Here is a 55239-nt window from a genome sequence, read left to right on the forward strand (position 1 = left end):
CGCATAACTCTTTGAATCTCAAGGAGTTTTCCGTTTCGACTGCGCCGGAAGTGGGGCGAATTATAGACCTCTGGAATCTGCCGTCAACCGTTAATTTCGCTTTTCTTTCAATTACTTGCGGATTGGCCAAAAAACATCCAAACAGGCGAGAAAGCTGAGCCTTCTATATAGAAGAAGAACTTAAACGACTCCCCCTTGCTTCAGCGCCGCTACCGCACCAGCGTCAAGACCCAATACTCGCTGCAGAACCTGCTGCGTATGCTCACCTAATAAAGGAGGCGCAAAACGATACTCGACCGGAGTCTTGGATAACCGGATGGGACTGGCCACCTGAGGCACCATCCCTGCCAACGCATGCGGCAACTCGATCGCTAGGCCGCGCGCCTTCACCTGCTGATCCTCAAAGACCTGCGACAGATCATTGATCGGCCCACAAGGCACTCCCGCCTGCTCCAGCCGAGCAACCCACTCGGCCGTCGTCTTGAAGACCGTCGCCTGACGGATCAATGGAATCAACACCGCGCGATTCGCCACCCGCAATTTGTTGGTCGCAAAGCGTGGATCATCCGCCCAGTGCGGTTGTCCCGCGACTTCGGCGAATTTGCGGAACTGCCCGTCATTACCCACGGTGAGGATGAAGTCGCCATCCGCTGTAGGAAAGTCCTGATAAGGCACGATATTCGGGTGAGCATTGCCCAAGCGCTTTGGCGCATCGCCCGTTGTCAGGTAGTTCATTGCCTGATTAGCCAGACAAGCAACCTGAACATCCAGCAATGCCATGTCAATGTGCTGACCACTCCCGCCGTGATCCCGGTGAGCGAGTGCCGCCAGAATCGCCACTGTAGAATATAGCCCGGTGAGAATGTCCGTCAGTGCCACCCCGACTTTCACCGGCCCGGCGCCCTCATCCCCCTCAGGACGACCGGTGATGCTCATCAGCCCGCCCAAGCCCTGAATCATGAAGTCATAGCCGGCGCGCTTGGCGTACGGACCGGTCTGGCCGAAGCCGGTGATGGAGCAGTAGATCAGATTCGGGTTGAGCACCTTCAGCGATTCATAGTCCAGGCCATAGGCCGCCAGACCGCCCACCTTGAAATTCTCGATGAGGATGTCCGACTTCGCCGCCAGGTCGCGCACCAGCTTCTGCCCTTCAGGGCGGGTGAAGTCGATGGTCACCGACTGCTTGTTGCGGTTGGCCGACAGATAATAAGCCGCTTCCGACGTGTTCTCGCCGTAAGCGTCTTTAAGGAAGGGAGGTCCCCAGGCCCGAGTGTCATCACCATTACCCGGGCGCTCTACCTTGATCACTTCGGCGCCAAGGTCGGCGAGGATCTGTCCGGCCCAAGGCCCGGCCAGCACTCGCGATAAATCCAGTACCCGCAGATGCGACAGCGCGCCCATGATCCGCCCTCCTATTAATAGAACGCTTGCAGACCGGTTTGCGCACGCCCGAGGATCAGCGCATGAACGTCGTGGGTACCTTCATAGGTATTCACCACTTCCAGGTTGACCAAATGACGGGCCACGCCGAACTCATCGGAGATGCCGTTGCCGCCAAGCATGTCGCGCGCCATACGGGCGATGTCCAGCGACTTGCCGCAGGAGTTGCGCTTCATGATCGAAGTGATTTCGACCGCAGCGGTACCTTCATCCTTCATGCGACCCAAACGCAGGCAGCCTTGCAGCGCCAGAGTGATCTCGGTCTGCATGTCGGCAAGCTTCTTCTGTACCAGTTGAGTCGCAGCTAACGGGCGACCGAATTGCTGACGATCCAAAGTGTATTGACGCGCGGTGTGCCAGCAAAACTCGGCGGCACCCAGCGCACCCCAGGAAATGCCGTAGCGTGCCGAGTTGAGGCAGGTGAACGGACCTTTCAGGCCGCGGACATCCGGGAAGATGTTTTCTTGCGGCACGAACACGTTGTCCATGACGATCTCACCGGTGATCGAAGCGCGCAGGCCGACCTTGCCGTGAATCGCCGGAGCGCTCAGACCTTTCCAGCCTTTCTCCAGAACGAAGCCACGAATGTCGCCGGCGTCATCCTTGGCCCACACCACGAACACGTCAGCGATCGGGCTGTTGGTGATCCACATTTTTGCGCCGGTCAGGCTGTAGCCGCCATCGACCTTGCGCGCCCGAGTGATCATCGCGCCAGGATCGGAACCGTGGTTCGGCTCGGTCAGACCAAAGCAGCCGATCCATTCGCCCGAAGCCAGTTTTGGCAGGTATTTCTGTTTCTGTGCTTCGGTACCGAATTCATTGATCGGCACCATCACCAGTGAGGATTGGACACTCATCATCGAGCGGTAGCCGGAGTCGACGCGCTCGACCTCACGCGCGATCAGACCATAACTGACGTAATTCAGCCCGCTGCCACCGTATTGCTCGGGGATAGTCGCCCCGAGCAGGCCGACTTCGCCCATCTCGCGGAAGATCGCCGGGTCTGTCTTTTCATGGCGGAATGCTTCAAGGACACGCGGCGCCAGGCTCTGTTGAGCGAACTGCTCGGCGGTGTCGCGGATCATGCGCTCTTCTTCGGTGAGCTGTTGATCCAGCAGCAGGGGATCGATCCAGTTGAAGCTAGCTTTACCGCCCATGAGTATGTCCTCGCAAATCGACTGAATTAACGTGGCATTGATCCTAGGCGCGGTTGGCCGCCGCAGCAAACGAGGATTTCGCAACCTCTTGTGCTAATTTCTCACTCCGAAACGTCGCGAACAGCCTTTTACGCGGCGCATTAGTGAGGTTGACGTACATGCGCAGAAAGATACCCAGCACGGCCGCCCTGATCAGTTTCGAAGCGGCCGCTCGCCATGAGAGCTTTACGCGGGCCGCAGAAGAACTTTCCCTCACTCAAGGCGCCATTTGCCGACAGATCGCCAGCCTTGAGGACTTCCTCAGCGTTGAACTGTTCCGACGCTCACGGCGCGGAGTAAAACTGACTGAGGCAGGACTTTCCTACAGCCGCCGGGTAGCGACTCAGCTCGATGCCGTCGAGCGCGACACGTTGTCGGTTATGGGTCAGCAAGGCGCCAATGTAATTGAACTGGCGGTAGTTCCCACGTTTGGCACGCAATGGCTGTTGCCGCGTCTGAAGGATTTCCAGCACAAGCATCCGGAAGTCACGGTGAACCTGACCAACCGCACCCGCCCGTTCCTGTTTGCCGATACGCAGTTCGATGCGGCGATCTATTTCGGCGATGCCGACTGGTCCGGTACCGAGTCCCACAGGTTGATGGGCGAGAATCCGATGCCCGTGTGCAGCCCGACCCTGCTCGGCGACCAAACGCATCTGAACGCTGACGCCATCGCCGAATTACCGTTGCTGCAACAGACGACCCGCCCGTACGCCTGGCGTCAGTGGTTCGACTCGCAACAGCTAAACATCCCCCGCGACATGACAGGCCCACGCTACGAGCTATTCTCCATGCTCGCCCAAGCAGCCATGCACGACATGGGCATTGCGCTGATTCCGCCCTTCCTGATTCAGCGAGAGCTGACTGAAAAACGTTTGGTGATCGCCAATCACCAGGCGCTCTCCAGCTTCAAGGCGTATTACCTGATGATTCCTGAGCGAAAGGTCGAATCTGCATCGCTGAAAGCATTTCGTGACTGGTTGTTACAGCAGGCGAAGAGCTACAGCCTAGAAGACTAGAGGCTCTTATTGATTACTAACCCGGTAGTCAGGAATTTTAAAGCCCTACAGATATAACTATTTGTCGCCATTTCAATGCCTGTATCCGAAGGTCGTACAGACGTCCCATAAGCGGCGTAAGACGTGGCTTTGAGCCTTCAATGGCGACACATTGCTGCCTATTCACGCCACCTATCAGAAATTTCTAAATATTCAGCCAGAATCCTTGCAGAGCACGGCCTGCAAGGGCTTCAACTGGCCGTCTGCGACATTCGGTCACGGCATGACTTGTAGTTAATTTTCCGTCACCCGTCATAATCCCTTGAAGGGCTCAAAGTTCGCCTGCAAAATGCCGCGCCCCGCCTTGATTTGGCGGGATCGTGCTGATCGGCCGCCCCAGTCGCACCATCCGTAGTGCCTGGGTTTACTCAATAAGATCACGCAGGAGATTTGACGTGCACATTGGTGTTCCTCTCGAAACCCAGATCGGTGAAACACGGGTTGCTGCAACCCCGGAAACCATCAAGAAGCTGATCAGTCAAGGCCATAAGGTCACTGTACAAAGCGGGGCTGGCGTCAAAGCCAGTGTCGTCGACAGTGCCTATGAAGCGGCCGGCGCAAGCATTGGCAGCGCCAATGACGCGTTTGGCGCCGAGCTGATTCTCAAAGTGGTCGCGCCAAGCGATGCCGAACTGACGCTGATCAAGCGCGGCACGGTGCTGGTGGGCATGCTCAACCCGTTCAACAACGAAACCATCGCCAAAATGGCCGAGTGCGGGATTACCGCGTTCGCTCTTGAAGCGGCGCCGCGCACCTCGCGGGCGCAGAGTCTTGATGTGTTGTCTTCGCAGGCGAACATCGCCGGCTACAAAGCGGTGTTGCTCGCGGCTCACTATTACCCACGCTTCATGCCGATGCTGATGACCGCTGCGGGCACCGTGAAAGCGGCGCGCGTGCTGATTCTAGGCGCGGGTGTGGCCGGGTTGCAGGCGATTGCCACGGCGAAACGTCTGGGTGCGGTGATCGAAGCGTCTGACGTACGTCCAGCGGTAAAAGAGCAGATCGAATCCCTCGGCGCCAAGTTCGTCGATGTGCCCTACGAGACCGATGAAGAACGCGAATGCGCGGTCGGTGTCGGCGGTTACGCGCGCCCGATGCCGGCGAGCTGGATGCAGCGTCAGGCCCAGGCTGTGCACGAGCGCGCCAAGCAGGCCGATATCGTCATCACCACTGCGCTGATTCCGGGCCGCAAGGCGCCGACGCTGCTCAGCGCGCAAACCGTGGCGCAGATGAAACCCGGCTCGGTGGTCATCGACCTCGCCGCCGCTCAGGGTGGCAACTGTCCGCTGACCGTGGCCGATCAGGTCGTTGTGGAAAACGGAGTGACCATCGTCGGCCCGACGAACCTCGCCGGCGAAGTGGCTGCCGATGCTTCGGCGCTGTACGCACGCAACCTGCTGGACTTCCTCAAGCTGGTGTTCACCAAGGAAGGCCAGTTCGACGTCAACCTCGAAGACGACATCGTCGCCGCGTGCCTGATGTGCCGCGACGGCCAAGTCATCCGCAAAAACGCCTAAGCAGGGATTCAGACGATGGAAGAGCTTATCTCCCCCGGTATCTACAATCTGATCATCTTCGTGCTGGCGATTTATGTCGGTTACCACGTGGTCTGGAACGTTACACCTGCGCTGCATACGCCGTTGATGGCAGTCACCAATGCGATCTCGGCGATCGTCATCGTCGGCGCGATGCTCGCCGCCGCACTGACCGTCACCCCGCTGGGTAAAACCATGGGCACCCTCGCCGTGGCACTGGCAGCGGTCAACGTGTTTGGTGGCTTCCTGGTCACCCGGCGCATGCTTGAGATGTTCAAGAAGAAAGCCCCGAAAGTAAAAGAAGAGGCGCCGAAGTAATGAGCATGAATCTCGTCACGACGCTCTACCTGATCGCGTCGATCTGCTTTATCCAGGCCCTCAAAGGCCTGTCGCACCCGACCACTTCGCGGCGCGGCAACCTGTTCGGCATGCTCGGCATGGCGCTGGCCATCATCACTACGGTTGGCCTCATCTATAAGTTAGGCGCTGAGCTTGCCACTGCCGGGATCGGTTACGTGATCGTCGGGCTGCTGGTCGGCGGCACCGCCGGTTCGATCATGGCCAAGCGCGTTGAAATGACCAAGATGCCGGAACTGGTTGCGTTCATGCACAGCATGATCGGCCTCGCGGCAGTGTTCATCGCTATCGCCGCGGTGGTTGAGCCGCAGTCGTTGGGTATCGTCAAACAGCTGGGCGACGCGATTCCGGCGGGCAACCGTCTGGAGCTGTTCCTCGGTGCAGCCATCGGTGCGATCACCTTCTCCGGCTCAGTGATTGCCTTCGGCAAGCTCTCGGGCAAGTACAAATTCCGCCTGTTCCAGGGCGCACCGGTACAGTTCGCCGGGCAGCACAAGCTCAACGCCGTATTGGGCCTGGCCACGCTGGCACTCGGCCTGACCTTCATGTTCACGGGCAACCTCACCGCGTTCGCGCTGATGCTGGCGCTGGCGTTCGTGATGGGCGTGCTGATCATCATCCCGATCGGCGGCGCCGATATGCCGGTGGTGGTGTCGATGCTCAACAGCTACTCGGGCTGGGCGGCGGCGGGGATCGGCTTCTCGCTGAACAACTCGATGCTGATCATTGCCGGCTCGCTGGTGGGTTCGAGCGGCGCGATCCTCTCGTACATCATGTGCAAGGCGATGAACCGTTCCTTCTTTAATGTATTGCTTGGCGGTTTCGGTAATACGGCCGATGCAGGTCCTGCCGGTGCGCAGGAAGCCCGCCCGGTGAAATCCGGCTCGGCGGACGACGCAACCTTCCTGCTGACCAACGCCGACACCGTGATCATCGTGCCGGGTTATGGTCTGGCGGTAGCCCGTGCGCAACACGCACTGAAGGAACTGACCGAGAAGCTGACCCATCGCGGCGTAACCGTGAAGTACGCGATTCACCCGGTGGCCGGTCGCATGCCTGGGCACATGAACGTCCTGCTCGCCGAGGCCGAAGTGCCTTACGATCAGGTGTTCGAGATGGAAGACATCAACTCCGAGTTCGGTCAGGCCGACGTGGTACTGGTGCTCGGCGCGAACGACGTGGTCAACCCGGCCGCGAAGAACGATCCGAAATCGCCGATTGCCGGCATGCCGATTCTCGAGGCGTTCAAGGCCAAGACCATCATCGTCAACAAGCGCTCGATGGCCAGCGGCTATGCCGGTCTGGACAACGAACTGTTTTACCTGGACAAGACCATGATGGTCTTCGGCGATGCGAAGAAGGTCATCGAAGACATGGTCAAAGCGGTCGAGTAATTCACCCTTGCAACAGCGAACGCCCCGACTTGTCGGGGCGTTTTTGTTTGCGCCGGACAGTGGACAATTTGCCGCGTTGTTGCAGATCCGGTAACGGTGTTTTACTTCAAGCCCGCTAAATAGAGGCCTCGTTTGCGACCTTGGTAGCGGGACAGGCGCCGGCCAAATTCACTAGACTGCGCATCCTGCTACTCGTTGCCCGAGATAATAATCCATGTACCGTGACCGTATTCGCCTGCCTTCGTTGTTGGATAAAGTGATGAGCGCTGCCGACGCCGCTGCTCTGATTGAGGACGGCATGACCGTCGGCATGAGCGGTTTCACCCGCGCCGGCGAAGCCAAAGCCGTTCCTCACGCACTGGCCGAGCGCGCCAAGGTCACTCCGCTGAAGATCAGCCTCATGACCGGCGCCAGCCTGGGCAACGACCTCGACAAGCAACTGACCGAGGCCGGCGTGCTGTCGCGGCGCATGCCGTTCCAGGTCGACAGCACCTTGCGCAAGGCGATCAACGCCGGCGAAGTGATGTTCATCGACCAGCATCTCTCGGAAACGGTCGAGCAGTTGCGCAACCAGCAGTTGAAGCTGCCGGACATTGCCGTCATCGAGGCAGTCGCCATCACCGAACAGGGCCATATTGTGCCAACTACTTCGGTGGGCAACTCGGCCAGCTTCGCGATCTTCGCCAAGCAGGTCATCGTCGAGATCAACCTGGCGCACAACGCCAACCTCGAAGGCCTGCACGACATCTATATCCCGACGTACCGTCCGACGCGCACGCCAATCCCGCTGGTAAAAGTCGACGATCGCATCGGCAGTACGGCGATTCCGATTCCGCCTGAAAAGATCGTTGCGATTGTCATCACCCAGCAGTCGGACTCGCCGTCCACCGTGTCAGTACCGGACGTTGATACCCATGCCATTGCTGAACACCTGATCACCTTTTTCAAGCAGGAAGTTGCGGCCGGGCGCATGACCAACAAGCTCGGCCCGCTGCAGGCCGGCATCGGCAACATTGCCAACGCGGTGATGTGTGGCTTGATCGACTCGCCGTTCGAAGACCTGACCATGTATTCCGAAGTGCTGCAGGACTCGACCTTCGACCTGATCGACGCCGGCAAGCTGAGCTTCGCCTCAGGCAGCTCGATCACCTTGTCCGAGCGGCGCAACAGCGACGTGTTCGGCAACCTGGAAAAGTACAAGGACAAGCTGATTCTAAGGCCGCAGGAGATCTCCAATCACCCCGAGGTGGTGCGCCGCCTAGGCATCATCGGCATCAACACCGCGCTGGAATTCGATATCTACGGCAACGTCAATTCCACCCATGTCTGCGGCACGCGGATGATGAACGGCATCGGCGGTTCGGGCGATTTCGCGCGCAATGCGCATCTGGCTGTATTCGTGACCAAGTCGATCGCCAAGGGCGGCGCCATTTCCAGTGTGGTGCCGATGGTCAGCCACGTCGACCATACCGAGCATGACGTCGACATTCTGGTGACCGAAGTCGGGCTGGCCGATTTGCGCGGCCTGGCGCCACGCGAGCGAGCGCGGGTGATCATCGACAACTGCGTGCACCCGGACTTTCGTCCGGCACTGAATGATTACTTCAGCGCTGCTTGCGCTGTTGGCGGTCACACCCCACATATTTTGCGCGAAGCCCTGAGCTGGCATATGAACCTGGAAGAAACCGGGCGCATGCTTGCGGTGTAAATCACACAGATCAACACCGGCGCAAACACAATTTGCGTCGGTGGGAAGATTAGCTGAAGCATAACCGTATAAAACTGTACTACTGTACTGGTCATTTCCTACAGCAAAACCCTACACGAGCTCTCTCAAAAGGCAAAATCGCACCATTAATGTGCGGACAGGTACAGTTTGCCCAATTTCGACCCGTACACCATCCATAAACAGTTAACTGCTCACTCACAATACAAATGAACTGTATCTACAGAGACTATCCAAACGAGAGGATCATGGGCACCAGTCAAACCACTACCTGATCCCGCCACAAGCGGAAGGATGTCAACCATGGAACGTACACTCAGTTCCGAACTGTTCTTCGAAGACAAAGCTGTAAACACCCAGGCTTCCCTGCCTCTGCGCGTTATTGCCAACCTGATGTTGTGGCAGCGCCGCATCTCCAGCCGCCATCAATTGGCCCGTCTGGATTCGCGTTTGCTGGCTGACGCCGGCATCAGCGAAGCTCAACGCTACGAAGAGCTGAGCAAGCCGTTCTGGCGCTAAGCAGCGTCGCTGGCTCTGGTCGCAAGACCCACCGCCAGCAACCCGAATTGCACAAGCAGAACCCGTCGTGGGCAACCACGACGGGTTTTGTCGTTTCAGGGGCCTTGAATGCTCTAAAACGCATAAATGAACGAGCACAAGTACAATTTACGAACAGATTAACTACCACCAGTACAGTTATCCAGAGACTTTGGAGTATCACTGGCCACCACTGGGCGAACCGCATCTGGCAGCCTAAAATCCATGCAGAACGTGGCGAACGTTGCGCAAAAGGCGTCTGACTCCTCAGATACCGAGCCACCTCTCACTACGGTTTATCCAAAGGAGTTTCACCATGACCCGTCTTCGTCTGCTCAGTGCCGCTGCCCTGTTGGCGGTAGCTGCCAACGCCAACGCTACCAGCTTCATCGTGACCACCGACTCGATCGTCGGCGCGCTGAAAGCCACATCCGACGCCACTTCCGATGTGACCTCCTCGTTCCGTGACGACAAGATCGTCCTCGCTGCCCGCGACGATGCCGCCAGCTTCGTAGCCAGCGAAGGCGATATCCGTGGGGTGAAGCTGGAAAGCGCGCTCGACCACATCCGCCATCAGGCGCCACAACTCAATGCCACCGATGCCCAATTGGCTCAGGCCATTCTGACCCTCTGATCGTTCGCTGCATTGCGGGACACGCCAGCCGTGTCCCGATGTTTCAAGGCTGGCTCTGGCCCGGGCATTTGCGCTAGCCTTCAGGCTCGTTAACAGTTGTCGAGTCCCATGCGCTTTCTTCCAACTCTGCTCATCTCTTCTACTTTATTCACGGCCTGCTGGGCGATGTCCGCCAACGCCTTCGATGCTTTCAATGCGTCGACTCAAGGCACGGTTGTCAGCGGTTACGCGACCAGCATGGTGTCTTCTGCGCCGTTCGACCGTAAACTGCTGCTCGCCGCCCATGATGACGCGGCGGCCTTCGTCGCCAGTGACGGTGAATGGCGAGGCGCACGGCTGGAATCCGCGCTGCATTACCTGCGCAAAACCCGGCCGAAACTTCATGCCAGCGACCTTGAACTGGCAGAGGCAATTCTCGTCCAATAGTTATCCTTGTCCTTCCGGAGTCGTTCCATGCGTAGCCCGCTGATTGCTGCCGCCCTTGGCCTGTTTGTGTTGGCCGATGTGGCCCAGGCGCACACCCTGGTAGCCACCAGTAACATCATCGTTCGTGCCTCCCAGCGCACCATCGATTTCACCTCTGATACCACCACGTCGATTCGCGATTCGAAAATCATCCGCGAAGCCCACGACGACGCCGCCAGTTTCGTCGCCAGCAACGGCGACATCCGTGGTGCGCACCTCGAAGCCGCCCTCAACACCTTGCGTACTCGTGTGCCGGAAGCGCGCGACGCCAGTGATCAGGTACTCGCCGAAGCCATCCTCGCACTGTGAGGTCCGTTGGCGCCTGGCTGCTGGCCGGGGCGTTGTTGCTGCTTGGCAACAGCGCCCACGCCGGCCTGCAATTGCGGCTCAAGACCGAGGGTCTGAGCCCGGCTCAAAAACAGGCCAGTCAGGCGCTGATCGATGAGGCCATGACGAAACTGCCGCCGAGCTTCATCGAGCGGCTGGATCGGCGTATTGATGTCGGCTGGACCGACGACATGCCTGCCAATGCTTACGGCCAGGCGACGCTGGTATCCGAGCTCGATCTGAATCGCAAGCTGCTCGCCAGTCTCACCGATGGCAGCGCGGCAAAAGAGAAAACCAATCGCCCCCACGGCACTGTGCGTCAGGAACTGCTCGCCACGGTGCTGCACGAAATCACTCATATCTACGACCGCGCGCGTTTATGGCCAAGTGTCGAGCGCACGTTGATCCAGCGCTGCACCCGGCGCTTCAATAGCGCCGGGCTGATCGGCATTCCCGATGAGTGTCGCGGGCAGAACGGTCGCCGCTTCACCATCAGCGACGACCCGCGCCTGCTCGACCTGGCCGGGTGGCAGCAATACGTCGGCCGCCGTGGCGAGCGCGAACAGCACAACCGCCAGATCGCGCGCAGCCCCGACCTTTACGAAATCTCCAGCCCCAAGGAATTTGTCGCGGTCAACATGGAGTACTTCCTCCTCGACCCGAGCTACGCCTGCCGCCGCCCGGCGCTGTATCGCTACTACAAGGAGCATTTCGGCTGGGCGCCAGCGGCCAAGGACACCTGCAGCAAGAGCTTCGCCTTTCTCAATGCGGGCAATGACTTCGCCAAGCAGCCTCTGGGGCAAGTCGATCCGGAGCGCGTCTACGCGGTCGATTACCTGCTGGCCGAGGCCAATCAGAACTGGGTCAGCCGCTGGGGCCACAGCATGCTGCGCCTGGTCATTTGCGCGCCCGGTCGTCCTCGCGGCCCGGACTGCCGCCTCGATCTGGATCAGCACCTGGTGCTGTCCTATCGCGCCTTCGTAGGCGATGTGCAGTTGTCGAGCTGGGACGGACTGGTCGGCAAATACCCGTCGCGGCTGTTCGTGTTGCCGCTGGCGCAAGTGATCGACGAATACACCAAAACCGAATTGCGCAGCCTCGCTTCGGTGCCGCTGAACCTGTCTCGTGAGGAAATCGAAGGCGTCGTCGAACATGCTGCCGAGATGCACTGGAGCTACGACGGCAACTATTTCTTCCTGTCCAACAACTGCGCGGTAGAAGGCTTGAAACTGTTGCGCAGCGGCAGCAATAACAGCCAACTGGTCGGCCTCGACAGCATCATGCCCAACGGTTTGCTGGAAGTGCTCAAAGGCCGTGGCCTGGCCGACACCAGCGTGCTCGACGATCCGAAAGAAGCTTTGCGCCTGGGTTATCGCTTCGACTCGTTCCGCGATCGTTATCAAGCGATGTTCGATGTGCTGAAGAAGCAACTACCGATCAAGCAGACCACCGTCGAAGACTGGCTGTCACTCAGCGCTGAACAACGCCGCGAATGGTTCGACCGCGCCGACCTGCGCACCAGTGCCGCGCTGTTGCTGCTCGAGCAGGCGAGTTTCCGCCGGCAGTTGTTGCTGGCCCAGGATGAGGTCAAGCAACGCTATCTCGGCGCCCGCGAGCTGGAAAATGGCGGCATGGACAAAGCCAACGCGACCCTGCAGGAGATCCTCGCCAACAGTGGCTTCCTCAGCCGCCCGGCGGAATTGCTCGACTCCAAAGGTTACGGACTGCCGCAGCCGAGCGAGTTTGGCCGACTGGAAGCGGAAAGCAGCCAGCGGCAGAAGAAGCTGCTGGCGCTGTCCGGCGACCTTGATAGCGAAGTGCGCAAGCTGCTCGAACCCAAGCGCGCCGCCGAGATTGCCGCCAGCGAGGCCAACGTCAAGCAGATCGGCGAGCATTTGCGCAAACTGCACAAGGCCTCGGGCGGACTGCAATTACCATGAGCACAAAAAAGGCTTCAGAACGCTTGTTCTGAAGCCTTTTTATTTTCCTCTGCGGTCTTAGACGCGCGCTTTGCGCACGCCTTGGGACAGCGCCGAACACAGACTCAACACGCCATCGATGGCCTGCTCAGGCGTATCGGCGCTGGCGATGTGATCAATCAACGCTGAGCCCACCACCACGCCGTCAGCCAGACGCGCGATGGCCGCAGCCTGCTCCGGTGTTCGGATACCGAAACCGATGCTGATCGGCAAATCGGTATGCCGACGCAGACGTGCAACCGCCTCTTCCACATGCTCCAGGGTCGCCGCACCGGCGCCAGTGACGCCGGCCACCGACACGTAATAGACGAAACCGGAACTGCCATTGAGCACGCGGGGCAGACGCGCGTCGTCGGTGGTCGGCGTGGTCAGGCGAATGAAATCCAGACCGGCAGCCTGCGCCGGGTCGCACAGTTCTTCGTTGTGCTCTGGCGGCATGTCGACCACGATCAGGCCATCGACGCCGGCATCCTTGGCGTCGGCGATGAAACGCTCGACGCCGAACTTATGGATCGGGTTGAAATAACCCATCAACACCAGCGGCGTGTCGCTGTTGCCTTCACGGAACTCGCGAACCATTCGCAGGGTTTTCAGCAGATTCTGTTTGGCGCCCAGTGCGCGAATGTTGGCCAACTGGATTGCCGGGCCATCGGCCATCGGATCGGTGAACGGCATGCCCAGTTCGATCACATCGGCGCCCGCCGCCGGCAAGCCTTTGAGAATCGCCAGCGAAGTGTCGTAGTCAGGATCGCCAGCGGTGACGAAAGTCACCAACGCGGCCCGGTTCTGTTGCTTGAGGTCGGCAAAGCGGGTTTGCAGGCGGCTCATCAGTGTTTCTCCTGCTGCGACTGTTGCATATGGTGCATTACGGTTTGCATGTCCTTGTCACCTCGGCCCGAGAGGTTGACCACCATCAGGTGTTCCTTCGGCAGATTCGGTGCGCGTTTGAACACTTCCGCCAGGGCGTGAGCGCTTTCCAGGGCAGGAATGATTCCCTCCAGACGGCAGCATTTGTGGAACGCTTCGAGCGCTTCATCGTCAGTCACCGAGGTGTACTGGACGCGGCCGATGTCATGCAACCAGGCGTGTTCAGGGCCGATGCCCGGATAGTCGAGGCCGGCGGAAATCGAGTGGGCGTCGATGATCTGGCCGTCGTCGTCCTGCAGCAGGAAGGTGCGGTTACCGTGCAGCACGCCCGGCACACCGCCGTTGAGACTGGCCGCGTGCTTGCCGGTTTCGATGCCGTAACCGGCGGCTTCGACGCCGATGATCTCAACGCTCTTGTCGTCGAGGAACGGGTGGAACAGGCCCATGGCGTTGGAACCGCCACCGATGCACGCCACCAGGCTGTCCGGCAGACGACCTTCCTGAGCTTGCAGTTGATCGCGGGTTTCCTTGCCGATGACGGCCTGGAAGTCGCGGACCATTGCTGGATAAGGGTGTGGGCCGGCCACAGTGCCGATCAGATAGAAGGTGTTGTCGACGTTGGTCACCCAGTCACGCAGGGCTTCGTTCATCGCGTCTTTCAGGGTGCCGGTGCCAGCCACGACCGGAATGACTTCAGCGCCGAGCAGCTTCATCCGGAAGACGTTGGCCTGCTGACGTTCGATGTCGGTGGTGCCCATGTAGATCACGCAATCGAGACCGAAACGCGCAGCAACGGTGGCCGTGGCCACGCCGTGCATGCCGGCGCCGGTTTCGGCGATGATGCGCTTCTTGCCCATGCGCCGCGCCAGCAGAATCTGGCCGATGCAGTTGTTGATCTTGTGCGCGCCGGTGTGGTTCAGCTCTTCACGCTTGAGGTAGATCTTCGCACCGCCGCAGAACTCAGTCAGGCGTTCGGCGAAATACAGCGGGCTCGGACGTCCGACGTAATCACGCTGGAAGTAGGCCAATTCTTCCTTGAATGCCGGATCTTCCTTGGCCGCTTCGTATTCGCGGGCCAGGTCGAGGATCAACGGCATCAGGGTTTCCGCTACATAACGGCCACCGAACGCACCAAAAAGGCCGTTGGCGTCAGGGCCGTTACGCAGATCAGAGGTGTTCGAAGTCTGGGTCATGGGTCGCTCCAGGTGAATTCGGCCAGAAGGCAATGACGCCCACTCTACCTCTGACGCTCTGGACTGAAAACCGATAAGATCGCCGAAACCTGTCAGGAAAACTCACAGATACCATGAACCACGACCTTCCCCCGTTGAATGCCTTGCGCGCCTTCGAGGCCACCGCCCGCCTGAACAGCGTTAGCCAGGCCGCCGAGCAGCTGCATGTCACCCACGGCGCGGTCAGCCGCCAGCTCAAGGTGCTTGAAGAACATCTCGGCGTGAGCCTGTTTGTCAAGGATGGGCGCGGCTTGAAACTCACAGATGCCGGCGTGCGCCTGCGCGATGCCAGCGCTGAGGCGTTCGACCGGTTGCGCAGTGTTTGTGCGGAATTGACCCAAAGCACTGCCGATGCGCCGTTTGTGCTCGGGTGTTCCGGTAGCCTGCTGGCGCGCTGGTTTATTCCGCGCCTGGGGCGGCTGAATGCCGATCTGCCGGACTTGCGTTTGCACCTGTCTGCCGGTGAAGGCGACCTCGATCCAAGGCGCCCGGGACTGGATGCGCTGTTGCTGTTCGCCGAGCCGCCGTGGCCAGCCGATATGCAGGTCTATGAACTGGCAGCGGAACGCATTGGCCCGGTCATGAGCCCGTTGTTCAGCGGCTATCGAAAGCTGCAAGCCGCTGGCGCCGCAGAACTGCTCAACGAGCCCTTGCTGCACACCACCTCTCGCCCGCAGGCCTGGCCCAGCTGGGCGCAGGAAAACAACCTCGACGCCAAGGCGTTAAAGCTCGGGCAAGGATTCGAGCATTTGTATTATTTGCTGGAAGCGGCTGTTGCAGGTCTCGGTGTAGCAATCGCACCGGAGCCATTGGTAATCGAAGATCTGAAGGCGGGTCGCCTGGTTGCGCCGTGGGGCTTCTGCGAAACCCCGGCGCAACTGGCGTTGTGGCTACCCAAGCGCGCCGCGGACGGGCGCGCTCGGCAACTGGCGCAGTGGCTCAAAAACGAGCTGCGCCAGCCTGATCACTCACCGCGTTTGAACAGAAAATAGGCAGCAAGCAAGCCGATTGCACCGACAGCCACGCCGGCTGTGGTCCATGGGTGTTCCTGGGCGTAGTCACGCGTGGCGATGCCGGTCTCGCGGGTTTTGACTTTGACTTCTTCATAGGCGTCGCTGAGCAGGTGACGCGAGTGCTTCAGCGCACTTTCAGCATTGCTTTTCAGCGCCTTGAGGGTCTTGCGCGACTCGTCCGAAGCATCGTCTTTCAAGCTTTCCAACGATTTGAGCAGACTCTCGATCTCGGCTTCCATGCTTTGCAACGAGGCTTTACGTAAAGAGGTGTTGGCCATGGTGGCTCTCCTGCATTGGTGATGAGTGGCGTGTGTTGGTTGGGACTTCAGCATGTCGAGAAAGTGCAGAAATTCTGAACTTCGGCAGCGTAGCGGCGCCGAAATCAACAGTGCAATTGCCTGCTAGGCTCAATTTCACACGCCATTCCAACCCAAGGAGATCGCCATGAGTGACCATCACACGTACAAGAAAGTCGAACTGGTCGGTTCGTCCACCACCAGCATCGAGGACGCCATCAACAATGCGCTGGCCGAGGCCAACAAGACCCTGCGCAATCTGGAATGGTTTGAAGTGACCGAAACCCGTGGCCATATCGAAAACGGCCAGGTGGCGCACTTTCAGGTCACGCTGAAGGTCGGCTTCAAGATTGTCGCCAGCTGAGTTTGGTCCAGTCTTCTGAACTTGCGCGCTGGCCGAGTGCCATAGGGAATGGCAAAGCGCTACAAGGTGAGCGTATCGGGTAGATGACTCGATGCCCGCCTCTTTCAATCCGACCAGGGAGTGCGACCGATGAAGAAGTTCATGTTGGCAGTAGGTTTGTTAAGCCTTGCGGGTGGTGCGTTTGCAGCCGGCAAGCCATGTGAAGAACTGAAAAGCGAAATCGCAGCCAAGCTCGACGCCAAAGGCGTTTCCGGTTATTCGCTGGAGGTTGTCGACAAGGGCGCAGCGGCTGACGGTGACGTCGTCGGCAGTTGCGAAGGCGGAAGCAAGGACATCGTCTACAAGCGCGGTTGATTGCGTCTGAAATACAAAAGCCGACGTGGATGCGTCGGCTTTTTTGTGGGCGATGATTTTGTGGGCAGGAGCTGCAGCATGCTGCGATCTTTTGTTCTTGATTTCAAATCACAATCAAAAGATCGCAGCCTCGTTGCACTCGACAGCTCCTACAGGGGTTCGCTTTATCCCTTCATGACTTGGGCCAGCAGTTCGTAGGAATGGATGCGATCGGCGTGTTCGTAAAGATCACTGGTGAAAATCAGCTCATCCGCCTGGGTCTGCTCGATCAACACTTCAAGTTTGGCGCGGATCTTCTGCGGGCCGCCGACCATCGCCAGGCCGAGGAAATCGCCCACCGCCTCGCGCTCATGGGGCAGCCACAGGCCGTCCATGGTTTTAACCGGCGGACGCTGCACCAGGCTCTGCCCACGCATCAGCGCAAGAATTCGCTGGTACACCGACGTCGCCAGGTAATCGGCTTGCTCGTCGGTATCCGCTGCCACCAACGGCACACCGAGCATCACGTACGGCTTGTCGAGCACCGCCGATGGCTTGAAGTGGTTGCGGTAGATGCGAATCGCCTCATGCATGAAGCGCGGCGCGAAGTGCGAGGCGAAGGCGTAAGGCAGGCCGCGCTCGCCGGCCAGTTGTGCACTGAACAGGCTCGAACCGAGCAGCCAGACCGGCACGTTGGTGCCGGTGCCGGGCATGGCGATCACCCGTTGTTCCGGCGTGCGCGGACCGAGGTAGCGCATCAGCTCGGCGACGTCTTCGGGAAAATCGTCAGCACTGCCCGAGCGTTCGCGGCGCAAAGCGCGGGCGGTCATCTGGTCTGAGCCGGGCGCGCGGCCCAATCCCAGGTCGATTCGTCCCGGGTACAGGCTCTCTAGGGTGCCGAACTGCTCGGCAATGACCAGCGGCGCATGGTTGGGCAGCATTACCCCGCCGGAACCGACACGAATCGTCGACGTGCCACCGGCGAGATAGCCGAGCAACACCGATGTCGCTGAACTGGCGATGCCGTCCATGTTGTGGTGTTCGGCGACCCAGAAGCGCGTGTAGCCGAATTTCTCGGCATGCTGCGCCAGATCCAGCGAGTTGCGCAGCGATTGCGCTGCGCTGCCGTTTTCGCGCACGGGCACCAGGTCGAGAGTGGAAAATTTAACGTCGGACAGTTTTTTCATGAACCTGCATCTCCGGGTGGGGAGGCAGGTTTTTCTTTGCGAACGAAAACCTGCCAAATCCATAAGCGTGTTTTATGGAATGAGGGCATATACCCGAGATTCAATAGCAGCGGCGAAATTTCCTACTAAAAAAGTCAACGATTCAGCCAGGCTGAACTTTGTTCCGCCGTCTATCCTCAGAAGCCTTGCTAGTAAAAACCGCGAAGGCGCGGCGTACCGCGCCACATTTGAGGAGGCAGACATGGCTATCGTGAAAAAGGCATCGGCGCATTGGGAAGGCGATCTGAAAACCGGTCTCGGCTCGATCTCCACCGAAACCGGCGTGCTGCGAGAAGCGCCGTACGGCTTCAAGGCGCGCTTTGAAGGCGGCAAAGGCACCAACCCCGAAGAACTGATCGGTGCGGCCCATGCCGGCTGCTTCTCCATGGCATTCTCGATGATTCTCGGCGATGCCGGCCTCAAGGCAGACAGTATCGACACCAACGCCGAAGTCACCCTCGATCAGGTTGAAGGTGGTTTTGCGATCACTGCAGTGAAGCTGATTCTCAAGGCGAAGATCCCGGGCGCGACTCAGCAGCAGTTTGAAGAGCTGAGCAACAAGGCCAAGGAAGGTTGCCCGGTTTCCAAGGTCCTGAATGCGAAGATCACCCTTGAGGCTTCGCTGGTCAGCTGATCCGACGTTTGCCGGGCTGACGCCTTCGCGAGCAGGCTCGCTCCCACAGGGGATTTGTGCACGTCGCAGATCCCCTGTGGGAGCGAGCCTGCTCGTGAAGGCAATCTCGAAACCAGCTCAGCGGCCGGCAATTAATACAAGGTGTGAGCAAAGTCAGAACCCGCTCTGTAAAACTGTGGTCGAATAATCGACAGCAGCTTCAGCGCACGCCCGTGCGCGCTGCCTCAAGGAGCTTCATCGATGAAACGTATTGGCTTGGCGATCCTTTGCAGTGCACTGGCCACGTCCGCTATCGCAGCCCCGAAGGACTGCGAAGAGCTCAGAAAGGAAATCGAAATCAAGATTCAGGCGAAGGCGATCCCCTCGTACACCCTGGAAATCATCACGGCGGAAGAGGCGAAGCAGCACGACTCGGCCATGATCGTCGGTTCTTGCGAGAACGGCACCAAACGAATCATTTATCAGAAAAACGATAGCTGAATGTCCGTCACGGCACGCAATTGATCTGCCGCTCGTTGGCAACGATCTGCCCCTGACGATTGATCAAGCGTGCGCTTGGCGTGAAGGCCAGCGATCGGGCCTCAAGGCGGTAACGCTGCCCGGCCTCGAAGTGTTCATAGGGCACGGTCATGTAACACAGCCGCTCTTGCGGATCGGTATCCATGCCCTGACCACCCCCGAATACTTCGAAGTCAAAGCGCACGGTGAGCTCATGACTACCGGGCGTTACCTGAAAAAACCGTCCGTCGCGCAAGCGCTGTTTATCCAGGCGCTCGGCCATCAGCACTTTGCCGCCGGGGGTAGGCATGGCGAAGTCTACCCAGGCTTTGTCTGGATCGGCCGCCGGCAGCGGGGTCTGGCAGCCGGCGAGCACACTGGCGGCGAGCAATGTCGTCAACTTGCGCATGATTCAATGTCCTGGAAACGAGGGTTTTCCAGCATAGCGCCGATCAACTGCTCTGACAGCCCGCCGGTGTGCCCTGACCAACTACCTTGCGCTGTTCGTCATAAAGCTTGGCCCAAGGCCGGAAGCCGATGCTGCCAGCCTGCAACTGATAGCGTTGGCCGGCGTTAAAATCCTTGAATTTTACGTTCAACTGGCAATCACGCCGCAACGGCTCGGCATTCGGGCCGATGTTGGTGGCCTCGACCGGAAATTGATAGCGAACTTTAAGCTCATGGCTGCCGGGCTGCACCTCGAAATAGCGTTTATCGATGGCCTGCGTGGCATCGACTTGCACGGCTTGCAGCGCCGTGTCGTGTTGGCGGGCGTCGAGATCAATCCAGGCTTGCGAGGGGTCGGGATCGGGCATTCCAAATCCGGCACAACCGGCCAGCGTCAGCAGGCCACCTGTCAGCATCAACATGCGCATAGCGGAGCTCCTTGAGGCGGGATAGTCTTGGGGCAGACTTTCCGGGGAATTTCTTATTTTGATCAGGCCGTTTTCCAGCCTTGGGTTACTTGATCGCGTTTTTCCGATTTTGTTTCCGGGTGTGTTGCTTTTGTTGCTCAACGGTTGCGCCGGCGTCAGCTACTACAGCCAGCTCGCCAGCGGACAACTGCGACTGCTGCGCGCGCGGGAGCCGGTCGAGAAGGTCATTGCCGACCCAGCCCGCGACGCCAAATTGCGCGCGCATCTGGCCCAATCACAGAAGGCTCGCCTGTTCGCCAGCGAGCACCTGCACCTGCCGGACAACCGAAGCTATCGCCTGTACGCCGACATTGGCCGGCCGTTCGTGGTGTGGAATGTGTTCGCCACCGAGGAGTTTTCCCTCACGCCGCAAAATCACTGCTTTCCGATTGCCGGCTGCGTGGCGTACCGCGGCTACTACAGCCAGAGCGCCGCCCGTGGCGAAGCGGCGATTCAGCGACTGGAGGGCATGGACGTATCGATCGGCGGTGTCGAGGCGTACTCGACGCTTGGCTGGTTCGATGACCCGATCCTCAACTCGATGATGGGCTGGGGCGACGAGCGGCTGGCCACGCTGATTTTTCATGAGCTGGCGCACCAGCGCTTCTATGTGAAGGACGACACCGAGTTCAACGAGTCATTTGCCACGTTTGTCGAGCAGGAAGGCACGCGGCAGTGGCGCGCGTTTCGCGGGTTGCCGGCGGAGTCGGATGCCAGGCTCAAGCAGCGTGAGCAGTTCATCAGCCTCGTTCTCGACACGCGCTCACGGCTGGAAAAACTCTATGCGCAACCATTGCCCGCCGAGCAGATGCGTGAGCGCAAAGCGGAGGAGTTCGAGCGCTTGCGCAGCGACTATCGGGTAATGCGCGACAGTCGGTGGGCCGCAGACAAGCGTTATGACGCCTGGGTCAATGCGCCGCTGAACAACGCGCGGTTGCTGCCGTTCGGGCTGTATGACCAGTGGGTGCCGGCGTTTGCGGCGTTGTTCCAACAGGTCGGTGGGGATTGGCCGAAGTTTTATGCCGAGGTGGAACGCTTGGGGAAGTTGCCGGTTGATGAGCGCAAGTCGGCGCTCAGAGCGTTGGCAGCATCCTGATTTCACATTGGCTGAGCCGGTCTTTTCGCGAGCACACCCGCTCCCACAGGGGGAATGCATTCCAAACGCAGGAGCGGGCTTGCTCGCGAAAGCGGACTCATCCGCGCCGCAGGAATGCCTGATGCAACGCATCCAGCGTTTCAAAGTGATAAGCCGGCGCCTCGGCATTCAGCTCTTCAAAACTTCCAAAGCCATAGCCCACCGCCGCTGCATCCAGGCCATTGCTGCGTGCGCCGATCAGGTCGTGCTTGCGATCGCCGATCATCAGTGTCTGCGCCGGATCCAGCCCTTCTTCCTGCAGTAAATGCGCGATCAACTCGACCTTGTTGGTCCGAGTGCCGTCCAGTTCGCTGCCGTAGATCACTTTGAAATGCCGGGCAAAATCGAAATGCCGGGCGATTTCGCGGGCAAACACCCACGGCTTGGAGGTAGCGATGTACAACTGCCGTCCCTGCCCGCTCAAGGTTTCCAGCAGCGGCGTCACGCCATCGAACACTCGATTTTCGTAGAGGCCGGTGACCTTGAAGCGCTCGCGATAGAAATTCACCGCCTCCCAGGCCTTGGCTTCGTCGAAATCGTAAAACTGCATGAACGCTTGCAGCAGCGGCGGGCCGATGAAGTGTTCCAGTTTGCTCAGATCCGGTTCGTCGATGCCGAGATTGGCCAACGCAAACTGGATGGAGCGGGTGATGCCCTCACGCGGGTCGGTCAGGGTGCCATCGAGGTCGAACAGTACGGTCTGGTAATGCATGGAAATTCCCGAGCAGGTGTAGGGCGATTCAGAGCTGGTCGTAGCCTTCGGCCAGATGCAGGTCCTTGAGCTTGACGTAGTTCGCCGCGCTGTAAGTGAAGAAGGCGTTTTCCTTGTCAGTCAGCGCCCGCACCTGTTTTACCGGGCTGCCGACATACAGGAAGCCGCTCTGCAGGCGCTTGCCCGGCGGTACCAGGCTGCCGGCGCCGATGATCACATCGTCTTCAACCACGGCGCCGTCCATGACGATGCTGCCCATGCCGATCAGCACGCGGCTGCCGACGGTGCAGCCATGCAGCATGACCTTGTGAGCGATGGTCACGTCATCGCCGATCAGCAATGGAAAACCGTCCGGGTTGAACGGGCCGGCATGGGTGATGTGCAACACGCAGACGTCCTGCACGCTGGTGCGCGCCCCGATGCGGATACGGTGCATGTCGCCACGGATCACCGTCAGCGGCCAGACCGAGCTGTCTTCGCCAATTTCGACGTCGCCGATCACCACCGCCGAACCGTCGACGAATGCGCCTTTGCTCAAGCGGGGGGTGTGATTCTGGTATTTGCGAAGGGACACGATTAGTTCTCTCTCTGTCGCCGATAGCTGCGGTGAGTGTCGATTGTAATTAAGATGGGCGCATGTTTCTTCCAGCCAAGGTGCCAACCGTGAGCGTGAACAACCCTCTTTTGCAGTCCTACGACCTGCCGCCGTTCTCCACGATCCGTGCCGAACACGTCCTGCCCGCCATCGAAACCATCCTCGCGGACAACCGCGCCGCCATCGCCGAAATCCTCAAGACTCAAGGCAAGAACCCGACCTGGGCCGGTCTGGTATTGGCGATGGACGAACTCAACGATCGCCTCGGTGCGGCGTGGAGCCCGGTCAGCCATCTCAACGCCGTGTGCAACAGCGCCGAACTGCGGGAAGCCTACGAGTCCTGCCTGCCGGCCCTGAGCGCCTACTCCACCGAGATGGGTCAGAACCGCGAACTGTTCCAGGCCTATGAAGCATTGGCCAACAGCCCGGAAGCCGCCGGTTTCGACGTCGCGCAGAAAACCATTCTGGAACACGCGCTGCGCGACTTCCGCCTGTCGGGTATCGATCTGCCGGAAGCCGAGCAGAAGCGCTACGCCGAAGTGCAGAGCAAACTGTCCGAGCTGGGCAGCCGCTTCTCCAACCAACTGCTCGACGCCACTCAGGCGTGGACCAAGCACGTCACCGACGACGCCGCCCTCGCCGGCCTGACCGACTCGGCCAAGGCGCAAATGGCCGCCGCCGCGCAAGCCAAAGGCCTCGACGGCTGGCTGATCACCCTGGAATTCCCGAGCTATTACGCGGTGATGACCTACGCGCAGGACCGTACGTTGCGTGAGGAAGTCTACGCCGCCTACTGCACCCGCGCCTCGGATCAAGGCCCGAACGCCGGCCAGAACGACAACGGCCCGGTGATGGAAGAGATCCTCGACCTGCGCCAGGAACTGGCGCAACTGCTGGGCTTCGCCAGTTTCGCCGAGCTGAGTCTGGCGACAAAAATGGCGGAATCCAGCGATCAGGTGCTGAGTTTCCTGCGTGATCTGGCCCAGCGCAGCAAGCCATTCGCCGCGCAGGATCTGCAACAGCTGCGCGCTTACGCCGCCGAACAGGGCTGCGCCGACCTGCAAAGCTGGGACAGCGGTTTCTACGGTGAAAAACTGCGCGAGCAGCGCTACAGCGTCGCCCAGGAAACCCTGCGCGCCTACTTCCCGATCGATAAAGTCCTCAGCGGTCTGTTCGCCATCGTTCAGCGCCTGTACGGCATCGAGATCGCCGAGCAGAAAGGCTTCGACACCTGGCACCCGGACGTACGCCTGTTCGAGATCAAGGAAAACGGCCAGCACGTCGGCCGCTTCTTCTTCGACCTGTACGCCCGCGCCAACAAGCGCGGCGGTGCCTGGATGGACGGCGCCCGCGATCGTCGCCGTACCGTCGACGGCGTACTGCAGAACCCGGTGGCCAATCTGGTGTGCAACTTCACCCCGGCCGACAGCGGTAAACCGGCGCTGCTGACCCACGATGAAGTGACCACGCTGTTCCACGAGTTCGGCCATGGCCTGCACCACCTGCTGACCCGCGTCGAGCACGCTGGCGTATCGGGCATCAACGGCGTGGCCTGGGACGCGGTCGAGTTGCCAAGCCAGTTCATGGAAAACTGGTGCTGGGAGCCGGAAGGCCTTGCGCTGATTTCCGGCCACTACGAGACCGGCGAGCCACTGCCGCAGGACCTGCTGGAAAAAATGCTCGCGGCGAAGAACTTCCAGTCCGGCCTGATGATGGTGCGTCAGCTGGAGTTCTCGCTGTTCGACTTCGAACTGCACGCCACCCACGGTGACGGCCGCAGCGTGGCGCAAGTACTCGAAGGCGTGCGTGATGAGGTCTCGGTCATGCGTCCACCGGCGTACAACCGCTTCCCCAACAGCTTTGCGCACATCTTCGCTGGTGGTTATGCAGCGGGCTACTACAGCTACAAGTGGGCTGAAGTGTTGTCCGCCGATGCCTTCTCGAAATTCGAGGAAGACGGTGTGCTCAACGCTGACACCGGTCGGGCGTTCCGCGAAGCGATTCTGGCGCGCGGCGGCTCGCAGGCACCGATGGTGCTGTTCGTCGACTTCCGTGGCCGTGAGCCGTCGATTGACGCGCTGTTGCGCCATAGCGGCCTGAGTGAGGATGCGGCAGCATGAGCGACGGCCCTGTGATTACCAAAAAGCGCTTTATCGCCGGGGCGGTCTGCCCGGCGTGCAGCGAGCCGGACAAGTTGATGATGTGGAATGAGGACGGCGTGCCGCACCGCGAGTGCGTGGCCTGCGGTTATTCGGACACTCTGAATGAGCAAGGGCTGTCGGTGCCCAAGGAATTGGGCACGCGGGTCAATACCAGCGCGCTCAAGCCGCCAGCGGACAAGAAAGTCCAGGCGGTGCAGTTTTTCCCCAATCCGAAACTGAAGAAAAAATCTGACGAGTAAAGTCACCGCTGCGAGGTGGTATTCCTTTACCGCCTGATCTTCGCGCCTTGACCGTAGGCTGAGTTTTTCAGCCTACGGTCAAGGAAGACGCGATGCCCCCTGCCAACCCCCTGCTGCAACGCTGGCAACTGCCGGCCTGGTCCGAGATACAAGCCGAACATCTGATCCCCGCCTTCGATGCCATCGTTGCTGACAACCAGCGGATCATCGCCGAGGTGATCGCCACGCAGACCGTCCACCCGAACTGGGATGATCTGGTGGTCGCCATCGACGAAGCCGACGCACGGATCGCCGAAACCATCGCCATCGTCGAAGTGCTCGACACGGTCAAAGGCGCTGACCCCGAATGGCTAGCGCAAAGCGCGCAGTGCAGCCTGACAGCGAAGCGCTACCGCTCGCAGAAATTTGCCAACCTGGCGCTTTATCGCACGTATCAAGGTCTGGAGCGGAGCCCGATCGCCGCTAGCTTCGATGCGTTTCGCAAGGCATCGCTGGCCAAAACCCTGCTCGGTTTCCGTCTGACAGGCATTGAATTGCCCGCCGAACAACGACAGCGGCTGGCCACGCTTACCGGCGAAATTGACCTTCAACAGCAAATATTCTTGATCAATCTGCAGCGCAGCAACGCGGCCTGGACCCGTCAGATCGACGACATTGCCACGCTTGATGGGCTGTCTGTGGAGTTCAGGGATCGATTGGCGCTCAACGCGCGTCAGGCCGGAAAAACCGGCCGGCTGCTGACGCTCGATCACAACACTTATGAATACCTGATGAAAAATGCGCGCGACCGCCGTTTGCGTGAGGCGTATTTTATCGCCTTCAACACCCGGGCCTCGGATCAGGGGCCGCATGCTGGCCGGTTTGACAACGGCCCGGTCTTGCAGAAACTGCTCGCGCTGCGCCATGAGCAAGCCCGATTGCTCGGGTTTGAGAGCTTTGCTCATTTGCGCCTTTCCCAGCAAATGGCTGCCTCACCGGTTCAGGTCGAAGCGTTCCTGAAACAGCAGATCGCGCACAATCAAGCAGCGCTGGAACAGGACACACGGGTCTTGCAGGCATTCGCCGCAACTCATGGAGTCGAAGAGTTGCAGGCCTGGGATTTCGACTATTTCGTTGAACAATGGCGCCAGCAGCATTCGGCGAGCGCACTCAAAGGCCTTCGCCAGTATTTCGCACTGGACGAAACGCTGAACCGGTTCTGCCAGTTCATCGAGCATCTGTTCGGCGTCAAACTGACCGAGCGCAAAGACCTCAGCCATTGGCACGAAACGGTGCGGCTATTGGAAGTCAGCGAATACGATCAAGTCATCGGCTTTATCTACATCGACCTCTTTCATCGTCAGGACGCACCCGACTATGCCATGACCCACACCGTGCGCGACCACCATATCAATGCAGAAGGTCGGCCGGCCCTGCCGATCGCCATCCTCCATTGTAATTTTCCGCCCATCAGCGGCGACCACCTCGGCGTGCTGTCGCACAAGGATTTGCGCGTACTGTTTCACGAGTTCGGGCATTGCCTGCAGCATGTGCTGACCCGCTCGCCTCACCATAACCTTTCGGGTATCTCGCAAATGGGCCGTGACTCAGCGGAATTCGCCGGGCAGCTATTCGAGCAGTTCAGCCTGTCGGACGAGCTTCTTGAGTGGCTGTCCGCGCATTACCAGAACCGTGTGCCGTTGGGCCGTCCGCGGATCAACTCAGCGCTGACCGCCCTCGCAGCGCACACCAGCCGCGATACCGCGACGCTACTGCTCGAGTCACTGCTCGATCTTGAATTGCACCGCAGCGAGGCCAATGGCCGCAACGTACAACAGTGCTTCGACACGGTGCTGCAACAGATACCGCAGCTGAACCTGCCGGCCTATTGCCGGTTTGCCAACGGTTTCGATTATCTGGTCACCGGTTACGAAGCCTCGGTGTACGCCTACAAATGGTCAGGCGTGCTGGCATCCGAAGCGTTCAAGCGCGTCGAACGCGAAGGTGTGTTCAACACACAGACCGGTCGCGGACTGCGCGAAGCGTTTTTCTCCGGCGAATCGGTTTCGCTGCCGGACGCAATGGAGAAATTTCTCGGCCATCCAATACCTGCCGAACCCTTTGCAGCACGGCCGGATTAATCCGCAGGCTACTCGACGTGGGCCGACTGGAACCAGCTTTTCATGGAGCAGGTGGCGAAGGCGCTGGTGCTGCAATCACCGTTTGCCAGCGCTGTGCGCAATTTGTCGACATCCGCCTGCATCATGTAGCGAATCCCGTCTTTGAAATGGGTGCTGTCGCCGAAACCGCCTTGGGTCATTTCGCTCAGGGCGTCCTCTTTGCTCCACCCCTGCACCACGACTCGATACATGGCCGCCATCAGCCCGCTGCGATCGGAACCGTGCTTGCAATGCATCAACACCGGGCCGCTGGCTTCGGCCGCCTGGATGGCGCGCAACGTCTTGAGCACGTCGCTGTCGTCGACATGATTAGTGCGATACGGCAACTGCACTTGCCTGACCCCAGGCGTAGACAGCCAGTCGCTGTCGGTTTCAGGCAGGAAGTTGATCACCGTGGCCACATGCAGACTGTTCAGCAATGGCACCGCGCCTCGGTTCGGCAGGGCGCTGCGATACAGGGTCGGCGACATGCGGAACAGATTGAACTGCGCCTCGACCGGCTGCGCCCACTCGGGCGGACGAGGCGACGCCGCGTCGGCCGCCTGCGCGGCGCTGCCGTACAACAGCGCAACAAACGAAAAACACAACGCGGGGAACAAGTGCACTCGAGACATGCTGGGCTGACCGATTCGGCAATCTTCATGGAAGGAGTTGCAGCTTCGCGGCTCAGCGGTCAATGCGCCGTGAGCCGGCCGTCAAAGAAATGTGAATCGTCGCCTCACGGGCTTTTTTCCGCCCAAACGGTTTTTCTTGATGCTTAGCCTGCTACCATTTGTCACATGATGTTGCAGACGTGGCGCCCATAGTCGGGCCAGAAACTCGTCATCGCGACGCACCATTCCTCGAGCCGCTCGCAGAAGCGGCTGACTTTTATGCCTGATGAGGTCCCATGTCTGATCAAGATCGAGACAACCCGCGGCGCGAGTTCTTGCGCAAATCCTTGACCCTGATTCCGGTGGTCACGCTCGCCGGTACTGGCCTGGGCAGCAGCGTGCTGCAAGCTGCACCTGAAACTGCGCCCGCCAAACCTGCGGCCCAGCCGGTTCGCGCCGAGGCCGGCGAGTACCAGCCCGGCTATTTCACCGCTGAGGAGTGGGCATTCATCAATGCCGCCGTCGCGCAATTGATCCCCAACGATGCTCAAGGCCCCGGTGCCCTCGAAGCCGGCGTGCCGGAATACATCGATCGTCAGATGAACACGCCGTACGCCGCAGGCGCGCTCTGGTACATGCAAGGCCCGTTCAATGCCGACGCTGCGCCTGAGATGGGCTGGCAGAGCAAACTGGTACCCAAAGACATTTACCGCCTCGGCATCGCCGCAACGGATCAGTGGGTTAAACAACTCAGCGGCAAAACTTTTGCCGAGCAAGACAGCGCTACCCGAGACGATCTGCTGAAACAACTCGAAGCCGGCACGCCGCAGTTCGACGCGGTACCGGCGAAGATTTTCTTCAATTTGCTGCTGCAAAACACCAAGGAAGGCTTCTTTTGCGACCCGATCCATGGTGGCAATAAAGGCATGGTCGGCTGGACCATGATCGGCTTCCCCGGCGCCCGCGCCGATTTCATGGATTGGGTGGAACGCAACGAGCAATACCCCTTCCCGGCAGTGTCGATTCGCGGCGAGAGGGCGTAAGCATGGCAACGGTAATGAAGAAAGTGGATGCAGTCATCGTCGGTTTCGGCTGGACAGGCGCGATCATGGCCAAGGAATTGACCGAAGCGGGCCTCAACGTGCTGGCGCTGGAGCGCGGGCCGATGCAGGACACCTACCCCGACGGCAACTATCCACAGGTGATCGACGAACTCACCTACAGCGTGCGCAAAAAACTCTTTCAGGACATCTCCAAAGAGACGGTGACCATTCGCCACAGCGTCAACGACATCGCCCTGCCCAACCGCCAGTTGGGCGCGTTCCTGCCCGGCAATGGCGTCGGCGGCGCCGGCCTGCACTGGTCGGGGGTGCACTTTCGAGTCGATCCGATCGAATTGCGCATGCGCAGCCATTACGAAGAACGCTACGGCAAAAGCTTCATTCCCAAGGACATGACCATCCAGGACTTCGGCGTCAGCTATGAGGAGCTGGAACCGTTTTTCGACTTCGCGGAAAAAGTCTTCGGCACCTCCGGCCAGGCCTGGACCGTGAAGGGCCAATTGGTCGGTCAGGGCAAGGGCGGCAACCCCTATGCGGCGGACCGCTCCAATCCGTTTCCGCTTGAAGCGCAGAAAAACACCGTGTCCGCACAGCTGTTCGGCAAAGCGGCTACAGAAGTCGGTTACAAACCCTACAACCTGCCTTCCGCTAATACTTCTGGGCCCTACACCAATCCCTACGGCGCACAGATGGGCCCGTGCAATTTCTGCGGTTTCTGCAGCGGCTATGTCTGCTACATGTATTCCAAGGCGTCGCCGAACGTGAACATTCTGCCGGCGCTCAAGCCGCTGCCGAATTTCGAACTGCGGCCCAATTCCCATGTACTGCGGATCAATCTCGACAGCAGCAAGAGCAAAGCCACTGGCGTGACGTATATCGACGGCCAGGGCCGCGAGATCGAGCAGCCGGCGGATCTGGTGATTCTCGGCGCCTTTCAGTTGCACAACGTGCGTCTGATGCTGCTCTCCGGGATCGGCAAACCCTACGACCCGATCAGTGGTGAAGGCGTGGTCGGGCGTAACTTCGCCTACCAGAACATGGCCACGATCAAGGCGTTCTTCGACAAGGACACCCACACCAACAATTTCATCGGCGCTGGCGGCAACGGTGTGGCGGTGGACGATTTCAACGCCGACAACTTCGACCACGGCCCGCACGGCTTTGTCGGCGGTTCGCCGATGTGGGTCAACCAGGCCGGCAGCCGACCGATTGCCGGCACCTCGAACCCGCCGGGCACACCGGCGTGGGGCAGTGCGTGGAAACGCGCCACTGCTGATTACTACACCCACCAGGTGTCGATGGACGCCCACGGCGCGCATCAATCCTACCGTGGCAACTACCTCGATCTCGACCCGGTGTACCGCGACGCCTATGGTTTGCCGCTGTTGCGCATGACCTTCGACTGGCAGGAAAACGACATCAAGATGAACCGTTTCATGGTCGAGAAAATGGGCAAGATTGCCCAAGCCATGGGCCCGAAAGCCATCGCGGTGATCGGCAAGCAAGTCGGCGACCATTTCAACACTGCCTCGTATCAGACCACGCACCTCAACGGTGGCGCGATCATGGGCACCGATCCGAAGACCAGCGCGCTGAACCGCTACTTGCAGAGCTGGGATGTGCACAACGTGTTCGTCCCGGGCGCATCGGCGTTTCCGCAGGGCCTGGGCTACAACCCGACCGGGCTGGTCGCGGCGCTGACCTACTGGTCGGCGAAAGCGATCCGCGAGCAATACCTGAAAAACCCCGGCCCGCTGGTTCAGGCTTAAGGAGCGATGACCATGAAAAATTTCGTTATCGCCACCCTCGCCCTGCTGGGCAGCACCGCAGTTTATGCGGCGCAAGCTGATCAGAATCTGATCAAGCAAGGTGAGTACCTGGCCCGCGCCGGTGACTGCGTGGCCTGCCACACGGCCAAGGGCGGCAAGCCCTTCGCCGGTGGGTTGCCGATGGAGACGCCGATCGGCACGATCTACTCGACCAACATCACCCCGGATAAAACCGGCCTCGGCGATTACAGCTTCGAGGACTTCGACCAGGCCGTGCGCCATGGCGTGGCCAAAAACGGCAGCACCTTGTACCCGGCGATGCCGTATCCGTCTTACGCACGGGTCAATCAGGCCGACATGCAAGCGCTGTATGCGTACTTCATGCACGGCGTCGAACCGGTGGCGCAGGAGAACAAGGCCAGCGACATCCCGTGGCCGCTGAGCATGCGCTGGCCGTTGATGGGCTGGCGTTGGCTGTTCGCGCCGAAAGTCGAGGATTACAAGGCCACTTCAGACGACCCGGTGATTGATCGCGGGGCGTACCTGGTTGAAGGCCTCGGCCACTGTGGCGCCTGCCACACGCCGCGCGCGCTGACCATGCAGGAAAAATCCCTGAGCGCGGCGGACGGCAGCGAATTTCTTGCCGGCAGTGCACCACTCGAAGGCTGGATCGCCAAGAGCCTGCGCGGCGATCACAAGGATGGTCTGGGCAGCTGGAGTGAAGGGCAACTGGTGCAATTCCTCAAGACCGGGCGCAGTGATCGCAGTGCGGTGTTCGGAGGCATGAGCGATGTAGTCACCCACAGCATGCAGTACATGAGCGATACCGACCTCACCGCGATTGCCCGTTATCTGAAATCGCTGCCGGCCAATGATCCAGCGGATCAGCCGCACCAATACGACGAGAAAGTGGCCAAAGCGCTTTGGAATGGCGATGACAGCCAACGCGGCGCATCGGTGTACATCGACAACTGCGCGGCCTGTCATCGTACTGATGGCCATGGCTACACCCGAGTGTTCCCGGCGCTGGCGGGCAATCCGGTGCTACAGACGGACGATCCGACTTCGCTGATCCACATCGTGCTCAAGGGCGGAACACTGCCCGCGACGCACGCCGCACCCTCGACATTTACGATGCCCGGTTTCGCCTGGCGTCTGTCGGACCAGGAAGTGGCGGATGTGGTGAGTTTCATTCGTGGCAGCTGGGGCAACAAGGGCGCGGAAGTCAGTGCCAAGGAGGTTGCGCATCTGCGCAGTGAAGATATGCAAAACACGTCCGGGGATGATCTCGGCCAAGTCACTCAACACAACTAAAAATAAAACCTTGCATGAAATATTCATGCAGGGTTTTCATTTATGAGGTGTTAGCAATAGTTGTGCTTACGGATTAATGATTGCCACATAAGCTTCGGCCAATGCGATCAACTTTTCCTTGTCATCGCTATCAATGTCACCGTCGCCGTCGACATCTTTCTTGTCGGTACGAATGGAGAAGGTCTTACCCTTGTCGGCCGATACCGCTACGACGTAAATCGAATCGACCAGAGCCTCGGTCGATAGCTGTTGCTCTGCATCCCAGCCCAGTTCCTTGCGCGCCAGTTGCAGTGAAACAATAGTGTCGGAGTCGGTGATACTCGGCTGCATCATTTGCAGAAAAACACCGCGTTGGTTCAAATACGACATTCAATCAAATCCTTTTAATTAGTTGGCCGGAGTCTGTTGCCGGTAGTTCCAGAGCCTATATAGGGAACCTGAGATCGGCAATTAGGCATCTGTATCTTCACTTGTCGTTAATCAAGCAAAAAATATATCCGTCGCAAACTTCATCAGCCAGCGGCATGGCCATTTTCGATAGCATCGCTGAACGCTACTGGATCACAGCGCACACCCTCGGATACTGTATGCATATACAGAGCAGAGGTTCGTTCGATGATCACTCCAGTACCACCCCGCGGCCGCGGCACCGCCACCAACCCGCACAACCGCTTCGCGCCCAGTCGTTCGGTGGTCGAGGATGATGGCTGGTATCAGGAAGTGCCGCAGACGCAAAACACCGAAGTGATCATCGAAAAAGCCAAATCGATCATCAGCCGCAACACCTCGCCGGATCTGCCCTTCGACCGCTCGCTTAACCCCTACCGTGGCTGCGAGCATGGCTGGCCGTACTCAACAATTCGTACCGATACCGAACGTTGATATACCTTTGCGGCTATTGATTCACTAAGCAGAAATTACTCCCATCCCTAGAAATTCGACTGCTATACCTTCCCTCAAGGCGAATCGCCGGACAAGAAAATATGGAGCAGGAAATGATTCGGAATATCGTCGTAGTCGGGTTGCTGGGTTTTTCAGGATTGGCGATAGCTCAGTGGGGAGACGTGGAATACAACGCCACGTTGAAAAAGGAATACATCTACTGCGGTAGCCAAAAGTCGCTAGACGAATTCGGGGCCTTTGCGCAGGACGGGGATGAGGACGGAGCGAACAAGATGGTCAGTGACGGTAAATGCCGTATCAGCTCGGGAATGAAGGTGCGGGTGTTCCAGGAGAATGACTATGCGGCCAGCTTCCTGTCGCCCAGTGGGAAAGCTTTCTACACCTATAAAAAATGGTTGAAGAGGTAGTGAAAAAGCTACTGAATCAGCGAGGGTGGAAATGCGCTTAGTACGCGAATAAAAAAGCGAATTTGCATCCTTTTTAAATCGGCAAATATGGTCGCTTTGGGGTGGCCCACTGGCTACCCTTGACGTTGAGACGGAAGAGGCACTAGAACACCTCAGAGGGGCTGAAACTACCTAGATAAGAGGGTTCCTGAGGGTGTTCACCTTATGCTATCGGTGGTCTTCATCCGGTGCTGTGTCACGCACATCAACAAGAAAGAATGCATCAGGCGAAAGTCAGTCCAAGAGTCCGCATTACACGGCTTACCTGCATCGCTGACCATTCCCCGCCACGCGCAGTGACAACCTTCTTGCCATTCAAGCATTCAGCGACTTGTTGTAGCGAAGTGGCGCCACGACGGATGCAAAGTTCGATAGGGTCGTGGAGTGACGCTGCGAAGGCGGATACACGCGCCTGAACAGACTCTTGAGCTTTTGCCCGGTTAGCGTCTGTACGGCCCTTGGCTAACGCGTCTGCTCTGTTCTGTACACTTTGCATGGCTTTTGCGATGCCGCTATCTGCGTTGGCTTTCAGAGTCGCTAGGGTGTCTTTTGTACGGTCGCTGATGAACTTGCGCTCCTGTTCAGCAAGGGCTGCGAACAGATGCAGTTGGAACGGGGTTGCGTCTGGCATCGTTGCTACCTTGAAGCTTGTCTGTTCCATCAGACGGGCAATGTGATGCACCGAACGGGATAGACGGTCCAGTTTGGCTACTGCGAGCACAGCGCCTTCCTTCTTACACGCTTCCAAAGCCTTTGCACCTTCAGGACGATCCTCGATAGCGAGCTTGCCTGACACCACATCGGTGAAGGAACCGACCACTTCCCAATTGTTCGCTAGCGCAGCACGCTCGATGTATTCCTTTTGAGAGTCGAGACCCAATCCACTGTCGCCTTGAGACTTTGTAGAAACACGGTAGTAGGCAATCACACGTACTGGCTTGTTCATCGTCTTGGCTCCTTGGCAGACAGAATGTCTGGGCTAGGAATCCATAATAACACTTCTACAACGTTCGTTCTAGATTTGTTATGCGGTCATTCGTCGATCTGTTTGTAGAGTTTTCGCCTTCAGGGGGGGCGGGGATTTAGATATCAGTAAACAAGACCGACAGATCAACCTTCAATGCGTCTGCCAAAGTCTGGATCGCGTCTAAGCTTGGGTTGGCTCCACCAGTCTCAATACGGCTCATGTAGGTTCTGGCGAACCCACACCTATCCGCGAAGGCTTCTTGAGTCATGCCAGTAGCAAGACGAAGCTCACGAATTCGATGGCCGAAGCGATGGCGGAGGGAGGGAGAAGGCATTCCCGTATCGTGTGCCGATGTGATCTAATCGTGAACACACTAATCGTGACATCTGGGCTGAAAGGAGCAATTTATGAACGGACTCCAGCTAAGAGCAATGCTTTGTGGGTCGTTCCTATTCACCAGCGTAGGGCTGGCTCAGGCAGATCCACCTGCAAGTATAAAGGTGGGAGAGAAATACACTGAAACTCAAATGGAAAAGCTGGTTTCTTACAAAGTCGAAGAAGGTTTAACGATCTTTGTCAAAACAGAGTACGGCCACCTAAATTACGGAAAGCCCGTCAATAACGACCTTTTTCTAATCAGCGAGATTTCAGCACCACCCCGGAAAAGTCTTGGCGAAGCCATTGGTATGGTCAGGTTGCAGACAGGTCAAGTCGCCTACCTGAAAACCGTTGATTGTGAATATTTTGAAAAAAACACGTCCAGTGAAAACAAAGAAACCTACCGACTCTTTGACTGCGAGTTAAAACCTAACCCTAGGGCGTATGGTGGGAAACCTATGAAAGTCTTACGTAGTATTGATGGGTCAATTAGTTTTCAATGAGCTTCGCGGCGTTAGTGCCTTGGCTGAAGTGCGATGTTTTTATAATTAACGCGTCCGTGTGTATAATTAAGGTGCAAAAATGGCTCTTATTGACTGCTATGAGTGCGGGAAGAAAATCAGTGATGTAGCTCCAGCTTGCCCAAGCTGTGGGGCACCAGCAACTAAGCCGGCTAGTGGTCAGATAGATGGCAGCTTGAGAGCACTACCTAAGCCATCAAGGACTTTGGGTTTTGGGCTGTTTATGGGAATCGTTTTTGCACCATTCATATTCTTCTGGTTTTTACTCAGAGATGGCTATAGCAACAAGGTCAAGGCGTTGGGGGTGTGCTGGCTTGTTGTATTTGTTTATGTATATTTGAATGCTGGAACTGGGGTTAAAGATCTTCAGGCCGTTGATACAAAGTCATCCAAACCCGTATCAAAGCTACAGCAGCTGGAGGAAAATTATCCTGATAGCAGTGCGACGTATAACGATGTTAGCTCAGAGGTTGGCTGTGCTAGCAAATATAGCGATCAAAAGAAAGACGATATTTTTGATAGCGACTTCAAAAATCGCTGGATGGTCTGGACGGGCATAGTTGTTTTAGCTGACGCTGACGATGTTTCGCTCAACGTAGACGGCATCGGAACTCAAGATTTGCAGGTTGATTTCCTTGATAAAGGAGCCGGCTATAATTTAAAAAAAGGGCAGAAAGTAAAAGTTCGATTCTTGATGACGAGTGCTGGGGGTTGCTTCCTTCCGTTTTCTGGTGACTATGCGGTTATAGACGGCCAGCGTGAGTACGGAAAACCGGGTGATGTTTTTAAAGATGTAAAAGAACAAGAAAAGGTATCAGAAAACCAGGATGAAGATTACAACCCGTCAACTTTCAAGTTTAAATCTGACGTTCATAAGGCTGAGAACGCTATATCACAAAATATTAGATGGACCGTCCAAGTCGCAAGCTTATCCAATCTAAGTATTGCTGAGCGTCTAAAGCTAAAACTACTTGGTCTAGGGTATGAGTCGTATATAGTCACTAAAGAAGGTATTAATCGGGTTTTTATTGGGCCGATTCAGGAGCGTGCTGAGGCTGAGAGAATTCGTGATCAGTTAGTGCGACAGAATCAATTAAAAGGATTCGTAGCCAGATATCAAAATCCTGAAACGCCTACTGAATAATTCTCAGTATAGGGAGCAACGCAATCAGCCGAAACCTTTAAAACAAAAAACCATAGCGGGTCATTGGATACGCTGTCGCGCCTCCAAGATAGTCATTTTACTCTCTAGGCGATTGGTCGTGTTGTCCAGTCGTTCAGATAGGGTGTTTAACCTCTGTTCCTCGTATGCGGCCTGTGAAAGTTGAATCAGCCGTTGCTGTGCGAGGTCGTGCGTTAGGTTCGCTACCTGCTCCATTGCTGCCTGTGCCTGGCTGTATGTGTGCAACGTGAACATGAGCGTTGTGGCAGCGATTGCTATCACTGCTGCACTAATTATGTAATTTATTTTTGTATTAATTGTATTATCTCGTGATTGTGGAGCGGAAACCGTCCGTGCTTGATTAATATAATATTGACGTCAATAAACATGGCATCTTGAGAGATGAAGGGAGGGTGTCAGTCTCCCTATCTCGGTTACTTAATTTCCTGCTTAATCCTGTTTAGGATACTTTTTCAAAAGAATCTCCTTCGTGTGATCCACGTACTCCGTTGGCTTGCTCGCTTCAAGAAGCATATCTACATAGATTTGGATTTCCTCATCTGACAGTTTAGGCTTTACAGCGGCTACTGGTTCATCAGACTTTTTGGTCTTCGCAGTCTTGCTGAAATACTGAGTGCTTAGAAGTTTCTCTTCGCGGGTCTTTGGAAATAAAACGTTTTTCATCATATTGTAGCTCCGTGCTTATTAGATTAATTGGTGCTGAGGTTTTGAAAGTATTCTGCGGCTTGCTGTGCTGCATCAGCTCGAAGCTTTGCTTCTTTATCTGACTCTTTCTTCGCCTCCTTGTCCTTCTGAGCTTGATACAATTGCTGCTCAAGAATACTTTGCTGACGTTTCTTTTCGTCTTCCAATTCGCGGAGGTACAGAGCTTCGGTTTGCTTAGCCAAATCAGCCAGCAATTCATCGATATTTGTTTTGAGCAGATAGACAGTTAGTGAGATTGTCGATTCCGGTTTGTGATGTTCGGACAAACTACGACCTTCTTTGAATAGTGTTTCCAGTTGCGGCATTAGAATAGAAGTAGGGCCAGAGAATCGGTCAACTGCGTTGTAGCTACGTAGGAAGGTGAATTCGGCATTAGCCAATCGCTTGTCCAATACTTCTTTAGAGAAAGCGAAGGTTTGCAGAGATACGTGCTGGTGAGTAGTCATAATTGTTTTTCCTTATTGAGCGTTGATTTGTGATTTGAGGATAGGGCTGGACTTGATTAGATCTTTGGTTTTTACATCACCTGTCGTACTGAATTTCTTCAACAGCTTGTAGGCGACGATATCAACACCATCAGCTTTTACGACATTAATGTTATTGAGTTGAAGCATTTCTACTGACTGGTCATCGAGAAGAGCAAGGCTTGTGAAGCCTGCGTTTGATACAAACATTTCTTTCATTGTTATTTCCTTTTATTATTGATGCCGTATTGGCTTTGTGTAAGGCAGGGGACTGCCTTGTATCTTGTTCAGCTAAGAACAGAATTTGTTATGTGTATGTTTGTCTGGAGGCCTTGTGAATCAAGGCATAGGGCGTGATGGTGAATTATCTTTTATTACTAGTCGTCTGTTAGAAGTCTACATAGATTGGCTCGATGAATCTCCTTAGATTAGGGTTTGAGGGGTTAGGCTGATAGTCCTCTTCTACCTGTATGTTTAACATCGAGTAGTCAAACTCGTCTGTGCCACAGACATAGTTGAAGCTTTCAAACATGGCCAGTTCAGCATTCGCTAATTTTGCTTCTTCCAAGTACTCGTATTCCTGAAGCTTGGTACACAGTCCTAACGAGATGATTGCATCCTGCACTGTGGGCACTTGCTTATAGAAACGTTCATACTGGTCGGTGTGATACTTTTGAATACTATCGTTGCTTCGGCTGTAGTCTGGTGATAGATCGGTGACGAAAAGATATTTACGGAGCGTATTCAACACTAGCTTTTTGTCTACCTGATTGCCCTGCATTGCCTGAAACGTCTGAAAGCTTACGAAGTCACGGAGCTTGCTTGCATCCATTCCCTCTCTGAGCTTCAGCGGTGCCCACACAGCGGCGTAAGGCCTTTCCAGGAGGCTGCTAAGGCCTTCCTGTTCAGGTTCACGGCTGAGCCACGCACCCACTGCCCGGAGGACTGGAGTGAAGAAAACAATGTTGTCTCTATGGGTTCCAGCGGGAAGCTGTTCACTGAGTCGAATACTTTCATCCAGCGCCACTATAATCGAACGCTTTGAGCTTAAATCCATCTCGTACAATTCTTTGTTTTCAAAGGTTGCACGCATCTTGTCTAATTCCCGCTTGCCCTTCTTTTCAAGTTGAGTAAGTGTAAATCCGCAGTCAGGCATATTTTTATTAATCCAGCGTGCCTGGGAAAGTCGAGGAGATGTATCAATCTTGTTATTTTCAGCGTATTCAATCAACACGGCCCCCAAATACTTAACTACTTTTGCCAGCACGTCTTTATCTGACGTGTCATCTGCAATCAACCATTTCTGTTTTAGGCTTGCTCTGCTGACTGACAGCCCCATACCTTCATATGACTTGTTTGAATGCACCTGATTGGCTAGCGCCGGGGCAATGAATAGATTATGGGGATGTAAACAACCGACTGAGTGAACGCCCTTCACAGGGCTCATATGAGCCGTATGAAACTTGCTTGTCCTGCTTTCGGGGTTGTACGCATATGTCTTGTACTTGTAATTGTATAACTCAAAAAGCTGGGTGAGCGTCTCAGGAGTATGGCCTTGTAAACATTCTACCGTTCCTGCACGGCGTACTTCACGAGAAAGCCACAACCAGTGTTCAGATACAGGTAGACGAGCAATTCTCTTTTCAGCCTTGCTAAGTCGAGTTGACTCTTTCTTGTTTCTTGCAGCTGCGTTGTTACTTGCTACGCGGCAGGTTGAGGTGCAGTATTTGCTTTTGTATTGTGTGGTGATATACGCAGTATCACAGTAGCTGCAAATCTTGTTTCGCTGGACCATCTTCTACCTCACGAGGGGCTTGTAGTTTGATTAATTTAAACAGTTTATCTATTGCTTTGTTGCAGGTATGTGTAGGACTGTCATAACCCCACATCTCCATTAGCTCAAGCAAAGATGTTGTGGCTTCTTGAGACAATGAAACCTTTATCTTTTTCATATATGTATCACCTTGGGTTGGCTGTAGATCAATTAAGACGCGGGTTGTAGGGCTAAGACTTATTAATCTTTATTACTACTTACTTCAATCGAGCAAACTCTTCCTTAAGCTGCTGATGAAGGAAGTGTCTTCGAATTATCGCGTGCATCATTTTAGTGAAGTTTGGATAAAGCTCGGCCTCTTGTTCGAGTAGTTCAATCAGATCAGGAGGAAACGCTACCTTTATAATCTGTGTTTTAGCGGTCATCAGTTAACTCCTAACACGGAAGAGAGAGATTGGTTAAATTCATTGACCTGTTCGGGAGTCCTGAGAGCCTTCAGTGCCTCTTTAATTTGAAGGCGGACTTTTTTACGTGCCGCATAAAGCTTCGCAGTACAGTTGTTGTGGCAATGTCGGTGGTTCTTGTTCGTCGGTTGAAAAGGGGCTTGGCAAATATCGCAGTTCATATTTATTCCTCGGTAAGTTTCGGGTTTGGTTGATTAAGGTCGATCCGTAATCCTGAACCAGTTCTACAAAGATCTTTGTATTCGGTAATTGATAGCTTTAATGCTTGGCGGTCAATATGCCATCGCCTATAGCAAGAGCGTGCTCCACATAGAAACTTCTTCGCCGATAGAGCGTGGTAGGGTTTTCCACAGCACAAGCATTGCCTTGTGGTTTGTATAGCCATTAGTTTTCCTTCTTTTGTTGTAATTACTTTTCGACGGACACAGCAAAACGGCACAATAAGCACCGTGAGGGTGGTAAATTCTTTTCGGCAGTTAATAAAAAAGGCTGAATAGTGGACTAAACAACCTTTAGATAAGACTTGAGCTTTTTAAAACATCAATACAGCAGCATATAGCCGAAGACGCTGGTTATGATGTTCTTTTAACGAGGGGTATGCGAGAGGATGGAGCGAAGTTCTATCAGAACCGAATTTGCTTTGTTTCTGAATTGAAGATGTATCTTCTCACACTTTATATTGAAATTACAACCCTTTGGGTAAATAATTAAGACTATTTAGTTATATATATGTAACAACTTATTACTTGTTGCGAGTGATGTATGATATTGGTTGTCTAGCCTAAATTATTTGAGATTTAAAAGGGTTTGATTCTGTATGTATTGATCTACTTATTAAATCTATATTTCTCTATATGCCTTACTAAATCAAAATGGGTTCAGGAAGGAACTTTGGTTAAAGCTACCCTTACCCAGCCGTACAGAATTAATCTGCCTAAGACCGAGCAAGAGCGTTAACCGAAAGCCCTACCTATTCCATTACCCGTGAAGCATTAGATGCCATCAAAATTGGGACGAGGTGAGTTGAGTCTGAGTATTCAGATTCTTACAGTCTACACGGGTGGGTAGCTGCCTTTGGAGTTAGGACACTGTTAATGCCTAACCTAGTCAGATAGTGTTCACACAGCTTTAGCAGAGCTGCTGGGGGGTGCTGACTTGAAGCTCACCCATCGACCTTTCCCATCTCACAGTAGGTCGCTATTTAAGACTGTTGCTGCCAGTTCATGCAGGAAGCCGTAGCCACCGCATTAGCCGACCATTTAACCGGTTAAGGACAGTCCGATCTTGATTTAAAAGATAGAGAGAACTATATACTAAAAACACAAAAAACTCAATATATATGTTGTGTTAAGTGCAAAATAGTAGTAAGCCGTTTAAACGCTCTGTGAGGTGCGGTAAGTGTCAGGAGCTATACGGGTAGCCTTTTTAGAGATCAGCGATTTGGCCCCCAAAAACACCGCCGAAATAGGCCGTTCTTGATCGACTTGCACCCGCTGACCACCCCTTTACTTTAGAAATGGGTCTGGAGCTTTCCAAACTAGCCCTTTGAATTCTTCTGGAAGGTCTGCCAGCTCAGACTGACTCTTGCACTGAGGCTTACTCTTAGGTAGGAGGGTATACACCACACTCTCATAGATCGGCTTCACTTGCTCAAAGGTTGGCGAGGGAATGCCCGCCCTGCGCAGGCGTGCTTTGATACTCCTGATAATTAGAGTCTGTTTATCTTTACTGATCCATGTGTGGTGACCGTAATCATCGCCTGTGCGTTTATCTTTCGGCTGCTCGACGTAGGCAACCACTGGGCTGATTCTATTCGCCAAAGCGGGTATGGGCTGTGTCACCAACCTGCGCGTGGGGAAGTGAAGCTCAAGCTTTAGGAATATTCCCCGCAGGTATCTGTTCAGCCGCTGTCGGTCGGTACGGGCTTGTTCACTGTCAGATGTCAGCATTGACTCAAAGGAATCAACGTTACTATCGCTAAGGGCAAATGCCCCGTCCAGACTGGCAAGCTCTTGCTTGATACGATCAATATCAGCATTAGCAGTGGCAATAGCTTTCCGGGTGTCAGTGAGCAGGCCGACGTAAGTTTCAGCTTTGTCCTCGTCATCTTCAGCAGCGAATTTATTCTTCAAACCTTCTGCCTTGATTTCCAATCTGTTCAGTTTTGCAACGGCGACGGTTTCTTCTTTCTTCAGTGTCTTCAGCACATCTGAGCCAGCAGCAATGTAATCGCGGATTGCAGTCCAATGCTCAAATTTAAACAATACACGGCGAAGGAATTCTCCCCGGATCGACCTAATCTGATCGTCAACACAGCCGCCAGTCATCGATGCTGTGCAGTAGTAAAATTCCTTACCGCTCCTGAGCATGAACCGTGTGCTGCCGCCACATTCAGCACACACCAGAAGATTGCGGAAAATGTTGAGGTTGGTGGCGTCCTGCCTGCCTGAAAACGGCTTTCTACTCTTGAGGATTGTCTGTACTTGTTCAAACGTAGCTGGAGGGATTACCTGAGGGTAGTAATGTTCCACCAGTTGCCCGGTGGGGACATTTTTCCCGTGCTCCTTGCTCCGCTCCACCGGGGAGTGCTCGCCTAGCAGACGCCGGTTGCGTAACAGGTATTGAATCTGGTGGGTCTTATAGCTGGTGCCAAATTTAGTGTTGAGCGTCTTCCTGTTTCTGCCACTCCATAGGTCTGAGCGAGAGAAAACATGGTTTCAATGTGTAGGCAAATATCATCGAGCTGGCACCACACCCCATCCTTCACTGCTAGCCATTGGGGACATTTCTCTGTGGCGATCTTTCCTTCCCCCATCGCTTTGTGTTTAGCCCGCCACGACGCCTTCGACATATCCGATTTGCGTAAGCTTTCCGAGTGAGCCCTTTCAAACTGGACAATGGCCCGGATGAAGCTGTTGCTGGTGAGATCGTCATAAACTGTATCTTCGTCCAACACGGCAATCTTGATACCGGATCGGATCAGGTCAGAAAATATCTCTATAGATGCATCCAGTACCTGACGTGAAAGCCGATCCCAGTTCTCAATTAGAAGGTAGCTGCCGCGTGGAATCTCCCCATCACGCACCCTCTGAAGAAATCCCGAAAGCTGACCTTTCTTTGCATTCGCACCACGGAAGCTACTGATGCCATGATCCTCAAGTCTGGTATCAACCGTGAGGTTGTGCCTAATAACAAAGGATTCAATGCGCTCAGATTGGCGAACGACTGAATTACCATCCGCCTGTTTCTGGCTGGAAAAGCGAACGTATGGAAAGCATAGAGGCATGGTGGCAAGCTCAGTAACCTATCGGTACGTATAAGCTAGCACAGCTGCATTTATTGCTACGCACGCCCCAGTCACGCCTATTGGGACATGTCGCCGGGCCTCGACTTCGAAACCCGGCTGATTGCCAAGACCAACGCCGCCCTGGTTCTTGAAGAACAGCTGAGCAAACCAGGCTATCAATGCGCGCCGATCAATCTGGGCTCCAACACCGACCCGTATCAGCCAATCGAGCGGGAATACAAAATCACCCGCCAGACCCTGAAAGTGCTGCTGCGCTATCGACACCCGGTAACCATCGTCACCAAAGGCTCGCTGATTCTGCGCGATCTCGATTTGCTCACCGAACTGGCGCAGCAACGGCTGGTGTCGGTGATGATCAGCCTGACCACCCTGGACGACGAACTGAAACGCATCCTCGAACCGCGCGCCGCTGCGCCCAAGGCGCGCCTGCGCGCAATCCGGGTGATGCGCGAAGCAGGCATTGCGGTCGGCGTGCTGTGTTCGCCGATGATTCCGATGATCAATGACAACGAGATCGAAAGCCTGCTCACCGAAGCCCACGCCGCCGGTGCGCAAAGCGCCGCATACATGATGCTGCGCCTGCCGCTGGAAGTCGCGCCGCTGTTCGAGGAGTGGTTGCAGGCGCACTATCCGCAACGCGCCGCGCATGTGCTGAGCCTGATTCGTCAGAGTCGCGGCGGCGAACTCTACGACAGCCGTTTCGGTGCGCGTATGCGCGGTGAAGGACCGTTTGCCGAACTGCTCGCACAAAGATTCGCCAAGACCATCAAAAAGCTTGGTCTGAACAAACGCGAGGGCTATAACCTCGACTGCACGGCCTTCTGTCCGCCGGGTCGCCAGATGTCGTTGATTTAGCGACAATTGGCTTTGGGTTGACGGGTTGGACTCCTTCCGCCGAAACACGCCAGTCACGTTTTTTGTGACCTGGAACACACGTTCTAGAGCGTTTCATTCAGTTTCAATTAAGTTTCGGCGGCTACCTTGTTCATCGAGTGACTGACGGGTCGGGATGACCCGGATGGTTTAAACAGCCACTGGCTTCATACCGGAATACCGGGGAAGACTCCCTGAATCCGCACAAGAGGATGAATCATGAGTGACAAGGATAAACAGTCGTTGGCTGCCTCGGCGCAAAGCCCTGAAGCGGAATCCGCCGATGCAGCACTGCGACAGATCGTTGATGGCTTTTTACGTTTTCATCATGACGTTTTTCCGCAGCAGGAAGAACTGTTCAAGAAGCTCGCCACCGCCCAGGCGCCCAAGGCGATGTTCATCACCTGCGCCGACTCGCGCATCGTTCCCGAGCTGATCACCCAGAGCTCGCCAGGCGATCTGTTCGTCACCCGTAACGTCGGCAACGTGGTTCCGCCGTACGGCCAGATGAACGGCGGCGTTTCCACCGCTATCGAGTACGCGGTACTGGCGCTGGGCGTGCAGCACATCATCATTTGCGGCCACTCCGATTGCGGCGCCATGCGGGCGGTACTCAACCCCGACAGCCTGGAAAAAATGCCGACGGTCAAAGCCTGGCTGCGCCACGCCGAAGTCGCGAAAACCATGGTGCACGACAACTGTAACTGCACCGACGAAAAAGAAAGCATGCCGATCCTCACCGAGGAAAACGTCATCGCCCAATTGCAGCACTTGCGTACCCATCCTTCGGTAGCCTCGCGCATGGCGAACGGTCATCTGTTCATCCATGGCTGGGTCTACAACATCGAAACCAGCGAAATCAAAGCTTACGACGCGGACCAGGGTCGTTTCCTGCCTCTCGACGGCAGCCATCCGATTCCTGTGGCGACGCCCAAAGCGCGCTTCTAAATCTTCCCAACAATCTGTGTGGTATGACGCCGGCCGCTGATTCAGCGGCCCGGCCTCGCCACGCCTGAAGAAAACTTCGGGAGAATCGCCATGCGTGCGGCTCAATTGAAAGCTGTGTTGCCACGGGAGCTGCTCGCTTCCGTGGTTGTGTTTCTGGTCGCCCTGCCGCTGTGCATGGGCATCGCGATTGCGTCAGGGCTGCCGCCGGCCAAGGGTCTGATCACCGGGATCATCGGCGGTCTGGTGGTCGGTTGGCTGGCGGGTTCGCCGTTGCAGGTCAGCGGGCCGGCGGCGGGGCTTGCGGTGTTGGTGTTCGAACTGGTGCGCCAGCACGGCATCGAGATGCTCGGGCCGATTCTGCTGCTCGCCGGATTTCTGCAACTGGTCGCCGGGCGCCTGAAGCTTGGCTGCTGGTTCCGCGTCACGGCGCCAGCGGTGGTCTACGGCATGCTCGCGGGCATCGGCGTGTTGATTGTGCTTTCGCAAATCCATGTGATGCTCGATGCCAAGCCGCAACCCTCCGGGCTCGACAACCTCACGGCATTTCCGTCGGCCGTGGCGCAAGCCTTGCCGTCGTTCGGCTGGCAGGCGGGTCTGCTCGGGTTGTCGACAATTGCGGTGATGTGGCTGTGGGAAAAATTCCGTCCACATTCGCTGCGTTTCGTTCCCGGTGCGTTGCTGGGTGTCGGTCTGGCAACAGCCGCGAGTCTGCTGCTGGCATTGCAGGTCAAGCGTGTTGAAGTGCCGGCGAATCTGGCCGAAGCGATCGATTGGCTCAAGCCTGCCGACCTGATGAGCCTGGCCGACCCGACGCTGCTGATTGCCGCGTTCGCCGTAGCGTTCATTGCCAGTGCCGAAACCCTGTTGTCGGCGGCAGCGGTGGATCGCATGCACAGCGGTGTGCGTTCGGACTTCGACCGTGAACTGTCGGCGCAAGGTGTCGGCAACATGCTCTGCGGCCTGGTCGGCGCGCTGCCGATGACCGGGGTGATCGTGCGCAGTTCGGCCAACGTTCAGGCTGGTGCGACCACACGCTACTCGACGATTTTCCATGGCCTGTGGCTGCTGGCGTTCGTGCTGTTGCTATCGAGCGTGCTGCAAAGCATCCCGGTGGCGAGCCTGGCGGGCGTGCTGGTGTATACCGGTTTCAAACTGGTCGACCTCAAAGCCTTTCGTGGCCTGGGTCGATACGGGCGGATGCCGATGTTCACCTACGCTGCCACAGCGCTGGCGATCATCTTCACTGATCTGTTAACCGGCGTGCTGATCGGTTTCGGCCTGACCATGTTGAAGCTGGCACTCAAGGCTTCGCGCCTGAAAATCAGCCTGATCGACCTGCCGCAGGAAGGCGAGATGGAATTGCGTCTGGTCGGTGCGGCAACCTTCCTCAAAGTACCGGCGCTGACCCAGGTGCTGGGCAGCATTCCTCACGGCACGACGGTGCATGTGCCGCTCAACAACCTGAGCTACATCGACCACTCGTGTCTGGAACTGCTGGAAGAATGGGGCCGGGCGAATGCGGCGAAGGGTTCGAAGCTGTTGATCGAGTCGCGCGGATTGAAGCGCAGGCTGGAAGGCCGGGTGCGAACCAATACCGGGATTGGTGCGGCGGGTTGAATCTGCGGGTTGAACTCGCCCCCCTGTAGGAGCTGCCGCAGGCTGCGAACTTTTGATCTTGATTTTGAAAAACAACATCAAAAGATCGCAGCCTGCGGCAGCTCCTACATTGAACTGTGTATGACTCAGGCAGCAGGCTGATCCAGCTCAAGCCCCACACCCAACCGGCGGCTCATGCACGGCCAGCGTTTCCACGCCGCGCCGGTGTCCGGGCTGCTGAGTTTGTCACGGTAGGCTTCCACCGACTCCAGGGCAAAGCTCTCGTCGTTGAGCATCTCGTCGATCGCGTGATGCACCGCTTCGTCCAGTTGGTTGGCGAATGCCTCACCGATCAATTGATGAGCAATCAAATTGGCGACCGTCATGTCCAGGGGGATCAGTGGCTGGCCGAAATGCTTGATGTACAGGTCGTTGACCTCTTCGACAAAACGGTGCGCCAGATAGGCCTCGTCGAGCAGGCTGTCCAGGCCGACATGCCCGGCCATGATGGCCGGCGGCTGGAGGAAATACTGCTCGGCGATTTTCAGCACCGGTTTGATCTGCGATTCGATTCCCGCTTCCCTGGCGACTTCATTGGCTGCGTCCAGCAGGTCGGGTACTTCATCGATGTAGGCGGCGACAAAACGCGTCAGCACGCCGTTGGCGTCGGCTTCCGGCAACTGGATCGCCGGGTGCAGGTGAGGCAGCTTGCTTTCCAGCTGACGGGTCAGCAGGCCGGTGTCTTTTTCGTGTTGTTGGGCTTTTTGGATCTGCTCGCGCAATGCGGCGGTGTTCATGAAAACTCCAGGAAACAAGGCAATGAAATAGGGAAGACATAACTTAGCTGGCTTACGAAAAACGCTAAGACGCATTTGTCATAATTATTTCATCCTTGATGCAGCTGCGTTATATCCATTTGCCACCACTCGTCTGCATCCTTCTCCATTCGGGCACTTGAACGCAAGCGGCGGTTGTTTCAGCTCATTTACGTGCGCGGGTTGCAATTCCCGGACGCTGTCTATACTCGCCAATGAATGGAGTTAGCTGATGACGCCCGACTGCACCCGCAGCAAGGCCCGGCGATTCAAGTTCGTAGTCTGATGCAGCCGCTCCCTTGCCGCAGGCGATACGCCGGCGGGATAACAAGAACGATAAGGGGAACCCGCAATGATGCGACATCCACATGTCTGGATGGGCCTCCTGTTGTGGTCGATATTCAGCCAGGCCAACGCCGCCTGGACAGTGAATATGGCGCCTGGAGCGACTGAAATCAGTCACGCAGTATTCGACCTGCACATGACCATTTTCTGGATTTGTGTGGTGATCGGGGTCATCGTCTTCGGCGCCATGTTCTGGTCGATGATGGTACACCGCCGCTCCACCGGCCAGGTCGCGGCGAAATTCCATGAAAGCACCGGCGTCGAGATCATGTGGACTGTCGTGCCGCTGCTGATTCTGGTGGCCATGGCCGTTCCCGCCACCGCGACGCTGATCAAGATGTACGACACCAGCGAGCCGGACATCGATATCCAGGTCACCGGTTATCAGTGGAAGTGGCACTACAAATATCTGGGCCAGGATGTCGAATTCTTCAGCAATCTGGCCACCCCCGCCGAGCAGATCCACAACAAGCAAGCCAAGGGCGAGCATTACTTGCTCGAAGTCGACAAGCCGCTGGTGCTGCCGGTCGGCGCCAAGGTGCGCTTCCTCGTCACCTCCGCCGACGTTATTCACTCATGGTGGGTGCCGGCGTTTGCGGTCAAGCGCGATGCGATTCCCGGGTTCGTCAACGAAGCCTGGACCCGTATCGACAAGCCCGGGCTGTACCGCGGCCAATGCGCCGAATTGTGCGGCAAGGACCACGGCTTCATGCCGATCGTGGTCGAGGTCAAGGAGCAGGCCGACTACGAAAAATGGCTCGCCGAGCGCAAGGCCGAAGCCGCGCAGCTCAAAGAGCTGACCAGCAAGGAATGGACTCTCGACGAACTCAAGGAGCGCGGCGACAAGGTCTACCACACCACTTGCGTGGCTTGTCACCAGGCCGAAGGCCAGGGCCTGCCGCCGATGTTCCCGGCGCTCAAGGGCTCGAAAATCGCCACCGGACCGATCAAGGATCACCTGGGCATCGTCTTCCACGGCAAACCCGGCACCGCCATGGCGGCGTTCGGCAAGCAGCTGTCGGAAGTCGACATCGCGGCGGTCGTGACTTACGAACGTAACGCCTGGGGCAACAACAAGGGCGACATGGTCACGCCTAAAGAAGTACTGGAGCTGAAACAGGCGGAAAGCCAATGAGCCGGTCAATTGCGTACTCCGTGAACCGGTCGGGGCCGCACGCCCCGGCCTGCCCCGTCCACTTTCGTGAAGGAGACCGGCCATGAGCGCTGTCATCGATGACCACGGTCATGCCGACCACGCCCACGGCCCCGCCAAAGGCCTGATGCGCTGGGTGCTGACCACCAACCACAAAGACATCGGCACGCTGTACTTGTGGTTCGCGTTCTGCATGTTCCTGCTCGGCGGCTCGTTCGCCATGGTCATTCGTGCCGAGCTGTTCCAGCCCGGCCTGCAGATCGTCCAGCCGGAATTCTTCAACCAGATGACCACCATGCATGGCCTGGTGATGGTCTTCGGTGCGGTGATGCCAGCATTCGTCGGCCTCGCCAACTGGATGATCCCGCTGATGATCGGCGCGCCGGACATGGCCCTGCCGCGGATGAACAACTTCAGTTTCTGGCTGTTGCCGGCGGCTTTTCTGCTGCTGGTATCGACGCTGTTCACCCCGGGCGGCGGGCCGAATTTCGGCTGGACCTTCTACGCGCCGCTATCGACGACCTACGCACCGGAAAGCGTGACGTTCTTCATCTTCGCCATTCACTTGATGGGCATCAGCTCGATCATGGGCGCGATCAACGTGGTCGCGACCATCCTTAACCTGCGCGCCCCCGGCATGACTCTGATGAAAATGCCGCTGTTCGTCTGGACCTGGCTGATCACCGCGTTCCTGCTCATCGCGGTGATGCCGGTGCTGGCCGGATGCGTGACGATGATGCTGATGGACATTCACTTCGGCACCAGTTTCTTCAGCGCTGCCGGCGGTGGTGACCCGGTGCTGTTTCAGCATGTGTTCTGGTTCTTCGGCCACCCCGAGGTGTACATCATGATCCTGCCGGCGTTCGGCGCGGTCAGCCAGATCATCCCGACCTTCGCGCGCAAGCCGCTGTTCGGCTACACCTCGATGGTTTACGCCACGGCGAGCATCGCGTTTCTGTCGTTTATCGTCTGGGCGCACCACATGTTTGTGGTCGGCATTCCGCTGGTGGGCGAATTGTTCTTCATGTACGCGACCATGCTGATCGCCGTGCCGACCGGGGTGAAAGTCTTCAACTGGGCCAGCACCATGTGGCAGGGCTCGATGACCTTCGAGACACCGATGCTGTTTGCCGTGGCGTTCGTGATCCTGTTTTCCATCGGCGGCTTCTCCGGGCTGATGCTGGCGATTGCCCCGGCGGACTTCCAGTATCAGGACACCTACTTCGTGGTCGCGCACTTCCACTACGTACTGGTGCCCGGGGCAATCTTCGGCATTTTCGCCTCGGCTTATTACTGGCTGCCGAAGTGGACCGGGCACATGTACGACGAAACCCTCGGCAAGCTGCATTTCTGGCTGTCGTTTGTCGGCATGAACCTGACCTTCTTCCCGATGCACTTCGTGGGTCTTGCGGGCATGCCGCGACGCATTCCGGACTACAACCTGCAATTCGCCGATTTCAACATGGTCTCGTCGATCGGCGCGTTCATGTTTGGCGCCACGCAGATCTTCTTCCTCTTCATCGTCATCAAGACCATCCGTGGCGGCGCGCCGGCCCCGGCGAAACCGTGGGATGGCGCCGAAGGCCTGGAGTGGAGCGTGCCGTCACCGGCGCCGTATCACACCTTTACCACGCCGCCGGAAGTGAAATGAAACGCCTGGCTTCTGTGGGACGGGGCTTGCTCCCGAATGCCATTTTTCATTCAACAGTTGAGTTGACTGATCCGACGCATTCGCGAACAAGCCCCCTCCCACAGGGGTTCTCGATTGAGGATTGGAACCATGGCTGACTCGATCTCGCTGAAGAAACTGGTCACGCGCCTGCTGTTGGTGGTGGTGGCGATGTTCGTCTTCGGCTTCGCCCTGGTGCCGATCTATGACGTGATGTGCAAGGCCTTCGGCATCAACGGCAAGACCGGCGGCCAGTACGCGGGAGAGCAAGTGGTCGACACCTCGCGCCAGGTGCGCGTGCAGTTTCTCTCGACCAACACCGCCGACATGCCGTGGGACTTTTATCCCAAGCATGACGAACTGACCGCCAATCCCGGCGCGGTCAACGAGATGGTGTTCATCGCGCGCAACCCCACCGACAAACCGATGAGCGCGCAAGCGGTACCGAGCATCGCGCCGAGCAACGCGGCGGCGTTTTTCCACAAGACCGAATGCTTTTGTTTTACCCAGCAGGTGCTGCAACCCGGTGAACAGATCGAGATGCCCGTGCGTTTCATCGTTGACCGCGACATGCCCAAGGAAGTGAAGCACCTGACGCTGTCCTACACGCTGTTCGATATCACCGCCCGACATCCACCGGTGGCTGTTAATACCGGCGGTTGAGCGTGGCCGATAAGGAGAACAATAAATGGCAACTCATGAGCACTATTACGTCCCGGCCCAGAGCAAATGGCCGATCATCGCCACGCTCGGGATGTTCGTCACCGTGTACGGCCTCGCCACCTGGTTCAACGATCTGAAGGCGGCACGCCCGGATTCCCACGGCCCGCTGATCTTTTTCGTCGGTGGCCTGCTGCTCGCGTACATGCTGTTCGGCTGGTTCGGTGCGGTGATCAAGGAAAGTCGCGCGGGGCTTTACAGCCCGCAGCTGGACCGCTCGTTCCGCTGGGGCATGAGCTGGTTCATCTTTTCCGAAGTGATGTTCTTTGTCGCCTTCTTCGGCGCGCTGTTTTATATCCGCACGGTTTCCGCGCCGGGTCTGGCGGGCGAAGGCAGCAAGGGCGTGTCGCAAATGCTGTGGCCGAATTTCGAGTACGTCTGGCCACTGCTGAACAACCCGGACCCGAAACTGTTCCCGCCGCCCAAAGACGTTATCAGCCCGTGGGGCCTGCCGCTGATCAACACCATTCTGCTGGTCAGCTCCAGCGTGACCATCACCATCGCCCACCACGCCTTGAAGAAGGGCCATCGCGGCGCACTGAAATTGTGGCTGGCGATCACCGTGCTGCTGGGCATCGCGTTTTTGGGTTTCCAGGCCGAGGAATACATCCACGCCTACAAAGAGCTGGGGCTGACCCTCGGCTCGGGCATCTACGGCGCGACGTTCTTTATGCTCACCGGATTCCACGGCGCCCACGTGACCATCGGCACGATCATTCTGTTCGTGATGCTGATGCGGATCATGAAGGGCCACTTCGACAACGAACACCAGTTCGGCTTCGAAGCAGCGAGCTGGTATTGGCACTTCGTCGACGTGGTGTGGATCGGCCTGTTCTTCTTCGTCTATGTGCTCTGAACGCCGACGCTACCAGGGCGCATGCGACACCAACTGGCCGCTGTAGAAACCCCAGGCCATCAGGCCGACGGTGAACACGGCCAGTGCCACCCGGACACTCAAGGCGATGACCAGCCGATGGGAGCTGCTGTCGTCCTTGACCAGGAAAAACAGGCCGCTGAACAGACTGACGACCGTGGCAATCAGCATCAGGGCGATCGCTGCTTTGAACATGGCAAGACTCCGGGGGACAGGCGATGCACTTGAGTATAGCGATCGCGATGACTGACTTTATGGCGCGGCCATGAAGCACTTTCGCCCGGGCGTGATCCCCACCGTGGTGGTCGCGTTGTTGCTGCCGCTGATGGTTGCGCTGGGCTTCTGGCAACTGGGCCGGGGCGCGGAAAAAACCGCGCTGCTGGCCAGTTATGCCGAACGTCGCGTGGCCGAACCGATGGCCAGCAGCGAACTCGCAACCAGCGCCGATCCGGCTTATCGCCGCGTGCACCTGCACGGCCAGTTCGACCCCGCCCACACGCTGTTGCTCGACAATCGCCAGCGTGGCGGCAAGGTCGGCGTCGAATTGCTGCAACCGTTTCAGGATCAACGCAGCGGCCTCTGGCTGCTGGTCAATCGCGGCTGGCTGCCATGGCCCGATCGGCGCGTGCCGCCGCAATTCACGACACCGGCCGAGGCGCTGACGCTCGACGCCTGGGTCTATGTCGCCCCCGGCGCAACGTTCCAGTTGCACGCCGATCCGGTCAGCGGTGTCTGGCCGCAAACCATCACCGCCGTCGAACCGGGCAAATTGTGGCAAACCCTGGAGCGCGACGGTTTCGCCTTTGAGCTGCGCGCCGAACCCGGCCCGGCCAGCTATCAGACCGATTGGCCGGTAGTCGCGATGGGCCCGGAAAAACACCTCGGCTATGCCGTGCAATGGTTTGCCATGGCCACGGCCCTGCTTGGGCTTTACCTCTATTTGGGCTGGCACAACGCAAAGGAGAAACGCCATGGGAAGCGCCATGAATCCACCCAGCATGTCTGAGGCCAAACCTGCTCCCAGCCGTCGGCGCGGGCGCATTCAATTGCTGTTGATTGTGCTCGGCGTAGTCGGGCCGATGCTGCTCGCCACCGGCATGTACAAGTTGCAATTCTGGGTGCCGGAAGGACGCAGCTACCACGGCGAGCTGATCGGCAACGGCCAGACCCGCGCCGACCTTGGCGTGCAGGCCGATGAGCAGCGCTGGCAGATTCTGGTCACGGCGCCAAAGGATTGCGCAGTCGACTGCCAGCAACTGGTGTACCTGGCCCGGCAGATCCAGATCAGCCTCGGCCGCGAAGCCGGACGCGCCAGCCATGCGCTCGCCGCCGCGCAACCATTGAGCGCCGAGTACGCCGGCAAACTCGATCGCGAATACCCGCAACTGCAGCGTTATCCACTGGATGCCGGCGTGTTCGCCAGGACCACCGGCGACAAAGCCTTGCCGCAGCTGTGGATCGTCGACCCGCACGGCAATCTGGTGCTGCGCTACGAGCCGAACGTGAAGGGCAAGGATCTGCTCAACGACCTGCGTCATCTGCTGAAACTGTCGAACATCGGATAAGGGCATCGTCATGGCCAAACCTGGATTTCGCCTCGCGCTGTTTGCCACCCTGCTGGCACTGATTGTGGTGCTGCTCGGCGCCTATACGCGCCTGACCCACGCAGGCCTCGGCTGCCCCGACTGGCCGGGCTGCTACGGGTTTATCAGCGTGCCGAAAAGCGAGGCGCAACTGGCCCATGCCGAACTGCATTTCCCGGATGCGCCAGTGGAGGCGCACAAGGGCTGGAACGAGATGATCCACCGCTATTTCGCCGGCACCCTCGGGTTGCTGATTTCGGTATTGGCCGGGCGCGCCTGGGTAAACCGGCGCCATCCGGGCCAACCGGTGAAACTGCCGCTGTTTCTGCTGGCGGTGGTCATCGCTCAGGCCGCATTCGGCATGTGGACGGTGACGCTCAAGCTCTGGCCGCAAGTGGTTACCGGGCATTTGCTCGGCGGCTTCGCCACGTTGAGTCTGCTGTTTCTGTTGACGCTGAGGTTGTCCGGCGTGCTGCCGGCACTGACGGTGCCCAAACGCCTGCAATATTGGGCGACGGCGGGGCTGCTGTTGGTAATCGGCCAGATTGCGCTGGGCGGCTGGGTCAGCTCCAACTACGCAGCGGTGGCCTGCATCGACTTCCCCACCTGCCACGGCCAATGGCTGCCGCCGGCGGACTTCGCCAATGGCTTTCATCTGACCCAGCACATCGGCCCGAACTATCTCGGCGGCCAACTGGACAGCGACGCGCGCACGGCGATTCATCTGACACACCGCATCGGCGCTTTGCTGGTGACAGTCGTGCTGCTCGGTCTGGCCTGGCAATTGAAGGTGGTGGGCATGACGCGTCTGGCTGGCTTGCTGCTGATCGCCCTCGCCGCGCAGATCGCCCTCGGTATCAGTAACGTGCTGTTTCATCTGCCGCTGCCAGTGGCCGTCGCCCACAACGCCGGCGGTGCGGCGCTGTTGCTGACCTTGGTATTGGTCAATTACCACGCGCGCACCAGTCTGCTGCGGGTGACCCAACCGGTGCTGGCGCGCTGGCGCTTGGGTGCGCACAAACCTGCCGTCGCGCCCATCGCATTGAAAGGAGAAACGCCATGGCGAGTCTGATCGGCGAACGTGCGACGCAAGCGCTGTGGCGCGATTATCTGGAGCTGACCAAGCCGAAAGTCGTGGTGCTGATGCTGATCACCTCGCTGGTCGGCATGTTCCTCGCCACCCGAGCGGGCGTGCCGTGGACGGTGCTGGTTTTTGGAAATCTGGGCATTGCCTTGTGCGCCGGCGGTGCGGCGGCCGTCAATCATGTGGTCGATCGGCGCATCGATGCGGTGATGGCGCGCACGCACAAACGGCCACTGGCCGAAGGCCGGGTTTCACCTGCGGCGGCGCTGACATTTGCGTTGCTGCTGGCGTTGCTCGGCCAGGCGCTGCTGCTGACGTTCACCAATCAATTGACCGCATGGCTGACCCTCGCCTCGCTGCTCGGCTACGCGGTGATCTACACCGGCTTCCTCAAACGCGCGACGCCGCAGAACATCGTCATCGGCGGCCTCGCTGGCGCCGCCCCGCCGCTGCTCGGCTGGACCGCCGCCACCGGCCATGTCAGCGCCGAACCGTTGCTGCTGGTGCTGATCATCTTCGCCTGGACCCCGCCACATTTCTGGGCGCTGGCGATTCATCGCAAGGAGGAATACGCCAAGGCCGACATTCCGATGCTGCCGGTGACCCACGGCGAGCACTACACCAAAGTGCACATTCTGCTGTACACCTTCGCGCTGCTGGCGGTGAGTCTGCTGCCGTACGTGATTCACATGAGCGGCGTGCT

The 55239-nt window shown here is 57.3% G+C and carries 59 protein-coding genes and 2 pseudogenes (1 of these 61 only partly in view); 37 read left to right on the forward strand and 24 right to left on the reverse strand.

The window, feature by feature from the left end; genetic code table 11:
• Positions 1-180: 180 nt before the first annotated feature.
• Both CXF97_RS17680 and CXF97_RS17685 read right to left on the reverse strand, forming a co-directional pair.
• Positions 181-1404 (reverse strand): CaiB/BaiF CoA-transferase family protein, encoded by a 1224-nt coding sequence (locus CXF97_RS17680; RefSeq protein ID WP_178081214.1) that lies wholly within the window; start codon positions 1402-1404, stop codon positions 181-183.
• 11 nt (positions 1405-1415) lie between these two features.
• Positions 1416-2597 (reverse strand): acyl-CoA dehydrogenase, encoded by a 1182-nt coding sequence (locus tag CXF97_RS17685; protein WP_101159614.1) that lies wholly within the window; start codon positions 2595-2597, stop codon positions 1416-1418.
• A 158-nt stretch (positions 2598-2755) separates the two neighbouring features.
• Here CXF97_RS17685 and CXF97_RS17690 point away from each other — a divergent pair, with 158 nt between their 5' ends.
• The 10 genes from CXF97_RS17690 (at position 2756) to CXF97_RS17735 (ending at position 12609) form a co-directional block, all read left to right on the forward strand.
• Complete coding sequence (locus CXF97_RS17690) at positions 2756-3655, forward strand: LysR family transcriptional regulator (RefSeq protein WP_101159615.1); 900 nt, start codon at positions 2756-2758, stop codon at positions 3653-3655.
• A gap of 434 nt (positions 3656-4089) precedes the next feature.
• Entirely contained in the window at positions 4090-5211 is a 1122-nt protein-coding gene (locus tag CXF97_RS17695) for a Re/Si-specific NAD(P)(+) transhydrogenase subunit alpha (RefSeq protein ID WP_101159616.1), read from the forward strand.
• Between the two features lie 15 nt (positions 5212-5226).
• The gene (locus CXF97_RS17700; protein ID WP_003187417.1) at positions 5227-5547 is read left to right on the forward strand and encodes an NAD(P) transhydrogenase subunit alpha; all 321 of its coding nucleotides are present in this window, start codon (positions 5227-5229) and stop codon (positions 5545-5547) included.
• The gene (locus CXF97_RS17705; protein ID WP_101159617.1) at positions 5547-6980 is read left to right on the forward strand and encodes an NAD(P)(+) transhydrogenase (Re/Si-specific) subunit beta; all 1434 of its coding nucleotides are present in this window, start codon (positions 5547-5549) and stop codon (positions 6978-6980) included. Before CXF97_RS17700 ends, CXF97_RS17705 begins: the two co-directional genes overlap by 1 nt.
• A gap of 214 nt (positions 6981-7194) precedes the next feature.
• Entirely contained in the window at positions 7195-8688 is a 1494-nt protein-coding gene (locus tag CXF97_RS17710) for an acetyl-CoA hydrolase/transferase family protein (protein ID WP_101159618.1), read from the forward strand.
• 321 nt (positions 8689-9009) lie between these two features.
• Entirely contained in the window at positions 9010-9225 is a 216-nt protein-coding gene (locus CXF97_RS17715) for a DUF1127 domain-containing protein (RefSeq protein ID WP_007911656.1), read from the forward strand.
• Between the two features lie 334 nt (positions 9226-9559).
• Positions 9560-9877, forward strand: a complete 318-nt coding sequence (locus CXF97_RS17720; RefSeq protein ID WP_101159619.1) for a DUF2388 domain-containing protein — start codon at positions 9560-9562, stop codon at positions 9875-9877.
• A gap of 108 nt (positions 9878-9985) precedes the next feature.
• Positions 9986-10303 carry a DUF2388 domain-containing protein gene (locus CXF97_RS17725; RefSeq protein ID WP_095182269.1) on the forward strand — a complete coding sequence of 106 codons (318 nt, stop codon included), beginning with the start codon at positions 9986-9988 and terminating at the stop codon, positions 10301-10303.
• Between the two features lie 27 nt (positions 10304-10330).
• Positions 10331-10651 (forward strand): DUF2388 domain-containing protein, encoded by a 321-nt coding sequence (locus tag CXF97_RS17730; RefSeq protein WP_039757071.1) that lies wholly within the window; start codon positions 10331-10333, stop codon positions 10649-10651.
• A complete protein-coding gene (locus CXF97_RS17735) occupies positions 10648-12609 on the forward strand; it encodes a DUF4105 domain-containing protein (protein WP_101159620.1) in 1962 nt (653 codons plus the stop codon). Before CXF97_RS17730 ends, CXF97_RS17735 begins: the two co-directional genes overlap by 4 nt.
• A 57-nt stretch (positions 12610-12666) precedes the next feature.
• On the opposite strand, the gene trpA is transcribed toward CXF97_RS17735, so the two are convergent.
• Positions 12667-13476, reverse strand: coding sequence for a tryptophan synthase subunit alpha (gene trpA / locus CXF97_RS17740; RefSeq protein ID WP_101159621.1), 810 nt, complete (start codon positions 13474-13476; stop codon positions 12667-12669).
• A complete protein-coding gene (gene trpB, locus CXF97_RS17745) occupies positions 13476-14708 on the reverse strand; it encodes a tryptophan synthase subunit beta (protein WP_101159622.1) in 1233 nt (410 codons plus the stop codon). Before trpB ends, trpA begins: the two co-directional genes overlap by 1 nt.
• Before the next feature lie 113 nt (positions 14709-14821).
• On the opposite strand from trpB, the gene CXF97_RS17750 reads away from it, so the two are divergent.
• Positions 14822-15739, forward strand: coding sequence for a LysR family transcriptional regulator (locus CXF97_RS17750; RefSeq protein ID WP_101159623.1), 918 nt, complete (start codon positions 14822-14824; stop codon positions 15737-15739).
• Here the strand turns inward: CXF97_RS17750 and CXF97_RS17755 are convergent.
• Complete coding sequence (locus CXF97_RS17755) at positions 15712-16038, reverse strand: YqjD family protein (RefSeq protein ID WP_039757078.1); 327 nt, start codon at positions 16036-16038, stop codon at positions 15712-15714. The two genes, CXF97_RS17750 and CXF97_RS17755, sit on opposite strands and share 28 nt — an antisense overlap.
• A 166-nt stretch (positions 16039-16204) precedes the next feature.
• Here CXF97_RS17755 and CXF97_RS17760 point away from each other — a divergent pair, with 166 nt between their 5' ends.
• The gene (locus CXF97_RS17760) at positions 16205-16420 is read left to right on the forward strand and encodes a dodecin (RefSeq protein WP_039757080.1); all 216 of its coding nucleotides are present in this window, start codon (positions 16205-16207) and stop codon (positions 16418-16420) included.
• Positions 16421-16549: 129 nt separating this feature from the next.
• Positions 16550-16774, forward strand: coding sequence for a DUF1161 domain-containing protein (locus CXF97_RS17765; RefSeq protein ID WP_071173980.1), 225 nt, complete (start codon positions 16550-16552; stop codon positions 16772-16774).
• Between the two features lie 164 nt (positions 16775-16938).
• On the opposite strand, the gene CXF97_RS17770 is transcribed toward CXF97_RS17765, so the two are convergent.
• Entirely contained in the window at positions 16939-17940 is a 1002-nt protein-coding gene (locus CXF97_RS17770; RefSeq protein ID WP_056791299.1) for an LLM class flavin-dependent oxidoreductase, read from the reverse strand.
• A gap of 241 nt (positions 17941-18181) precedes the next feature.
• Here CXF97_RS17770 and CXF97_RS17775 point away from each other — a divergent pair, with 241 nt between their 5' ends.
• Together CXF97_RS17775 and CXF97_RS17780 are read left to right on the forward strand one after the other, a co-directional pair.
• Positions 18182-18613 (forward strand): OsmC family protein, encoded by a 432-nt coding sequence (locus CXF97_RS17775; RefSeq protein WP_101159624.1) that lies wholly within the window; start codon positions 18182-18184, stop codon positions 18611-18613.
• A 240-nt stretch (positions 18614-18853) separates the two neighbouring features.
• Positions 18854-19093: a DUF1161 domain-containing protein gene (locus tag CXF97_RS17780; protein ID WP_101159625.1), complete on the forward strand. Its 240-nt coding sequence runs from the start codon at positions 18854-18856 to the stop codon at positions 19091-19093.
• Positions 19094-19100: 7 nt separating this feature from the next.
• Here CXF97_RS17780 and CXF97_RS17785 read toward each other — a convergent pair whose 3' ends face one another.
• Together CXF97_RS17785 and CXF97_RS17790 are read right to left on the reverse strand one after the other, a co-directional pair.
• Positions 19101-19520, reverse strand: a complete 420-nt coding sequence (locus tag CXF97_RS17785) for a hypothetical protein (RefSeq protein ID WP_101159626.1) — start codon at positions 19518-19520, stop codon at positions 19101-19103.
• A 43-nt stretch (positions 19521-19563) separates the two neighbouring features.
• A complete protein-coding gene (locus CXF97_RS17790) occupies positions 19564-19986 on the reverse strand; it encodes a hypothetical protein (RefSeq protein ID WP_101159627.1) in 423 nt (140 codons plus the stop codon).
• Positions 19987-20044: 58 nt separating this feature from the next.
• Between CXF97_RS17790 and CXF97_RS17795 the strand changes: the two genes are divergently transcribed.
• Positions 20045-21121 (forward strand): aminopeptidase, encoded by a 1077-nt coding sequence (locus CXF97_RS17795; protein ID WP_101159628.1) that lies wholly within the window; start codon positions 20045-20047, stop codon positions 21119-21121.
• Positions 21122-21218: 97 nt separating this feature from the next.
• Here the strand turns inward: CXF97_RS17795 and CXF97_RS17800 are convergent, their stop codons facing one another.
• Both CXF97_RS17800 and CXF97_RS17805 read right to left on the reverse strand, forming a co-directional pair.
• Complete coding sequence (locus tag CXF97_RS17800) at positions 21219-21872, reverse strand: HAD family hydrolase (protein WP_101159629.1); 654 nt, start codon at positions 21870-21872, stop codon at positions 21219-21221.
• A gap of 28 nt (positions 21873-21900) precedes the next feature.
• Positions 21901-22446 (reverse strand): gamma carbonic anhydrase family protein, encoded by a 546-nt coding sequence (locus CXF97_RS17805; RefSeq protein ID WP_101159630.1) that lies wholly within the window; start codon positions 22444-22446, stop codon positions 21901-21903.
• Between the two features lie 62 nt (positions 22447-22508).
• On the opposite strand from CXF97_RS17805, the gene prlC reads away from it, so the two are divergent.
• The 3 genes from prlC to CXF97_RS17820 all read left to right on the forward strand — a co-directional run bounded on the left by prlC (position 22509) and on the right by CXF97_RS17820 (position 26988).
• Positions 22509-24587, forward strand: coding sequence for an oligopeptidase A (gene prlC, locus CXF97_RS17810; protein ID WP_178081209.1), 2079 nt, complete (start codon positions 22509-22511; stop codon positions 24585-24587).
• Positions 24584-24868, forward strand: a complete 285-nt coding sequence (locus CXF97_RS17815) for a YheV family putative zinc ribbon protein (protein WP_101159631.1) — start codon at positions 24584-24586, stop codon at positions 24866-24868. Before prlC ends, CXF97_RS17815 begins: the two co-directional genes overlap by 4 nt.
• Positions 24869-24960: 92 nt before the next feature.
• Entirely contained in the window at positions 24961-26988 is a 2028-nt protein-coding gene (locus tag CXF97_RS17820; protein WP_101159632.1) for a M3 family metallopeptidase, read from the forward strand.
• A gap of 8 nt (positions 26989-26996) precedes the next feature.
• On the opposite strand, the gene CXF97_RS17825 is transcribed toward CXF97_RS17820, so the two are convergent.
• Positions 26997-27641: a tyrosine-protein phosphatase gene (locus CXF97_RS17825; protein WP_101159633.1), complete on the reverse strand. Its 645-nt coding sequence runs from the start codon at positions 27639-27641 to the stop codon at positions 26997-26999.
• Positions 27642-27916: 275 nt separating this feature from the next.
• Between CXF97_RS17825 and CXF97_RS17830 the strand changes: the two genes are divergently transcribed.
• Genes CXF97_RS17830 through CXF97_RS17840 form a run of 3 tightly spaced genes read left to right on the forward strand, consistent with a single transcriptional unit; the run spans position 27917 to position 31764 of the window.
• A complete protein-coding gene (locus CXF97_RS17830) occupies positions 27917-28663 on the forward strand; it encodes a gluconate 2-dehydrogenase subunit 3 family protein (protein WP_101159634.1) in 747 nt (248 codons plus the stop codon).
• A gap of 2 nt (positions 28664-28665) precedes the next feature.
• Positions 28666-30450, forward strand: coding sequence for a GMC family oxidoreductase (locus tag CXF97_RS17835; protein ID WP_101159635.1), 1785 nt, complete (start codon positions 28666-28668; stop codon positions 30448-30450).
• A 12-nt stretch (positions 30451-30462) separates the two neighbouring features.
• Positions 30463-31764, forward strand: a complete 1302-nt coding sequence (locus CXF97_RS17840) for a cytochrome c (RefSeq protein WP_101159636.1) — start codon at positions 30463-30465, stop codon at positions 31762-31764.
• Positions 31765-31830: 66 nt separating this feature from the next.
• On the opposite strand, the gene CXF97_RS17845 is transcribed toward CXF97_RS17840, so the two are convergent.
• Positions 31831-32133: a hypothetical protein gene (locus CXF97_RS17845; protein ID WP_101159637.1), complete on the reverse strand. Its 303-nt coding sequence runs from the start codon at positions 32131-32133 to the stop codon at positions 31831-31833.
• Between the two features lie 246 nt (positions 32134-32379).
• Here CXF97_RS17845 and CXF97_RS17850 point away from each other — a divergent pair.
• Together CXF97_RS17850 and CXF97_RS17855 are read left to right on the forward strand one after the other, a co-directional pair.
• A pseudogene (locus tag CXF97_RS17850) lies at positions 32380-32628 on the forward strand (radical SAM protein); the annotation flags it as partial.
• A 131-nt stretch (positions 32629-32759) separates the two neighbouring features.
• A complete protein-coding gene (locus tag CXF97_RS17855; RefSeq protein ID WP_101159638.1) occupies positions 32760-33074 on the forward strand; it encodes a hypothetical protein in 315 nt (104 codons plus the stop codon).
• A 262-nt stretch (positions 33075-33336) separates the two neighbouring features.
• Here the strand turns inward: CXF97_RS17855 and CXF97_RS17860 are convergent, their stop codons facing one another.
• The gene (locus CXF97_RS17860) at positions 33337-34059 is read right to left on the reverse strand and encodes a recombinase family protein (protein WP_101159639.1); all 723 of its coding nucleotides are present in this window, start codon (positions 34057-34059) and stop codon (positions 33337-33339) included.
• Between the two features lie 136 nt (positions 34060-34195).
• Complete coding sequence (locus CXF97_RS17865; protein ID WP_101159640.1) at positions 34196-34414, reverse strand: helix-turn-helix domain-containing protein; 219 nt, start codon at positions 34412-34414, stop codon at positions 34196-34198.
• A 73-nt stretch (positions 34415-34487) separates the two neighbouring features.
• On the opposite strand from CXF97_RS17865, the gene CXF97_RS17870 reads away from it, so the two are divergent.
• Together CXF97_RS17870 and CXF97_RS28050 are read left to right on the forward strand one after the other, a co-directional pair.
• Positions 34488-34961: a hypothetical protein gene (locus CXF97_RS17870; protein ID WP_028621458.1), complete on the forward strand. Its 474-nt coding sequence runs from the start codon at positions 34488-34490 to the stop codon at positions 34959-34961.
• Positions 34962-35040: 79 nt separating this feature from the next.
• A complete protein-coding gene (locus CXF97_RS28050; RefSeq protein ID WP_157830909.1) occupies positions 35041-36123 on the forward strand; it encodes an SPOR domain-containing protein in 1083 nt (360 codons plus the stop codon).
• A 468-nt stretch (positions 36124-36591) separates the two neighbouring features.
• On the opposite strand, the gene CXF97_RS17885 is transcribed toward CXF97_RS28050, so the two are convergent.
• From CXF97_RS17885 to CXF97_RS17910, 8 genes are all read right to left on the reverse strand, one after another.
• Positions 36592-36828 carry a hypothetical protein gene (locus CXF97_RS17885; protein WP_101159641.1) on the reverse strand — a complete coding sequence of 79 codons (237 nt, stop codon included), beginning with the start codon at positions 36826-36828 and terminating at the stop codon, positions 36592-36594.
• Positions 36829-36851: 23 nt separating this feature from the next.
• Complete coding sequence (locus CXF97_RS17890) at positions 36852-37313, reverse strand: hypothetical protein (protein WP_101159642.1); 462 nt, start codon at positions 37311-37313, stop codon at positions 36852-36854.
• 12 nt (positions 37314-37325) lie between these two features.
• Positions 37326-37550: a hypothetical protein gene (locus tag CXF97_RS17895; RefSeq protein ID WP_101159643.1), complete on the reverse strand. Its 225-nt coding sequence runs from the start codon at positions 37548-37550 to the stop codon at positions 37326-37328.
• Positions 37551-37719: 169 nt separating this feature from the next.
• On the reverse strand, positions 37720-39126 hold the full coding sequence (locus CXF97_RS17900) for a hypothetical protein (protein ID WP_157830910.1): 1407 nt from the start codon (positions 39124-39126) through the stop codon (positions 37720-37722).
• Positions 39092-39283, reverse strand: coding sequence for a hypothetical protein (locus tag CXF97_RS28055; protein ID WP_131672167.1), 192 nt, complete (start codon positions 39281-39283; stop codon positions 39092-39094). The genes CXF97_RS17900 and CXF97_RS28055 overlap by 35 nt, the downstream gene beginning before the upstream one ends.
• A 79-nt stretch (positions 39284-39362) precedes the next feature.
• A complete protein-coding gene (locus CXF97_RS28255; RefSeq protein ID WP_178081210.1) occupies positions 39363-39530 on the reverse strand; it encodes a hypothetical protein in 168 nt (55 codons plus the stop codon).
• Positions 39531-41074: 1544 nt separating this feature from the next.
• Entirely contained in the window at positions 41075-42196 is a 1122-nt protein-coding gene (locus CXF97_RS17905) for a hypothetical protein (RefSeq protein ID WP_371918391.1), read from the reverse strand.
• A complete protein-coding gene (locus tag CXF97_RS17910; protein WP_101159646.1) occupies positions 42163-42855 on the reverse strand; it encodes a recombinase family protein in 693 nt (230 codons plus the stop codon). The genes CXF97_RS17905 and CXF97_RS17910 overlap by 34 nt, the downstream gene beginning before the upstream one ends.
• Positions 42856-42894: 39 nt before the next feature.
• Between CXF97_RS17910 and CXF97_RS17915 the strand changes: the two are divergent.
• The 3 genes and pseudogenes from CXF97_RS17915 to CXF97_RS17925 all read left to right on the forward strand — a co-directional run.
• Positions 42895-43731 (forward strand): annotated as a pseudogene (locus tag CXF97_RS17915) (PA0069 family radical SAM protein); the annotation flags it as partial.
• 237 nt (positions 43732-43968) lie between these two features.
• Positions 43969-44697: a carbonic anhydrase gene (locus CXF97_RS17920; protein WP_093096212.1), complete on the forward strand. Its 729-nt coding sequence runs from the start codon at positions 43969-43971 to the stop codon at positions 44695-44697.
• A gap of 90 nt (positions 44698-44787) precedes the next feature.
• Positions 44788-46314: a SulP family inorganic anion transporter gene (locus CXF97_RS17925; protein ID WP_101159647.1), complete on the forward strand. Its 1527-nt coding sequence runs from the start codon at positions 44788-44790 to the stop codon at positions 46312-46314.
• 125 nt (positions 46315-46439) lie between these two features.
• Here the strand turns inward: CXF97_RS17925 and CXF97_RS17935 are convergent, their stop codons facing one another.
• Entirely contained in the window at positions 46440-47090 is a 651-nt protein-coding gene (locus CXF97_RS17935; protein ID WP_093096227.1) for a hypothetical protein, read from the reverse strand.
• A 370-nt stretch (positions 47091-47460) separates the two neighbouring features.
• Here CXF97_RS17935 and coxB point away from each other — a divergent pair, with 370 nt between their 5' ends.
• The 4 genes from coxB to CXF97_RS17955 all read left to right on the forward strand — a co-directional run bounded on the left by coxB (position 47461) and on the right by CXF97_RS17955 (position 51851).
• Positions 47461-48588, forward strand: a complete 1128-nt coding sequence (gene coxB / locus CXF97_RS17940) for a cytochrome c oxidase subunit II (protein ID WP_101159648.1) — start codon at positions 47461-47463, stop codon at positions 48586-48588.
• Between the two features lie 82 nt (positions 48589-48670).
• Positions 48671-50257 (forward strand): cytochrome c oxidase subunit I, encoded by a 1587-nt coding sequence (ctaD, locus tag CXF97_RS17945; protein ID WP_039757110.1) that lies wholly within the window; start codon positions 48671-48673, stop codon positions 50255-50257.
• A 129-nt stretch (positions 50258-50386) separates the two neighbouring features.
• A complete protein-coding gene (locus CXF97_RS17950; RefSeq protein WP_016772328.1) occupies positions 50387-50938 on the forward strand; it encodes a cytochrome c oxidase assembly protein in 552 nt (183 codons plus the stop codon).
• A 25-nt stretch (positions 50939-50963) separates the two neighbouring features.
• Positions 50964-51851 (forward strand): cytochrome c oxidase subunit 3, encoded by an 888-nt coding sequence (locus CXF97_RS17955; RefSeq protein WP_101159649.1) that lies wholly within the window; start codon positions 50964-50966, stop codon positions 51849-51851.
• Between the two features lie 9 nt (positions 51852-51860).
• On the opposite strand, the gene CXF97_RS17960 is transcribed toward CXF97_RS17955, so the two are convergent.
• Positions 51861-52064: a twin transmembrane helix small protein gene (locus tag CXF97_RS17960; RefSeq protein ID WP_101159650.1), complete on the reverse strand. Its 204-nt coding sequence runs from the start codon at positions 52062-52064 to the stop codon at positions 51861-51863.
• A 70-nt stretch (positions 52065-52134) separates the two neighbouring features.
• Here CXF97_RS17960 and CXF97_RS17965 point away from each other — a divergent pair, with 70 nt between their 5' ends.
• The 4 genes in view from CXF97_RS17965 to cyoE are tightly spaced (at most 10 nt apart) and all read left to right on the forward strand, a layout consistent with a single transcriptional unit that may run on beyond the window.
• Positions 52135-52875, forward strand: a complete 741-nt coding sequence (locus CXF97_RS17965) for an SURF1 family protein (RefSeq protein ID WP_101159651.1) — start codon at positions 52135-52137, stop codon at positions 52873-52875.
• Positions 52841-53434 carry a hypothetical protein gene (locus tag CXF97_RS17970; RefSeq protein ID WP_101159850.1) on the forward strand — a complete coding sequence of 198 codons (594 nt, stop codon included), beginning with the start codon at positions 52841-52843 and terminating at the stop codon, positions 53432-53434. The genes CXF97_RS17965 and CXF97_RS17970 overlap by 35 nt, the downstream gene beginning before the upstream one ends.
• A gap of 10 nt (positions 53435-53444) precedes the next feature.
• Entirely contained in the window at positions 53445-54524 is a 1080-nt protein-coding gene (locus CXF97_RS17975) for a heme A synthase (RefSeq protein ID WP_101159652.1), read from the forward strand.
• On the forward strand, positions 54512-55239 hold the 5' portion of the coding sequence (gene cyoE, locus CXF97_RS17980; protein WP_101159653.1) for a heme o synthase. It continues 172 nt past the right edge of the window; the window shows 728 of its 900 coding nt (coding positions 1-728); the start codon lies at positions 54512-54514; its stop codon lies beyond the right edge, outside the window. The genes CXF97_RS17975 and cyoE overlap by 13 nt, the downstream gene beginning before the upstream one ends.

Origin of the sequence: Pseudomonas sp. Choline-02u-1 (assembly GCF_002836515.1) — a bacterium.
Taxonomy (GTDB): Bacteria; Pseudomonadota; Gammaproteobacteria; order Pseudomonadales; family Pseudomonadaceae; genus Aquipseudomonas.

Excerpts from the sequence above, each read along its gene's own strand:
- CXF97_RS17685 (WP_101159614.1), bottom strand. The coding sequence starts at position 2,597 with ATGGGCGGTAAAGCTAGCTTCAACTGGATCGATCCCCTGCTGCTGGAT.
- CXF97_RS17690 (WP_101159615.1), top strand. The coding sequence starts at position 2,756 with ATGCGCAGAAAGATACCCAGCACGGCCGCCCTGATCAGTTTCGAAGCG.
- CXF97_RS17700 (WP_003187417.1), top strand. The coding sequence starts at position 5,227 with ATGGAAGAGCTTATCTCCCCCGGTATCTACAATCTGATCATCTTCGTG.
- CXF97_RS17705 (WP_101159617.1), top strand. The coding sequence starts at position 5,547 with ATGAGCATGAATCTCGTCACGACGCTCTACCTGATCGCGTCGATCTGC.
- CXF97_RS17710 (WP_101159618.1), top strand. The coding sequence starts at position 7,195 with ATGTACCGTGACCGTATTCGCCTGCCTTCGTTGTTGGATAAAGTGATG.
- CXF97_RS17715 (WP_007911656.1), top strand. The coding sequence starts at position 9,010 with ATGGAACGTACACTCAGTTCCGAACTGTTCTTCGAAGACAAAGCTGTA.
- CXF97_RS17720 (WP_101159619.1), top strand. The coding sequence starts at position 9,560 with ATGACCCGTCTTCGTCTGCTCAGTGCCGCTGCCCTGTTGGCGGTAGCT.
- CXF97_RS17725 (WP_095182269.1), top strand. The coding sequence starts at position 9,986 with ATGCGCTTTCTTCCAACTCTGCTCATCTCTTCTACTTTATTCACGGCC.
- CXF97_RS17730 (WP_039757071.1), top strand. The coding sequence starts at position 10,331 with ATGCGTAGCCCGCTGATTGCTGCCGCCCTTGGCCTGTTTGTGTTGGCC.
- trpA (WP_101159621.1), bottom strand. The coding sequence starts at position 13,476 with ATGAGCCGCCTGCAAACCCGCTTTGCCGACCTCAAGCAACAGAACCGG.
- trpB (WP_101159622.1), bottom strand. The coding sequence starts at position 14,708 with ATGACCCAGACTTCGAACACCTCTGATCTGCGTAACGGCCCTGACGCC.
- CXF97_RS17750 (WP_101159623.1), top strand. The coding sequence starts at position 14,822 with ATGAACCACGACCTTCCCCCGTTGAATGCCTTGCGCGCCTTCGAGGCC.
- CXF97_RS17755 (WP_039757078.1), bottom strand. The coding sequence starts at position 16,038 with ATGGCCAACACCTCTTTACGTAAAGCCTCGTTGCAAAGCATGGAAGCC.
- CXF97_RS17760 (WP_039757080.1), top strand. The coding sequence starts at position 16,205 with ATGAGTGACCATCACACGTACAAGAAAGTCGAACTGGTCGGTTCGTCC.
- CXF97_RS17765 (WP_071173980.1), top strand. The coding sequence starts at position 16,550 with ATGAAGAAGTTCATGTTGGCAGTAGGTTTGTTAAGCCTTGCGGGTGGT.
- CXF97_RS17770 (WP_056791299.1), bottom strand. The coding sequence starts at position 17,940 with ATGAAAAAACTGTCCGACGTTAAATTTTCCACTCTCGACCTGGTGCCC.
- CXF97_RS17775 (WP_101159624.1), top strand. The coding sequence starts at position 18,182 with ATGGCTATCGTGAAAAAGGCATCGGCGCATTGGGAAGGCGATCTGAAA.
- CXF97_RS17780 (WP_101159625.1), top strand. The coding sequence starts at position 18,854 with ATGAAACGTATTGGCTTGGCGATCCTTTGCAGTGCACTGGCCACGTCC.
- CXF97_RS17785 (WP_101159626.1), bottom strand. The coding sequence starts at position 19,520 with ATGCGCAAGTTGACGACATTGCTCGCCGCCAGTGTGCTCGCCGGCTGC.
- CXF97_RS17790 (WP_101159627.1), bottom strand. The coding sequence starts at position 19,986 with ATGCGCATGTTGATGCTGACAGGTGGCCTGCTGACGCTGGCCGGTTGT.
- CXF97_RS17800 (WP_101159629.1), bottom strand. The coding sequence starts at position 21,872 with ATGCATTACCAGACCGTACTGTTCGACCTCGATGGCACCCTGACCGAC.
- prlC (WP_178081209.1), top strand. The coding sequence starts at position 22,509 with ATGTTTCTTCCAGCCAAGGTGCCAACCGTGAGCGTGAACAACCCTCTT.
- CXF97_RS17815 (WP_101159631.1), top strand. The coding sequence starts at position 24,584 with ATGAGCGACGGCCCTGTGATTACCAAAAAGCGCTTTATCGCCGGGGCG.
- CXF97_RS17820 (WP_101159632.1), top strand. The coding sequence starts at position 24,961 with ATGCCCCCTGCCAACCCCCTGCTGCAACGCTGGCAACTGCCGGCCTGG.
- CXF97_RS17825 (WP_101159633.1), bottom strand. The coding sequence starts at position 27,641 with ATGTCTCGAGTGCACTTGTTCCCCGCGTTGTGTTTTTCGTTTGTTGCG.
- CXF97_RS17830 (WP_101159634.1), top strand. The coding sequence starts at position 27,917 with ATGTCTGATCAAGATCGAGACAACCCGCGGCGCGAGTTCTTGCGCAAA.
- CXF97_RS17835 (WP_101159635.1), top strand. The coding sequence starts at position 28,666 with ATGGCAACGGTAATGAAGAAAGTGGATGCAGTCATCGTCGGTTTCGGC.
- CXF97_RS17840 (WP_101159636.1), top strand. The coding sequence starts at position 30,463 with ATGAAAAATTTCGTTATCGCCACCCTCGCCCTGCTGGGCAGCACCGCA.
- CXF97_RS17845 (WP_101159637.1), bottom strand. The coding sequence starts at position 32,133 with ATGTCGTATTTGAACCAACGCGGTGTTTTTCTGCAAATGATGCAGCCG.
- CXF97_RS17855 (WP_101159638.1), top strand. The coding sequence starts at position 32,760 with ATGATTCGGAATATCGTCGTAGTCGGGTTGCTGGGTTTTTCAGGATTG.
- CXF97_RS17860 (WP_101159639.1), bottom strand. The coding sequence starts at position 34,059 with ATGAACAAGCCAGTACGTGTGATTGCCTACTACCGTGTTTCTACAAAG.
- CXF97_RS17865 (WP_101159640.1), bottom strand. The coding sequence starts at position 34,414 with ATGCCTTCTCCCTCCCTCCGCCATCGCTTCGGCCATCGAATTCGTGAG.
- CXF97_RS17870 (WP_028621458.1), top strand. The coding sequence starts at position 34,488 with ATGAACGGACTCCAGCTAAGAGCAATGCTTTGTGGGTCGTTCCTATTC.
- CXF97_RS28050 (WP_157830909.1), top strand. The coding sequence starts at position 35,041 with ATGGCTCTTATTGACTGCTATGAGTGCGGGAAGAAAATCAGTGATGTA.
- CXF97_RS17885 (WP_101159641.1), bottom strand. The coding sequence starts at position 36,828 with ATGATGAAAAACGTTTTATTTCCAAAGACCCGCGAAGAGAAACTTCTA.
- CXF97_RS17890 (WP_101159642.1), bottom strand. The coding sequence starts at position 37,313 with ATGACTACTCACCAGCACGTATCTCTGCAAACCTTCGCTTTCTCTAAA.
- CXF97_RS17895 (WP_101159643.1), bottom strand. The coding sequence starts at position 37,550 with ATGAAAGAAATGTTTGTATCAAACGCAGGCTTCACAAGCCTTGCTCTT.
- CXF97_RS17900 (WP_157830910.1), bottom strand. The coding sequence starts at position 39,126 with ATGGTCCAGCGAAACAAGATTTGCAGCTACTGTGATACTGCGTATATC.
- CXF97_RS28055 (WP_131672167.1), bottom strand. The coding sequence starts at position 39,283 with ATGAAAAAGATAAAGGTTTCATTGTCTCAAGAAGCCACAACATCTTTG.
- CXF97_RS28255 (WP_178081210.1), bottom strand. The coding sequence starts at position 39,530 with ATGACCGCTAAAACACAGATTATAAAGGTAGCGTTTCCTCCTGATCTG.
- CXF97_RS17910 (WP_101159646.1), bottom strand. The coding sequence starts at position 42,855 with ATGCCTCTATGCTTTCCATACGTTCGCTTTTCCAGCCAGAAACAGGCG.
- CXF97_RS17920 (WP_093096212.1), top strand. The coding sequence starts at position 43,969 with ATGAGTGACAAGGATAAACAGTCGTTGGCTGCCTCGGCGCAAAGCCCT.
- CXF97_RS17925 (WP_101159647.1), top strand. The coding sequence starts at position 44,788 with ATGCGTGCGGCTCAATTGAAAGCTGTGTTGCCACGGGAGCTGCTCGCT.
- CXF97_RS17935 (WP_093096227.1), bottom strand. The coding sequence starts at position 47,090 with ATGAACACCGCCGCATTGCGCGAGCAGATCCAAAAAGCCCAACAACAC.
- coxB (WP_101159648.1), top strand. The coding sequence starts at position 47,461 with ATGATGCGACATCCACATGTCTGGATGGGCCTCCTGTTGTGGTCGATA.
- ctaD (WP_039757110.1), top strand. The coding sequence starts at position 48,671 with ATGAGCGCTGTCATCGATGACCACGGTCATGCCGACCACGCCCACGGC.
- CXF97_RS17950 (WP_016772328.1), top strand. The coding sequence starts at position 50,387 with ATGGCTGACTCGATCTCGCTGAAGAAACTGGTCACGCGCCTGCTGTTG.
- CXF97_RS17955 (WP_101159649.1), top strand. The coding sequence starts at position 50,964 with ATGGCAACTCATGAGCACTATTACGTCCCGGCCCAGAGCAAATGGCCG.
- CXF97_RS17960 (WP_101159650.1), bottom strand. The coding sequence starts at position 52,064 with ATGTTCAAAGCAGCGATCGCCCTGATGCTGATTGCCACGGTCGTCAGT.
- CXF97_RS17965 (WP_101159651.1), top strand. The coding sequence starts at position 52,135 with ATGAAGCACTTTCGCCCGGGCGTGATCCCCACCGTGGTGGTCGCGTTG.
- CXF97_RS17970 (WP_101159850.1), top strand. The coding sequence starts at position 52,841 with ATGGGAAGCGCCATGAATCCACCCAGCATGTCTGAGGCCAAACCTGCT.
- CXF97_RS17975 (WP_101159652.1), top strand. The coding sequence starts at position 53,445 with ATGGCCAAACCTGGATTTCGCCTCGCGCTGTTTGCCACCCTGCTGGCA.